General features: G+C 65.6%; 47 protein-coding genes, 1 rRNA gene and 1 pseudogene (1 of these 49 running past the window's edge). 23 read left to right on the plus strand and 26 right to left on the minus strand.

The window, feature by feature from the left end; genetic code table 11:
* On the minus strand, nt 1-454 hold the 5' portion of the coding sequence (locus QNN99_RS16575) for a class I SAM-dependent methyltransferase (protein WP_442860545.1). It extends 308 nt beyond the left edge of the window; 454 of the gene's 762 nt are visible here — the first part of the coding sequence; its start codon is at nt 452-454; the stop codon falls past the left edge of the window.
* 104 nt (nt 455-558) lie between these two features.
* Nucleotides 559-1,794: a type III polyketide synthase gene (locus QNN99_RS16580; RefSeq protein WP_229968155.1), complete on the minus strand. Its 1,236-nt coding sequence runs from the start codon at nt 1,792-1,794 to the stop codon at nt 559-561.
* 163 nt (nt 1,795-1,957) lie between these two features.
* On the opposite strand from QNN99_RS16580, the gene QNN99_RS16585 reads away from it, so the two are divergent.
* Both QNN99_RS16585 and mmsB read left to right on the plus strand, forming a co-directional pair.
* On the plus strand, nt 1,958-3,397 hold the full coding sequence (locus QNN99_RS16585) for an MFS transporter (protein WP_269439255.1): 1,440 nt from the start codon (nt 1,958-1,960) through the stop codon (nt 3,395-3,397).
* Between the two features lie 148 nt (nt 3,398-3,545).
* Nucleotides 3,546-4,481, plus strand: a complete 936-nt coding sequence (mmsB, locus tag QNN99_RS16590) for a 3-hydroxyisobutyrate dehydrogenase (RefSeq protein ID WP_229968157.1) — start codon at nt 3,546-3,548, stop codon at nt 4,479-4,481.
* A 39-nt stretch (nt 4,482-4,520) separates the two neighbouring features.
* Here mmsB and QNN99_RS16595 read toward each other — a convergent pair whose 3' ends face one another.
* Together QNN99_RS16595 and QNN99_RS16600 are read right to left on the minus strand one after the other, a co-directional pair.
* On the minus strand, nt 4,521-5,321 hold the full coding sequence (locus tag QNN99_RS16595) for a cytochrome c oxidase assembly protein (protein ID WP_229968158.1): 801 nt from the start codon (nt 5,319-5,321) through the stop codon (nt 4,521-4,523).
* Between the two features lie 2 nt (nt 5,322-5,323).
* Nucleotides 5,324-5,800: a DUF2243 domain-containing protein gene (locus tag QNN99_RS16600; RefSeq protein WP_229968160.1), complete on the minus strand. Its 477-nt coding sequence runs from the start codon at nt 5,798-5,800 to the stop codon at nt 5,324-5,326.
* 88 nt (nt 5,801-5,888) lie between these two features.
* Here QNN99_RS16600 and QNN99_RS16605 point away from each other — a divergent pair, with 88 nt between their 5' ends.
* Complete coding sequence (locus QNN99_RS16605) at nt 5,889-6,185, plus strand: DUF503 domain-containing protein (RefSeq protein WP_229968162.1); 297 nt, start codon at nt 5,889-5,891, stop codon at nt 6,183-6,185.
* 20 nt (nt 6,186-6,205) lie between these two features.
* Here QNN99_RS16605 and QNN99_RS16610 read toward each other — a convergent pair whose 3' ends face one another.
* Nucleotides 6,206-6,895 (minus strand): DUF998 domain-containing protein, encoded by a 690-nt coding sequence (locus QNN99_RS16610; RefSeq protein ID WP_229968164.1) that lies wholly within the window; start codon nt 6,893-6,895, stop codon nt 6,206-6,208.
* Between the two features lie 249 nt (nt 6,896-7,144).
* Here QNN99_RS16610 and QNN99_RS16615 point away from each other — a divergent pair, with 249 nt between their 5' ends.
* Entirely contained in the window at nt 7,145-8,914 is a 1,770-nt protein-coding gene (locus QNN99_RS16615) for a 3-ketosteroid-delta-1-dehydrogenase (RefSeq protein ID WP_229968172.1), read from the plus strand.
* Between the two features lie 82 nt (nt 8,915-8,996).
* Here QNN99_RS16615 and QNN99_RS16620 read toward each other — a convergent pair whose 3' ends face one another.
* Nucleotides 8,997-9,446, minus strand: coding sequence for a hypothetical protein (locus QNN99_RS16620; protein WP_229968173.1), 450 nt, complete (start codon nt 9,444-9,446; stop codon nt 8,997-8,999).
* Between the two features lie 189 nt (nt 9,447-9,635).
* Between QNN99_RS16620 and QNN99_RS16625 the strand changes: the two genes are divergently transcribed.
* The 3 genes from QNN99_RS16625 to QNN99_RS16635 all read left to right on the plus strand — a co-directional run bounded on the left by QNN99_RS16625 (nt 9,636) and on the right by QNN99_RS16635 (nt 12,889).
* Nucleotides 9,636-10,133: a DUF2975 domain-containing protein gene (locus tag QNN99_RS16625; protein WP_229968175.1), complete on the plus strand. Its 498-nt coding sequence runs from the start codon at nt 9,636-9,638 to the stop codon at nt 10,131-10,133.
* A complete protein-coding gene (locus QNN99_RS16630) occupies nt 10,133-10,426 on the plus strand; it encodes a helix-turn-helix domain-containing protein (RefSeq protein ID WP_229968177.1) in 294 nt (97 codons plus the stop codon). Before QNN99_RS16625 ends, QNN99_RS16630 begins: the two co-directional genes overlap by 1 nt.
* Before the next feature lie 66 nt (nt 10,427-10,492).
* Nucleotides 10,493-12,889, plus strand: a complete 2,397-nt coding sequence (locus tag QNN99_RS16635) for a Tex family protein (RefSeq protein ID WP_229968249.1) — start codon at nt 10,493-10,495, stop codon at nt 12,887-12,889.
* Nucleotides 12,890-12,944: 55 nt separating this feature from the next.
* On the opposite strand, the gene QNN99_RS16640 is transcribed toward QNN99_RS16635, so the two are convergent.
* The 3 genes and pseudogenes from QNN99_RS16640 to QNN99_RS16650 all read right to left on the minus strand — a co-directional run bounded on the left by QNN99_RS16640 (nt 12,945) and on the right by QNN99_RS16650 (nt 14,443).
* Nucleotides 12,945-13,235, minus strand: a complete 291-nt coding sequence (locus tag QNN99_RS16640) for a hypothetical protein (protein WP_229968179.1) — start codon at nt 13,233-13,235, stop codon at nt 12,945-12,947.
* Between the two features lie 36 nt (nt 13,236-13,271).
* The gene (locus QNN99_RS16645) at nt 13,272-13,958 is read right to left on the minus strand and encodes an HAD family hydrolase (RefSeq protein WP_229968181.1); all 687 of its coding nucleotides are present in this window, start codon (nt 13,956-13,958) and stop codon (nt 13,272-13,274) included.
* A 12-nt stretch (nt 13,959-13,970) separates the two neighbouring features.
* Nucleotides 13,971-14,443 (minus strand): annotated as a pseudogene (locus QNN99_RS16650) (very short patch repair endonuclease).
* Nucleotides 14,444-14,551: 108 nt separating this feature from the next.
* Here QNN99_RS16650 and QNN99_RS16655 point away from each other — a divergent pair.
* Entirely contained in the window at nt 14,552-15,538 is a 987-nt protein-coding gene (locus tag QNN99_RS16655) for an asparaginase (protein ID WP_229968183.1), read from the plus strand.
* A 107-nt stretch (nt 15,539-15,645) separates the two neighbouring features.
* Nucleotides 15,646-15,882 (plus strand): YegP family protein, encoded by a 237-nt coding sequence (locus tag QNN99_RS16660; protein WP_229968185.1) that lies wholly within the window; start codon nt 15,646-15,648, stop codon nt 15,880-15,882.
* Between the two features lie 63 nt (nt 15,883-15,945).
* Here the strand turns inward: QNN99_RS16660 and QNN99_RS16665 are convergent, their stop codons facing one another.
* On the minus strand, nt 15,946-16,092 hold the full coding sequence (locus QNN99_RS16665; protein ID WP_229968187.1) for a hypothetical protein: 147 nt from the start codon (nt 16,090-16,092) through the stop codon (nt 15,946-15,948).
* A gap of 264 nt (nt 16,093-16,356) precedes the next feature.
* Here QNN99_RS16665 and QNN99_RS16670 point away from each other — a divergent pair, with 264 nt between their 5' ends.
* Entirely contained in the window at nt 16,357-18,027 is a 1,671-nt protein-coding gene (locus QNN99_RS16670) for an FAD-binding dehydrogenase (RefSeq protein WP_229968190.1), read from the plus strand.
* A 183-nt stretch (nt 18,028-18,210) separates the two neighbouring features.
* On the opposite strand, the gene QNN99_RS16675 is transcribed toward QNN99_RS16670, so the two are convergent.
* From QNN99_RS16675 to uriT (QNN99_RS16700), 6 genes are all read right to left on the minus strand, one after another.
* Nucleotides 18,211-18,753 carry a hypothetical protein gene (locus QNN99_RS16675; protein ID WP_229968192.1) on the minus strand — a complete coding sequence of 181 codons (543 nt, stop codon included), beginning with the start codon at nt 18,751-18,753 and terminating at the stop codon, nt 18,211-18,213.
* 223 nt (nt 18,754-18,976) lie between these two features.
* A complete protein-coding gene (locus QNN99_RS16680; RefSeq protein ID WP_229968194.1) occupies nt 18,977-19,891 on the minus strand; it encodes a ribokinase in 915 nt (304 codons plus the stop codon).
* Between the two features lie 45 nt (nt 19,892-19,936).
* Nucleotides 19,937-21,361: a uridine transporter UriT gene (gene uriT / locus QNN99_RS16685; protein WP_284016155.1), complete on the minus strand. Its 1,425-nt coding sequence runs from the start codon at nt 21,359-21,361 to the stop codon at nt 19,937-19,939.
* Entirely contained in the window at nt 21,358-22,305 is a 948-nt protein-coding gene (uriH, locus tag QNN99_RS16690; protein WP_229968196.1) for a uridine-preferring nucleoside hydrolase UriH, read from the minus strand. Before uriH ends, uriT (QNN99_RS16685) begins: the two co-directional genes overlap by 4 nt.
* Nucleotides 22,306-22,677: 372 nt before the next feature.
* Complete coding sequence (locus QNN99_RS16695) at nt 22,678-23,295, minus strand: GNAT family N-acetyltransferase (protein ID WP_229968198.1); 618 nt, start codon at nt 23,293-23,295, stop codon at nt 22,678-22,680.
* A 142-nt stretch (nt 23,296-23,437) separates the two neighbouring features.
* Nucleotides 23,438-24,934 carry a uridine transporter UriT gene (uriT, locus tag QNN99_RS16700; RefSeq protein WP_284016156.1) on the minus strand — a complete coding sequence of 499 codons (1,497 nt, stop codon included), beginning with the start codon at nt 24,932-24,934 and terminating at the stop codon, nt 23,438-23,440.
* A 475-nt stretch (nt 24,935-25,409) separates the two neighbouring features.
* Between uriT (QNN99_RS16700) and QNN99_RS16705 the strand changes: the two genes are divergently transcribed.
* Nucleotides 25,410-26,033 (plus strand): FMN reductase, encoded by a 624-nt coding sequence (locus QNN99_RS16705; protein ID WP_229968200.1) that lies wholly within the window; start codon nt 25,410-25,412, stop codon nt 26,031-26,033.
* A gap of 104 nt (nt 26,034-26,137) precedes the next feature.
* Here QNN99_RS16705 and QNN99_RS16710 read toward each other — a convergent pair whose 3' ends face one another.
* The 7 genes from QNN99_RS16710 to QNN99_RS16740 form a co-directional block, all read right to left on the minus strand.
* Nucleotides 26,138-26,878 carry a DUF4166 domain-containing protein gene (locus QNN99_RS16710; RefSeq protein ID WP_229968202.1) on the minus strand — a complete coding sequence of 247 codons (741 nt, stop codon included), beginning with the start codon at nt 26,876-26,878 and terminating at the stop codon, nt 26,138-26,140.
* 74 nt (nt 26,879-26,952) lie between these two features.
* Nucleotides 26,953-27,402: a MarR family winged helix-turn-helix transcriptional regulator gene (locus QNN99_RS16715; protein ID WP_229968205.1), complete on the minus strand. Its 450-nt coding sequence runs from the start codon at nt 27,400-27,402 to the stop codon at nt 26,953-26,955.
* 181 nt (nt 27,403-27,583) lie between these two features.
* Nucleotides 27,584-27,841: a hypothetical protein gene (locus tag QNN99_RS16720; RefSeq protein WP_229968207.1), complete on the minus strand. Its 258-nt coding sequence runs from the start codon at nt 27,839-27,841 to the stop codon at nt 27,584-27,586.
* A gap of 235 nt (nt 27,842-28,076) precedes the next feature.
* The gene (locus tag QNN99_RS16725) at nt 28,077-31,496 is read right to left on the minus strand and encodes a DEAD/DEAH box helicase (protein WP_229968209.1); all 3,420 of its coding nucleotides are present in this window, start codon (nt 31,494-31,496) and stop codon (nt 28,077-28,079) included.
* A 328-nt stretch (nt 31,497-31,824) separates the two neighbouring features.
* The gene (locus QNN99_RS16730) at nt 31,825-33,519 is read right to left on the minus strand and encodes an HNH endonuclease signature motif containing protein (RefSeq protein ID WP_229968211.1); all 1,695 of its coding nucleotides are present in this window, start codon (nt 33,517-33,519) and stop codon (nt 31,825-31,827) included.
* Between the two features lie 256 nt (nt 33,520-33,775).
* Nucleotides 33,776-34,798, minus strand: coding sequence for a polyphosphate kinase 2 (gene ppk2, locus QNN99_RS16735; protein WP_229968213.1), 1,023 nt, complete (start codon nt 34,796-34,798; stop codon nt 33,776-33,778).
* Between the two features lie 141 nt (nt 34,799-34,939).
* On the minus strand, nt 34,940-37,207 hold the full coding sequence (locus QNN99_RS16740; protein WP_229968215.1) for a S8 family serine peptidase: 2,268 nt from the start codon (nt 37,205-37,207) through the stop codon (nt 34,940-34,942).
* Nucleotides 37,208-37,479: 272 nt separating this feature from the next.
* Here QNN99_RS16740 and QNN99_RS16745 point away from each other — a divergent pair, with 272 nt between their 5' ends.
* The 3 genes from QNN99_RS16745 to QNN99_RS16755 all read left to right on the plus strand — a co-directional run bounded on the left by QNN99_RS16745 (nt 37,480) and on the right by QNN99_RS16755 (nt 40,446).
* Nucleotides 37,480-38,430, plus strand: a complete 951-nt coding sequence (locus tag QNN99_RS16745) for a GmrSD restriction endonuclease domain-containing protein (RefSeq protein ID WP_229968217.1) — start codon at nt 37,480-37,482, stop codon at nt 38,428-38,430.
* Between the two features lie 192 nt (nt 38,431-38,622).
* A complete protein-coding gene (locus QNN99_RS16750) occupies nt 38,623-39,627 on the plus strand; it encodes a TIGR03557 family F420-dependent LLM class oxidoreductase (RefSeq protein ID WP_229968219.1) in 1,005 nt (334 codons plus the stop codon).
* 3 nt (nt 39,628-39,630) lie between these two features.
* Entirely contained in the window at nt 39,631-40,446 is an 816-nt protein-coding gene (locus QNN99_RS16755; RefSeq protein WP_229968221.1) for a coenzyme F420-0:L-glutamate ligase, read from the plus strand.
* Here QNN99_RS16755 and QNN99_RS16760 read toward each other — a convergent pair.
* From QNN99_RS16760 to QNN99_RS16770, 3 genes are read right to left on the minus strand one after another with little or no spacing between them, the layout of a single operon-like run.
* A complete protein-coding gene (locus QNN99_RS16760) occupies nt 40,443-41,312 on the minus strand; it encodes an ABC transporter ATP-binding protein (protein WP_229968223.1) in 870 nt (289 codons plus the stop codon). The two genes, QNN99_RS16755 and QNN99_RS16760, sit on opposite strands and share 4 nt — an antisense overlap.
* The gene (locus QNN99_RS16765; protein ID WP_442860546.1) at nt 41,309-42,427 is read right to left on the minus strand and encodes a putative F420-0 ABC transporter permease subunit; all 1,119 of its coding nucleotides are present in this window, start codon (nt 42,425-42,427) and stop codon (nt 41,309-41,311) included. Before QNN99_RS16765 ends, QNN99_RS16760 begins: the two co-directional genes overlap by 4 nt.
* Entirely contained in the window at nt 42,424-43,443 is a 1,020-nt protein-coding gene (locus QNN99_RS16770; RefSeq protein ID WP_229968225.1) for a putative F420-0 ABC transporter substrate-binding protein, read from the minus strand. Before QNN99_RS16770 ends, QNN99_RS16765 begins: the two co-directional genes overlap by 4 nt.
* A gap of 354 nt (nt 43,444-43,797) precedes the next feature.
* Between QNN99_RS16770 and QNN99_RS16775 the strand changes: the two genes are divergently transcribed.
* The 9 genes from QNN99_RS16775 (at nt 43,798) to QNN99_RS16810 (ending at nt 53,273) form a co-directional block, all read left to right on the plus strand.
* A complete protein-coding gene (locus QNN99_RS16775; RefSeq protein WP_229968227.1) occupies nt 43,798-44,646 on the plus strand; it encodes a nitrilase-related carbon-nitrogen hydrolase in 849 nt (282 codons plus the stop codon).
* Between the two features lie 67 nt (nt 44,647-44,713).
* Complete coding sequence (gene hydA, locus QNN99_RS16780) at nt 44,714-46,135, plus strand: dihydropyrimidinase (RefSeq protein ID WP_229968229.1); 1,422 nt, start codon at nt 44,714-44,716, stop codon at nt 46,133-46,135.
* A 13-nt stretch (nt 46,136-46,148) separates the two neighbouring features.
* Nucleotides 46,149-47,165 (plus strand): TIGR03842 family LLM class F420-dependent oxidoreductase, encoded by a 1,017-nt coding sequence (locus QNN99_RS16785; protein ID WP_229968230.1) that lies wholly within the window; start codon nt 46,149-46,151, stop codon nt 47,163-47,165.
* Complete coding sequence (locus tag QNN99_RS16790; RefSeq protein ID WP_229968232.1) at nt 47,162-48,052, plus strand: ABC transporter permease; 891 nt, start codon at nt 47,162-47,164, stop codon at nt 48,050-48,052. Before QNN99_RS16785 ends, QNN99_RS16790 begins: the two co-directional genes overlap by 4 nt.
* Nucleotides 48,049-48,879, plus strand: a complete 831-nt coding sequence (locus tag QNN99_RS16795; RefSeq protein ID WP_229968234.1) for an ABC transporter ATP-binding protein — start codon at nt 48,049-48,051, stop codon at nt 48,877-48,879. Before QNN99_RS16790 ends, QNN99_RS16795 begins: the two co-directional genes overlap by 4 nt.
* Nucleotides 48,876-49,724: an ABC transporter permease gene (locus QNN99_RS16800; RefSeq protein WP_229968236.1), complete on the plus strand. Its 849-nt coding sequence runs from the start codon at nt 48,876-48,878 to the stop codon at nt 49,722-49,724. Before QNN99_RS16795 ends, QNN99_RS16800 begins: the two co-directional genes overlap by 4 nt.
* Before the next feature lie 74 nt (nt 49,725-49,798).
* On the plus strand, nt 49,799-50,941 hold the full coding sequence (locus tag QNN99_RS16805) for an ABC transporter substrate-binding protein (RefSeq protein ID WP_229968238.1): 1,143 nt from the start codon (nt 49,799-49,801) through the stop codon (nt 50,939-50,941).
* Nucleotides 50,927-51,036 (plus strand): 5S ribosomal RNA (rrf, locus tag QNN99_RS17535). Before QNN99_RS16805 ends, rrf begins: the two co-directional genes overlap by 15 nt.
* 569 nt (nt 51,037-51,605) lie before the next feature.
* Complete coding sequence (locus tag QNN99_RS16810; protein WP_229968240.1) at nt 51,606-53,273, plus strand: DUF5979 domain-containing protein; 1,668 nt, start codon at nt 51,606-51,608, stop codon at nt 53,271-53,273.
* Nucleotides 53,274-53,749: the final 476 nt, after the last annotated feature.

Consider the following 53,749-nt stretch of genomic DNA (forward strand, 5'->3'; position numbering starts at 1 on the left):
AGATCACGACGTCGTAGCTGCGGCCCTCCGCTACGAGTTCGGAGCTGAACGCGCGGCGGAAGCTGAGACCGGGCATCGCCGGCTGCGACGAGGCGAAGGCATGGGCACGGGAATCGGGATCGATCCCGGTAATTTCCAGCCGCAGGCCGTCGCGGCGGGCCCAGCGGGCAAGCATCCGCGGAACGTCGCCGCCGCCGGAGCCGATGTCCAACAGCGAGTTGGTGCGGCCGGCCGCGAACTGCGGGCGGAGATACCGGACATAGTTGCGCCGCCACCCGGACACCACGGAATTGATGAGCCAGAACTGGGCATAGGTCCGCTGCAGCTTCACCGGGTTGCAGTCGGGCCGGTCCATTTCCTCCACGGCGTCCGGGGTGCGTTCCGTCAGGGTTCGCAGACCCGGCGGAGTGAGCCGCCGCGCCAGGGGCCCCTGCACCAGAGAGTCCCGGCCCAAGAATCCCGGCGCTGGCGAGCCCTGAGCCGATGAGCCTGGCACCCGCCCCGGGAAGGCGCGGTTCACCCCTCGGCCGGGCCCGCTCATCCCTCCGCCGGGGCCGCTCACACGACCGCCGGGGCCGGCACCGCTGCCGGCTCCGGTGCCGCCGCGGCTGCCTGCACCAGCGTATTTTCCTGTTCTGCGGCGGTTGTCGGCGCGGGGTTTACCGGTCCGCCGATGCGCGTGAAGAGTCCGGTTTCAACAGTCAGCCCGGGGCCAAACGCCATGGAGCAGATGCGTTCGTTGCCGCCGTTGAAAGGCTGGTCCATGATGTGCTTGAGCACGAACATCACCGTCGCACTGGACATGTTGCCCCAGTTGCGCAGGGTCTCGCGGGCGGGAACCAGCTGCGCCTCCGTCAGGTCGAGCTTGGCCTCCACCTTGTCCAAGATGCTGCGGCCACCGGGATGAATGGCCCAGTGCTCAATGTCGCGGTACGCCAGTCCGGAAACTGCAGGATCGCGGGACAGCAGGGGCTCCAGGGCACCGACAATGTGGTCGTCGATAATGTGCGGCACATAGGTGCCCAGCACCATCTCGAAACCCTCGTCCCCGATATTCCAGGCCATCGACTCCTCGCCCACCGGAGTCAGGACGGTTTCGAAGTGGTCGAGCTGGATCCCCGGCGCGTTTCCGGGCAGGTCGCGGGCGGTGATGACCGCTGCCGCGGAGCCGTCGGCGAACAGGGAGGAACCCATGATGGTGTCCGGATCATTGGACGTGCGGACGTGCAGGGAGCACAGCTCGGCGGTGACCACCAGAACGACTGCCTCGGGGTCCGCCTCGCAGAAGGACTTCGCTGCCCGCATGGCGGGAAACGCCGCATAGCAGCCCATGAAACCAAGGTGGAAACGCTGCACGGACGGATTCAGGCCCAGCGCGCGGACAACTTTGTAATCCGGCCCGGGGTTGAAGAATCCGGTGCAGGAGACGGTGATGACGTGCGTGATGTCTTCGGGACCGATGCCTTCACAGGCTTCAACGGCCTTGCGGGCCGATTCGATGAAAAGTTTAGTGGCCTCGGCGGCAAAAATATCATTGCGGGTTTTAGTGCTGGGACTGAGCATGTTGCCGGACGCGGAATCAAAGAAAAGCGGATTATCGGACCGGTAGGACAGCGACAGCTCGGCGAGGGCCGTTCGCCGGGTGTCGATGGCAGCGGAATTGAAGCAGGTGGTCACCAGCCTTTGCCCCAGCCGGGTGAGGCCGGGTTGGGCGGCGAACACATCACGGGCTTCGGTCTGTACCAACACAGTGGGCGGGACTGCTAGTTCCAGTGATCTGAGGGTAACCGTCATGCTCCATTCTTAGGGGATTGTTTGGCAGGACACAATGGCGGGGTCTGCTGGAAACTGGGCATTGAGCGGACTCCGGTATGCCGCCATACTCTTATCACCATCAGCTGCCCTGAAAGCCAGGATGCGATGTGCAATGTCAACGGAGACATCGGAGGAGCATCCCATGAGTAGTGAAATTCCCCGGCCAGGCGGAACCCAGGCACACGGCGGCAGGCAGCCGGCGCCCGAGGGGCTGAAGAAGGTCGTCGCGGCTTCCATGGCCGGCACCGTAGTGGAATGGTATGAGTTCTTCCTCTACGCGGCCGCCTCGACACTGGTGTTCGCCAAGCTGTTCTTTCCCAATGCCAACACCGAGCTGGATGGCATCATCGCCGCCTTTGTGACCTACGCCGTAGGCTTCGTGGCCCGGCCCATCGGCGGCATCGTGTTCGGTCATTTCGGCGACAAGCTGGGACGCAAAAAGCTGCTGCAGCTCAGCATCATCCTGGTGGGCGTATCGACCTTCCTGATGGGCTGCCTGCCCGGATTCAACGAGCTCGGCTACTGGGCTCCCGCACTGCTGGTGCTGCTGCGGTTCATCCAGGGCTTTGCCGTCGGCGGGGAATGGGGCGGCGCCGTCCTGCTGGTGGCAGAGCACAGCCCCAACAAATCACGCGGCTTCTGGTCCAGCTGGCCCCAGTCCGCAGTGCCCATGGGCAACCTGCTCGCCACCGGCGTGCTGTTCGTCCTGTCCTCCACCCTGTCCGAAGCCGCGTTCCTGGGCTGGGGCTGGCGGGTGGCGTTCTGGCTCTCGGCGGTGATCGTGCTGGTCGGGTACTACATCAGGACCAAGGTCAGCGATGCGCCGATCTTCCTCGAAGCGCAGAAGGAAGTGGAGGAGGAGGCCAAGGGCTACGGGGTGGTCGAAGTTTTCAAGCGGTACCCGCGCGGTGTCTTCACCGCCATGGGCCTGCGGTTTGCCGAGAACATTTTGTACTACTTGGTCGTGACGTTCTCCATCACCTACCTCAGGCTCGTCGTCGGGGTGGACACCTCACGGATCCTGCTGCTGCTGCTCGTGGCGCACCTCATCCACTTCTGTGCCGTACCGCTTGTGGGATTGATGTCGGACCGGCTGGGACGGCGCCCGGTCTACTTTGCCGGCGCGGTGCTGGGTGCCACGTGGGGCTTTTTCGCCTTTCCCATGATGGACACCGCCAATGACCTGGTCATTCTGGCGGCGGTGACGATCGGCCTGCTGTTCCACGCCCTGATGTACGCGGGACAGCCGGCCATCATGGCGGAGATGTTCCCCACCCGCATGCGGTATTCCGGCGTCTCGCTCGGTTATCAGGTGACCTCGATTGTCGCCGGATCCCTGGCGCCGATCATCGCCACCGCGTTGCTGGAGCGGTACGGCTCCTCCACGCCGGTGGCCATCTACCTGCTCTGCGCCTGCGCAGTGACTGCCGTCGCCGTACTCGTGCTCCGCGAAACGAACGGCATTTCGCTGCAGGACGTGGACGCTGCCGACGCGCAGGGGACGGCTGACCTGCTCGCTGCATCCAAGAGCGCCGAAGCCAAGAGCCCCAAAACCAGGAGCACCAAAACCAAGACAGAGTAACGACAGCGACCGGCCGGTCGCTGTCTTCGCCGCGACCGGCACGGCGTTTTTCCTGAACGCACTCTTCCCTTGAACGTGCTGCGGCGGAGTGACATTCTAATTGCGACCTGCAGCACGCAGGCGCCGACTAAGCAAGGGAGCTTCGATCATGGCTGCAGTGGGATGGATTGGTCTGGGAAACATGGGCGGCTACATGTCGGCCAACCTGGTCAAGGCTGGACATGCCGTCCGCGGCTACGACGTCAGCCCGGCAGCGGTGGCTGCTGCCCGGGATCACGGTGTGGAGCCCGTGGACAGCATCGCCGATGCCGTGGCCGGTGCCGACGTCGTCTTCACCATGCTGCCCAAGGGCGATCATGCCCGGGCCGTGTATCTGGGGGAGCAGGGGGTCTTGGCGCTCGCTGACACCCGCACGCTGCTGGTGGACTCGTCGACCATCGACATTGAGTCAGCACAGGCGCTGCACGACGCCGCCGCTGCCGCCGGCTTCCGCTTTGTGGATGCGCCGGTCTCGGGCGGCATCAGCGGAGCCGAAGCCGCAACCCTGACCTTCATGGTGGGCGGCGCGGCTGACGCGGTGCAGGACGCAGCCGGGTACATCGAGCCCATGGCGGGCAACATCATCCCCACCGGCGGAGCCACCACCGGCCAAGCCGCGAAAATCTGCAACAACCTGATGCTGTTCATCAACCTTGCCGGCGCCGCCGAGGGCGCGGTCCTCGCCGACCGCCTCGGCCTGGACAAGCAGGTGTTCTGGGACATTGCCTCGGTCTCCTCCGGCGACAGCTGGGCCCTGCGCACCTGGTACCCCATTCCCGGCGTAGTGGCATCCGCCGCCTCCAACAACGACTTCGCCCCCACCTTCACCGCCGAGCTGGCCAACAAGGACATCAACTTGGCAATCGCTGCCGCCCGAGACACCGGAACCCCGCTGGAAATCGGCGAACACGTGCAACAGCTCTTCCAGCGGCTGGTGGATGCCGGCCAGTCCTCCCGGGACTGCTCCATGATCGTCCAGCTGGTGGACGGTACCCTGGCCGCCGGCACGGCACCCGCACCTGACGCGACGGCTACCCGCATCTGACGCCAGGCAAGCCGGTGCCGTCTGGCGCCCGGCCAGTATTTAGCGGGCTCGCTGATCGGACCCGGGATCGGCCCAGGGAGCGACAGGTTTGCCCGGCCGGGCCGAGACGTACCACTGCCGGCACAGCAGGATCACCAGGGCCAGTTCCACTAGGCCGCCGCCGTAATAGAGGACCAAGGCGCCGGCTTCGCCAGCCGCCTGCGGCACGCCGGGCGGCGGATCGGCGTACAGGGACTTGGCCAGGACGTTGTGGGCGGCAGCCGACGCAACGAGTACCGCCGCCCGGAGCCTGATGCCGCCGCGGTGCGGCATCGGGTCACGGCCCACCAGCGCGGCCGTATAGAGGTAGCCGGCCGCGGCCAGATGGAACGTGACGAGCCAGTGAACGGGCTGCGAATCCTGCATGGCAGCAAAGATGCCGGTGCGGAACATCAGCACCATCCCGCCCACATTGAGGACGGCCGCCGTGACCGGAAAGGTGAGGAACCGCAGCGGACGGCTGCGCAGCAGGCCGGCAAGCCGCCGGGCCGGCACCACATCCAGGGTTCTCAGCGCCAGCGTCACCGGACGGGAGAGCACCAGCAGCAGCGGGCCCAGCATGCCGGCCAGGAGGTGCGCTCCGCCCAGGACCGCAAAATCCTGGTGGCTCCGGGTCGCCAGGGGATCAAGCACGGTGGCCAGAACCGCGCCGACGCCGGCCGTGAACAGGAGTGCCCGGTGCAGCGGCCATCCCCGTGACCTGGCGGAAAGCGCTCCGGCCCAGTAGGCAGCGGCGGCCGCGACGGCTGGAATCAGGAACAGCAGTTCGGTGCTGAAGCCGCCGTGCCCGTGGCCCTGCATGGTCAGCCCCCGGCCGGTGCTGCCACAGCGTGCCGGGTCCGGTAGAGCAGGACCGCCCCGATCAGGATCATCAGTGCGGCACTGGCATTCCAGAGCACGTCATAGGGCAGCAGGGGAACGTCGTAGCGGATCTGGTGCAGGCCCATGAGCTTGTGCTGGACGGTTCCGTCGTACAACTGGAATGCGCCGGCACCCAGCAGGACGGCCCCCGTCCAGCGGGCGGGCAGCAGAATGGCCCGGCGGCGGAGATCGGCAAAGAGGAAGAGCCCGGCCACCACTGCAAACCACCCGAAGGCGTGGAACAGGCCGTCGGAGAAGAGCCCGACGGCGGTGGTGGACTTGTCGTAGAAGTGGTGCCACTGCAGGAGCTGATGAAAGATGACCTCATCCACGAAGGCGGCAATTCCGATGCCCACCAAGACTCCGGAGAGGACGTTGCGGCGGCGCGGACGGACAGGGGCTCTGCTGGACGTGCTCATACAGCGAATTTAGCAGTTTCGCCGCGGCCGGTGCCCGGTGCCCAGTGCCCGGCTGGCGCGGCAGGCGGTGGTGCACCACGATGGGCCCATGTGGATGGGAGTTCTTGAATTCGACCTGCTGCTGGGAGACGTGCACTCGCTCAAGGGCAAACGCTCAGTCATTCGTCCGATCATGGCCGAGGTGCGGCGCAAGTACGACGTGTCAGTGGCGGAAACCGGACAGCTGGACCTGCACCGGCGGGCCGAGATCGGCATCGGCCTGGTCTCGTCCTCCGCTGCGCACATCACTGAGGTGCTTGACGCCGTCGAACGGCTGGTGGCCTCCCGGCCGGACACGGAGCTGCTCAGTGCCCGCCGCCGGGTGTTCAATACCGACGACGAGTAGGTGTCAGCCACTGCCGCAGGTCAGGACCGGGCGGATACTGCGCCGGTTTCCACCCTGGCTGCACCCTGCCGGATGCCAAGAAGCAGGCAGCCGACGGCCACGCCCCAGAGCGTCAGCGAATCAAAGGCAAGCCGTTCCGCTGTGCCGAGGCCCAATCCCGGCGTCTGCCCGCCGCCGAGGCCGTTGATGAAGACCATGAACCCCGCAATCGACACCAGTGTGCCGAGGGCGGTGGCGACGGCGATTTTCCGGTACCGGGCCTCGCCGCGGACGGCGAAAACAAGAACGATCATTCCGGCCCACTGGAACAAGGCCTGCAGCAGGGCGGCGACGTCATGTTCCTCGGGCTGCAGATTCCAGGGGAGCAGGCCGACACATGCCACCAGCACTCCGCCGGCCGCCAGGAGGCCCATTGCCCAATGTCCCGGCCGGCGCTTGGGCAAAGCGGACCAGAGGAGGAGGGACCCGGCGGTAATGAGCAGCCCGTTGGCAACCGTGGACGCGTTCGCCAGCAGATGCCACGGCGAGCAGATCATCCGCTCGACGTCGGTACCGGGATCGAAGATTCCGCAGGAGGTAACCCCGAGGTCGCTGATGAGGTTCGAGGACCAGGAGTACGCCTGCGGCCATTGGAGGGCCGCGATGATCTGTGCCGGAAACGTCAGGGCGCACAGAATCCAGCACAGGGCACCCCACCTGATTTTTGTCATGCGCCGAGCCTACAAGTGCGGCGCGCATCGCCCGGAAGTGTGTCGGTAGGAAGCGTGTCAGCCGGAGCCGGTGGCGGCTCCACGAGGGAGGGCGCCGCATCCGGTCAACACTCGGGTGCCGGCGAACACAGATTCTAGAACTGTGTTTCATGTCATATTCGCGCTAGGGTGCACAAACGGCAAGAAATGACTGCGGCCGCCGGTCCAAGGCAGGCCGCGCACCATATTGAGCACAATGAGGAGATTTCAATGGCGAAACCCGTACCGGCCCGGCGGCACACTGCCCAGGACACCACCGTCGACCTGCTGGTCATCGGCTCGGGAACCGGCATGGCCGCGGCCATCGCCGCCGCGGAGCTGGGGTCCTCCGTCCTGATCGTGGAAAAGACCGGATTCGTGGGCGGCTCGACCGCACGGTCCGGCGGCGCTTTCTGGATTCCGAACAATCCCGTCCTGCAGGAATCAGGCGCCGTTGACACCCCCGAGCGGGCGACTGCGTATGTCGACGCCGTTGTGGGCGGAACCTCATCGCGGGAGCGGTGGCAGACCTTCCTGGACAACGGAACCGCCACCCTGGAAATGCTGCGGCGGGCCACCCCCATGACCTTTCTCTGGGACAAGGAATACTCCGACTACCATCCGGAGGAATCCGGCGGATCGGCGATGGGCCGCAGCTGTGAGTGCCGCCCCTTTGATGCCAACACCCTCGGCGAGGAGCGGGCGCGGCTGCGCGGCGGAACCATGGAATCCTCCCTGCCCATGCCCATCACGGGCAAGGACTACCGGTGGCTGAACCTGATGTCCAAGGTGCCGCTCAAGGGGCTGCCCACCGCCGTCACCCGCCTGGTGCAGGGCTACGCGGGCCGCGCCCGCGGCCGGGACTACGTGGCCGGAGGCCAGGCGCTCGCTGCCGGTTTGTTCGCCGGGGTGCTGCGCGCGGGCGTTCCGGTGTGGACCGAAACCTCGCTGGTGCGGCTGACGACCGAGGACGGCCGGGTGATCGGCGCCGTCCTGCAGCAGGACGGCCGGGAGGTCACAGTCCACGCCCGGCAGGGTGTGGTGCTGGCAGCCGGCGGGTTCGACCACGACATGGCGATGCGTCATCAGCACCAGTCTCCGGCCTTGGAGGCCTGGAGCTTTGGTGCCGAAGGAAACACCGGCGACGCGATCAAGGCAGCCGTGGACATTGGTGCCGGCACTGACCTGATGGACCAGTCCTGGTGGTTCCCCGCCGTCGCGCCGGTGCCGGGCGGGAAACCCTCGGTCATGCTGGCGGAGCGTTCGCTGCCGGGATCCTTTATTGTCGACGGCGGCGGGGAGCGGTTTGTCAACGAGGCCCAGGACTACATGTCCTTCGGCCAGCGGGTCCTCAAGCGCGAGCGCGAGGGCAATCCGGTCGGCGCCATGTGGATGGTGTTCGACCAGGAATACCGCAACAGCTACATCCTGGCCGGGGGCCTGTTTCCGCGGATGCCGCTGCCGGAGAAGTGGTACGAGGCAGGAATCGCCGCAAAGGCGGACAGCCTGGGCGAACTGGCGCGGAGCATCGGCGTGCCGGCAGAAACCTTCACCGCCACTGCGGCGCGCTTCAACGAACTGGCAGGCGCCGGTGTCGATGAGGACTTCCACCGCGGCTCGAGTGCCTACGACCGGTACTACGGGGACCCCACGGTGAAGCCCAACCCGAATCTGCGGCCGCTCGGCGGCAAGACGTTCTACGCCATCAAGGTTGTCCTCAGCGACCTGGGCACGTGCGGCGGCGTCACCGCCGATGCGCGGGGGCGTGTGCTGGCTGAGGACGGATCGGCCATCGACGGCCTCTACGCCATCGGCAACACGGCAGCCAACGTGTTCGGCAAGAGTTATCCCGGTGCCGGCGCCACTATTGGCCAGGGCTTGGTCTACGGCTACGTCGTTGCGCACGACGCCGCGGAGCAGGCGAAGTCCCGCCCGGCGGCAACCGGGGCGGATGCCTCAGCCGCTCCGGAGTCCGGCCAGGAGCCTGCCGGAGTCTCCTAGCCCTCAAACCGCCTGCCTCGGCCATGGCCCGGGCAGGCGGTAGCCGGGTACGTCCAGTCGCGTTCCGGAGCCGTGCTTGGAACTACGGTGTGCGGTCCGGGGCCGGCTGGTGTTCGCGCGCTCGGCGGAGTCCCTGCAGAATCAGCAGGGCCGCAGCCGACGCGACCCCGGTCTGCAGCATCGTCGGGGCGGCGTATCCGATGTTCCGCAGTTGAACCGTCAACGGGGGCATGTCGGGCGGGATCTGCTGCCCGGTTTCAGGGTCGACGGAGTAGGAATAGCCAAAAGTTGTTGCGCTCTCAAAGGCGCCACCGATCCACAGGAACCCGATGCCGATCAGAATGCCCGTGAGGATCCACGCCGCCTGAAAGGGTCTGGAACGGCGCGGCGGCCGGATTTCGATGCCCGCCGCGCCGTCGTCGGCCTCCGGGGCGAACCGCTCCTTCTCCCCGCCGGGCGGGCCGCCAACCTCGCGGATCCGCACACTGTCATTCCAGCCCTGCCTTGGGTCCGGTGTTGCGCTGTTGTCCATGTCGGCACCCTAGCCCGGGGCGGGGCCTCCACGCCGCTGCGACGCACCGGAGTGCCAGGTACTCAGCCGGAATCCCTTGCGCTTAGCAGGTACCCCTTGCCCTCCCTCTCGATTATCGATAACTTTTTTCTGTTGCTCAATCGGATCTGTTGCTCAATCGGAGGAGACCGTCATGAGTGAGCTGCTGTCATGGGAAAGCTAACCATCCTCACACTGCGCCTGGTGCTGGCGGCCGTGCTGGCCGGCACCCTGTTTGTGCAGGCCTTCATGGTGCCGCTGCTCGCCATTGACCTGGCAGAAGCGGGCCCCGGCGCCGATGCCGTGCGGATTCCGGTAATTGTTCTGGTCGTCCTGGGCATCATTGCCGTGCAGGTGGTTCTGGTTAGCGTCTGGCGCCTGCTGACCATGGCGCGCCGGGGCACGGTGTTCTCATCAGCGGCCTTCCGTTACGTCGACGTCGTGATCGGCGCGGTTACTGCCGGCGCGCTGCTTCTGTTCGCGCTGGGTATCGTCCTGGCGCCGGGCGAAGGGGTGGCTCCGGGCATTGTCCTGCTGATCGGAGGCGCGGGTCTGGCCGTTGCCGGGGTGGCCCTGATCGTCCTGGTGCTGCGGGCCCTGCTCGCCCAGGCGGTGGCCATCAATGCCGAGGCAACCCAGCTGCGCACCGAACTGGACGAGGTGATCTGATGCCGATCATCGTGGACATCGACGTCATGGTCGCCAAACGCAAGATGCCGGTCGGCGTGCTGGCGGACCGGATCGGCATCACCCCTGCCAACCTGGCGGTCCTGAAGAACGGTCGCGCCAAAGCCGTGCGCTTCACCACGCTCGCGGCGCTGTGCGAAGTGCTCCAGTGCCAGCCCGGTGACCTGCTGCGCTGGGAGCCCGACGAGGGGGAGGACCCCGCGGGCGACGGCGGCGGCGGTGACCTGCGCGGCACGCACCAGCGGGCCATAGTTGACCGAACCCGCAGCAGGTAAGGAACAATTGGCCGGGTGAGTCTTTCCCCGGTACAGCCCAAAGAGTCCAAGTCCTCCAGCCAGGCCATCGAGCGGGTCTGTGCGCAGATCGCCGCGGAGCTCGGCGTGGCCGCCTGGCAGGTGCGTGCCGCCGTCGACCTGCTGGACAGCGGATCCACGGTGCCCTTCATCGCCCGCTACCGCAAGGAAGCCACCGGCACCCTGGACGATACGCAGCTGCGTGAACTCGATGAGCGGCTGCGGTACCTGCGGGAGCTCGAGGAGCGCCGGGTGGCGGTCCGGGAAGCCATCGACAGCCAGGGCAAACTGACGCCGCAGCTCGATGCTGCTATCAGCGCGGCGGACACCAAGTCCCGGCTCGAGGACATTTACCTGCCGTACAAGACCAAACGGCGCACCAAGGCCCAGATTGCGCGCGAGGCAGGTTTGGAACCGCTCGCCGACGCCCTGCTGGCCAATCCTCTGCTCAGCCCGGACCGCGCCGCCGCCGGCTACGTGAACGACGCCGTTCCGGACGCCGCTGAGGCGCTCGCCGGAGCGCGGGCAATCCTGGTGGAACGGGCTGGCCAGGACGCTGACCTGCTCACCGAGCAGCGCGAACGGCTGTGGAAGCAGGGCCGGATGCGCTCTGAGGTCAAGGCCGGCAAGGAGGCCGAAGGCCAGAAGTTCGCCGACTATTTCGACTTTGCCCAGTCGCCCTCGGGCATGCCGTCGCACCGGGTGCTGGCGCTGCTGCGCGGTGAGAAGGAAGGCATCCTGGATCTGGGCCTCGCAGAAGCCGATCCCGCCGACACCGCGGCGCTGGCCGCGGCCCGGCTCAAGTATGAGCGGGCGGTGGCAGCCAGCCTGGGCATCGCAGACCGCGGCCGGCCCGCGGACGCCTGGCTGCTGCAGACCGCGCAGCTGGCATGGCGGCGGATCCTGGCCAAGCTCTCCATCGACCTCCGGGTGCGGCTGTTCACCGAGGCCGAAGCCGAGGCGGTCCGCGTCTTCGCGGCAAACCTGCGCGATGTGTTGCTGGCTGCTCCGGCCGGCAACCGTGCAACGCTGGGCCTGGACCCCGGCCTGCGCACCGGCGTCAAGGTGGCAGTGGTGGACGGCACCGGACAGGCAGTGGCCACCGACACCGTCTATCCGCACGCCCCGGCCCGCAAATGGGATGAAGCGCTGGCCCGGTTGGCGGCCCTGGTGCAGCAGCACCGGGTGGAGCTGATCGCCATCGGCAACGGCACCGCGTCCCGCGAAACCGACAAACTGGCCACCGAGCTGATGCGCCTGCTGCCGGCGGCCGGGCTGCAGAAGCTGGTGGTCTCCGAAGCTGGGGCGTCGGTCTACTCAGCGTCGGCCCTGGCTTCGGCCGAACTGCCGGGAATGGACGTCTCGCTGCGCGGCGCCGTCTCCATCGCCCGCCGGCTGCAGGACCCGCTGGCTGAACTGGTAAAGATCGATCCGAAGTCGATCGGCGTCGGCCAGTACCAGCACGACGTCGGCACGGCGAAACTGGAGCGGTCCCTGAACGCGGTGATTGAGGACTGCGTCAATGCCGTGGGCGTGGACGTCAACACAGCCTCACCGGCGCTGCTGACCCGGGTGGCCGGCGTCGGACCGCTGCTGAGCGAGAACATCGTGGCGTACCGCAACGAAAATGGTCCCTTTGCCCGCCGGGCCGACCTGAAAAAGGTGCCCCGGCTGGGTGCCAAGGCCTTTGAACAGTGCGCCGGTTTCCTGCGGGTGACCGCCGGATCCGAACCGTTGGATGCCTCGAGCGTGCATCCGGAGTCCTACGGCATCGCCCGCCGCATCCTCGCTGCGACCGGAGCCCGGATGAGTCCCGCCGGTGCGGCGCTGGAGAACCTGGATCCGTCGGCGTTCGTGGATGACTCCGCGGGGCTGCCGACCATCCTGGACATCGTGGCGGAGCTGCGCAAACCGGGCCGGGATCCCCGTCCCGCCTTCCGCACGGCGACCTTTTCTGAAGGGGTGGAAAAAATCACCGATCTCCGTGCGGGAATGGTGCTGGACGGGGTGGTCACCAATGTGGCCGCGTTCGGCGCCTTCGTGGACGTCGGGGTGCACCAGGACGGACTGGTGCACATCTCCGCCATGTCCAGCACTTTCATCTCCGACCCGCGCGACGTGGTGAAGTCCGGGCAGGTGGTCAAGGTCAAGGTGCTGGAGGCGGATCCGGAGCGCAAGCGCATCTCCCTGACACTGCGCCTGGACGACGACGCCGCTGCCGCCGCTCCGCGGCCTGCTCGGAACCAGGGACGAAGCGGCGGGAAGCCCGCTGCTGCAGGAGCCCGCGGAAACGACGCCGGAGCGAACACCGGCAAGGGCACGGCTCCCCAGCGCAGCAACAAGGCGGGCACCTCGGTCCCGGGCACCAGCCGCCGTCGTCCGCCGGCAGCTCCGGCCGCGCAGGGGCCGATGGCCGAAGCGCTGCGCCGGGCGGGCCTGGCCTAACCCGTTCAGCGGGCCTCAGCCCTCATCAGCCGCCCTCAGCCGCCCTCAGCCGCCCTCAGCCGTCGGATGACTCCGGCTGATCCAGGGCGTCCTCGGGCGCCGAAGCGCCGTCGTCGTCGGAACCGGAGTCGTTCATACCGGAGTCGTTCGAACCGGAATTGTCGGAACCGGAATGCCCGGCCGGAACAGTCCCGCCGGGGGAGGTGCCCTGGGCTTCACGGATGTTGCCGGCACTGTGTGCGGACTGGCCGGGCCGGCGCGGATCGCCGGTGGGCTCGGGCTGGGGCGCGCTGGGGCCCAGGGGATCGTCCTCGTTGTTGGCGGGGCCGGTGGGTTCAGTGGTCACGGGATGCCTTTCTGCGATGGATCAATCCTCAAAAGCCTAACGGCTGGCCAACTTTCCCAGCAGGGAATTATCCAAGGTGTCGAGCAGCTCGCGGGGGTCGGTCCGGATCTCCTCGGCACCTGCCTCGCGCAGTTCAGCCTCACTGGTGCCGCCGCAGAGCAGGCCAATCGTGGGGATGCCCAAGTCGGCGGCCGCTTTCACGTCCCACACCGAGTCGCCCACAAACACGGTGTCTTCTGCCTTGAGCCCTGCGGAATCGAGCGCTGCCGAAAGGATGTCGGGGCTTGGCTTTGATGCCTCCGCGTCCGCTGAGCTGGTGGCGGCGCTGATGGCCGAGTCGGCATCGATGACTCCGCGCAGCACCTCCAGCTCCGCACCGGAGGCGGAGGAAGCGAGCACCACTGTCAGGTCCTTGCCTGCACAGGCCAGCAGCAGGTCGCGGGCGCCGTCAAAGGAACGCAGGGAAGGCCACCACGTGGAAAAGATGGCCCCATGGGCGGCATCGAGCATTTCATCCTGGTCCTGATCCCGGCCGTCACCGAGCAGATGTTCCACCAGCTTGTCTCCGCCCATACCGATGGCCCGGTGCACCGCGGACATGGGGACATCATGGTCCATTCGGCGAAAGGCCTGCCACCAGGCAACGGCATGCAGATAGTTTGAATCCACCAGGGTTCCGTCGACGTCGAAAAGTACTCCGCGCTTCGCGCTGCTGCTGCCCATGTGTTTCTCCTCCTAGCGGGGGTGCTGGGGTGTGAGGGTGGAATGCCCTGGTTTGAGTCTATTTCGCGGCCCAAGAAATTCGAAGAGCTGCTCCTCCAAGCTCGAGCGATCCTTGAGCTCGCATTCCCACACGGTGAGGGATTCCCATCCGGCAGCAGCGAGGGACTGGATGGCCGAGGCGTCGCGCTGGGCGGTCCGGCTGCGCTTTTGCTCCCAGAATTCGCTGTTGTTCTGCGGTGCGTGCTGGCCGGCGGGGCAGCTGTGAAGATGCCAGAAACAGCCGTTGACAAAAATGACCTTGCGCCGCGACGCGAACACCAGGTCCGGCTTTCCGGGCAGCAGCCTTCCGCCCGCCGCACCGTGCAGGCGGAAACGGTACCCGCGGCATGGAGCAGACGCCGGACCAACAGCTCCGGCTTGGTGTTTTTGCTCCGGATCCGGGACATGTTCAGGCTGCGCTGCTCAGCGCTGACGGTATCGGCCATGAACCCAGTCTAGGCAGGCAGGGGTGCCCGGAAACCCTGCCCCCTAGCCAGCGCCAGCGGCAGCGGCCTACGTTGGCTGGAAAGGCGAGACGGGTGAAGGGTTGGCCAGTGGCATCGATTCGAATTCTCGGCACCGGAGGAACCATCGCGTCCCGCAGCACCGGGGGAGGCGGCCTGGTGGCGTCGGAGCGCATTGAGGAGCTCATCAGTACGCTGTCGCGCAGGCATACGGTGACGGTCCGGGACCTGATGGTCAGCGGAAGCTACCGGCTGCAGCTCTCGGATCTGAGGGTCATTGCGCAGGCTGCGCGGAACGCACTGCTGGATTCCACGGTGGACGGCGTCGTCATTACCCACGGCATCGACACCATGGAGGAAACCGCCTTCCTGCTGGATCTGGTGCATGCGTCGCCCAAACCGGTGGTGTTTACGGGGTCCTCCCGGCCGTTGGACAGCGCCTCCCCGGACGGCCCGCACAACCTCGAGGAGGCCGTGAACGCGGCGGCCTCACCCGACTTGCGGGATACCGGCGTCCTGGTGTCCTTCGGCGGGGTGGTCCGCTCAGCCAGGGGCCTGCGCTATGCCAGTACCCTGGCTGCGAACCCCTTTGCCGGCGGCACCGAGGTGGCCCATTTCATCGGCGACAGCCTGCATGTGACCGCACGCCCGCTCCGTCCGGCTCCGCTGCCGCTGCCAAACGAGGCCTTCGACGCGGCGCGTGTGGAAATCATCGACTGCTCCGTGGGCACCGGAACGGATCTGTTTTCCCATGCCGTCCACGCCGGAGCCGATGCCGTGGTCCTGGCCGGAACGGGGCTGGGCAACGCCGGACCCGGGTTCACCGAAGCGGTACAGGACGCCGTGCGGGCGGGATGCTTCGTTGTCCTGAGTTCCCGGGTGCCGGAGGGACCCGTGATTCCCACCTTCGGTGATGGGGGCGGCATCGACCTGGTCCGGGCCGGGGCACTTCCCGCCGGCGACCTGAAGCCGCCGCAGGCCCGCATCCTCGCGGCGCTGCTCACCTCGCAGCCGGCCACGCCCGAACAGATCCAGCACGTCCTGACTGCCTCACCGGCGGGTTCGAACTCCTCCTGACCGTGCCGCGGAATCGAACCGACCGATTTGTGCACCGGGTGGTCCCGCACCGCTAAGCTGACTTATTATTAACGACACAGGTGGTACCCCTTACAAGGAGGTAAGAGATGTCGGGCTACTTCAAGCTGGTCGACGCTCATGACGGCGCGTTCCGGATCAAGCTCATTTCCGGTGACGGTGCGTTGATGGCGGTATCGGCGATGTTCCCCACCAAGCAGGAGGCAGTTGCAGGCATTGAGCTGATGCGGGAGATTGCCGGCACCGGTCCGGTGGTCGACCAAAGCTCCGACGCCGATGTGCTGGGCGACGCCAGCCGCAATGACGGAAGGGCGCGGACATCCTAAGCGGGTCCATCAGAAAGGCCTTGGGTTCCACTTGGAACGCAAGGCCTTTTTGTTTGTTGACTGCTACTTCTGATCAGTGTCGTCGCCCTCCGCGGCTTCCTGGGCGTGCTGGCGCTGCGACTCGGGCTGTTCCGAGGCATCGCCTTCCGACGGCGCCTCGTTGTGGGTGCGGTCCTTGTCGTCGGCGGCGGGGGTTTCCTTCTCAGTCATGGCTCTTCTCCAGTCAGGTCGGGGTGGACGCCGGGTCTGCGGGCGGGCAGCCCTCTGTTCAGGAGCGGCCCCATAGGCCCAGTTTAGGAAGCGCCGCCCCACGCTGATAGGGGCAACGGCGAAGTGACCCGCGGAAAGGCGAAGAGCCGCCGGAGAACCGTCGGGGAGCACGGCAGCCAGGACGGGCACAGGGCGGCTGCCCGGCGGCCATGCGCCCGGTTTTCGCCCTAGCCAGAGGCCCGAGGGCCGGGTAGCGTGAGCCGGATGCAGCCAAGCGAAGATGCGGACGTCATTGTTGTGGGTGCCGGACTGGCGGGATTGGCGGCCACCGCAGAGCTGATCGACGCCGGCCGCTCGGTCATCCTGGTGGAGCAAGAGGGGGAGGCCAGTCTCGGGGGTCAGGCCTGGTGGTCCTTCGGCGGACTGTTCCTGGTGGACACTCCCGAACAGCGGCGGCTGCGGATCACGGATTCCGTGGCTTTGGCCTGGCAGGACTGGCTGGGCACGGCCGGCTTCGACCGGCCGGAGGACTATTGGCCGCGCCGCTGGGCGGAGGCCTACGTGAACTTCGCCGCCGGAGAGAAGCGCGCCTGGCTGCAGGGGATGGGACACCGCATTTTTCCCGTCGTGGGCTGGGCCGAGCGCGGCGGCTACGGCGCCACGGGCCCGGGCAACTCCGTGCCGCGCTTTCACATCACCTGGGGCACCGGACCGGGGATCACCGCGCCCTTCGAAGCGAAGGTGCGCGACGGCGTCGCCCGCGGACGCGTCCGGCTGGCCTTCCGGCACCGGATGGAAGAACTGACGGTGACCAACGGCGTCGTGACCGGAATCCGCGGCAGCGTGCTGGAGCCGACGACGGCGGCCCGCGGCACCGCGACCAGCCGCACGGCCGTGGGGGAATTCGAGTTCGCGGCCGGTGGCGTCGTGGTCACCACCGGTGGAATCGGCGGCGATCATGCCCTGGTGCGGGCCGCGTGGCCGAAGCGGCTGGGCAGTCCGCCGCGAACCATGCTCAGCGGTGTGCCCGAACATGTGGACGGGCACGGCATCGCCGCCGGCGCAGCGGCCGGCGGGCGCATCATCAACCCGGACCGCATGTGGCATTACGTGGAGGGCATCAAGAACTGGGATCCGGTTTGGGCGAACCACGGAATCCGGATCCTGCCCGGCCCGTCCTCGCTCTGGCTGGACGCGGCGGGAAACCGGCTGCCTGTTCCCCTGTTTCCCGGCTTTGACACGCTGGGCACGCTTGAACACCTGCGTACCACCGGTCATGACTACAGCTGGTTCCTCCTGAACAAGGCGATCATCCGGAAGGAGTTCGCGCTCTCCGGATCGGAACAGAACCCGGACCTCACGGGTAAATCCGTGCGGGATGTTCTGGGACGGGCCACGGCCGGGGTGCCCGGGCCGGTGCAAAACTTCCTGGACCACGGGGAAGACTTCATCACCGCCGGCTCAGTCGAGGAGCTGGTTGCGGGGATGAATGCCCTGTCGAAGGTCTCCACTGAGGGGCGTGCTCCGGTGTTGTCTGCCGCAGCGGTGCGCGAAGAGCTCGAAGCCCGGGACCGGGAAGTTGCGAACCCGTTCAGCAAGGACAGCCAGGTGACGGCCATCCGCGGGGCGCGCAACTATCTGGGTGACCGGCTTATTCGGACAGCGCCGCCGCGTCCGATCCTGGATCCCAAGGCCGGACCGCTGATCGCGGTGCGGCTCTCCGTGCTGACCCGCAAGACGCTGGGCGGGTTGGAAACCGATCTGGACTCACGGGTGCTGGGTGCCGGCGGCGAGCCGGTGCCCGGCCTGTTTGCTGCGGGCGAGGCCGCAGGGTTCGGCGGCGGAGGGATGCACGGCTACCGGTCCCTGGAAGGAACGTTCCTTGGCGGCTGCCTGTTCAGCGGTCGGGCCGCCGGGAGGGCCGCCGGCCGATGAGCGGCGGCTGGTGAGCGGCGGCCGGTGAGCGGCGGCCGGTGAGCCAACTGGTGACCGGCTGGTGGGTGGCTGGGGTTAACAAGGTCGGTGAGTGGCTGCCGACGGCCCGCCCGGTTGTGATCTCGCCGTCGATCAACCGGGCGGGCTGCCTGCGGCTGGCCTTCTGCTGCGGGCCTTACGCTGCTAGCCCTGCGCGAATTTCTTGCTCAACCGATACTGCTTCATCTGGTTGAAGTACGCCGGTGCCGGGTTCAGGTACAGCAGCACGGTGGCCGCAATCGTCAGCAGGGTGGAGACGATGGCCACCAGATTGGCGGCGGAAAGGTCCGTAAAGTTCAGCAGGGAGATCACGGCAAAAACGGTGAGGACAATCCGGGCCCAGTTGTAGCCCTTGCGGATGAAGATGGCTACCAACAAAGTCACCACCGCGCTGATGACGGCAATCACGACCACCAAGATTGTTCCGGCAGCAATGGCGGCATCAAGATCGACGGCGGCACCCTGCGCCTCCAGCTGCCGTTGCGCCGTCGCCCGGGCTTCGGGTGAATTGAGTGCCGCAATGCCAAACGGAACACTGATGATTGAAAGAACCAGCGAGGCAATAAGCAGCCAGAATGAAATGTCCACCTGTTTCGGACGCGCCGGGATGGAGGCGGGCGGGGGAGCACTCTGGCCCCCGGGGTAGGCGTTGTAGTTGAAATTATTGTTCTGCGGTTGTTCGGACATGCTTTCCCCTAAAAGCTGGCTGATACTGCGGCATATTTTTGCCGCATTGTTAGCTACCCTAGCCGGGACGTATCCGGACCGCCTCGATCCCAAGGCGGGGATTCAGCAATAAGCGCCAGGAATCTGGTCCCTAAGGCTGAACTAAACAAACGAGAGGGCCGGAAAAGGCATAAAGCCAATTCCAGCCCTCTCGTTGTCGATCTGCGGGTCCCTTGCTCTGTTCCTAGCGGGTGAGCTCCAGCAGCGCTGTGTAGGAGGATTGCGCACCCGGCAGGGTCGCGGCCAGTGCACCGGCCCGGGCCGCGAACTCTGCGGCGGCGGGCAGCGGATCACCGGCAGCCAGCCGGGCAGCGGTGGCTGCTGTAAAGGCATCCCCGCAGCCGGTGGTGTCCACCGCCGTGACCCGCGTCGGGGCTGCTGCGACAATCCGGTCCGGCCCGGAAACCGTGCCGTCAAGCACGACGGCGCCGTCTCCGCCCAGAGTGATCACGGCCCGGGAGATCCCCAGCCGCGCAAATGCGCCGATGACTGCTTCCCAATCCGCGGCCGGATCGGCCAGACCGGAAACCTGCGCCGCTTCATGGGCATTGACCAGCAGCACATCGGTCAGCGCCAGCAGCTCGGCGGGAACCTCACGGTAGGGCGAGAGGTTCAGCAGCACTGTGGCGCCGGCGTCGTGCCCTGCCTGGGCGGCCGCGACCACGGCTGCCAGCGGAACCTCCAGGCTCAGGCAGAGCACAGCGGCGTCGTCGAACAGGTCTCCCGGAAGCTCGGCGCCGGTGACCGTGCCGTTGGCGCCGGGGGAAACGATGATCGTGTTCTCCCCGGCGGCGTCGACCACAATCATCGCCGTGCCCGTCGCGGTGTCCGGACGGCGCATCACCCGCGAGGCGTCCACTCCGGCGTCCGCCGCAGCCTTCAGCAGGAGATCGCCGTGCCCGTCGGCACCCACGGCGCCGAACAAGCGCACGTCAGCTCCGAGGATTGCAGCTGCAGCGGCCTGGTTGGCGCTTTTCCCGCCCGGAACGATGACCAGTTCCGAGCCGTTGAGGGTTTCTCCGGGGGAGGGGAAGCGATCGGTGCGGACGGTCAGGTCAGCGTTGAGCGACCCTACAACTACAACTTTTCCGGCGGTCATGCGGGGGATTCTCCTTGGGAGGCAGGGATCAGGTGGCGGACGGGATCAGCGGTTGCCGGCGTCGACGGTAACTTCAGCGTCCACCGGCTTGGGGATCAGGAAGGATGCGGCCAGAGCCAAAACCAGGATGACCAGACCGGCAATAATACCGCCGTAGTAGCCTTCGGTGCCGGAGCCGTCCGCAGTGGTGGTGGCTGTCTTGACAGCGTAGATCACTGCGAAGCTCAGGCCCGCACCCAGGTTGAACGCTCCAGCGTTCAGGCCCGGCAGGAAGCCGGGGTTCTCCTTCGGGGAGAGCACGATGCCCAGGCCGTTGAGCATGATGTTGCCGATGCCGGCGTAGGTGATGCCGATCAGCACCGAGACACCCAGCAGGCCCAGCTTGGAATCGCTGCCCACCACCAGAAGCATCAGCGACAGGGCGATGACGGAGCCGATCATGCCGATCCGCAGCACCTTGCCGTATCCCCAACTGGCGGCCAGGCGGCCGGCAAACGGCCCAATGACCAGGCCCGCGATGGCGTAAGGCGTCAGGGTCCACCAGGCGGATTCCTCGGCGCCCAGGCCAAAGCCCACAACGCCGTCCTGCGCGAGGGCCGGGATGATGCCGTTCATGACCGCAAAGACGCCGGTCATGGTTAGCAGGGTGGTCAGCAGCAGGGCCCAGGTGGAGCGCTGCTTGAGCAGATGGGTGGCCACCAGGGGATGGTCGCTGCGGTTTTCCACCTTCCAGAAGACGGCGAAGGTGATGACGGAGATGACGATCAGTCCGGCCACGAGCGCCCAGTTGGCGTCCGCCAGCTTGCCGGCCTCGTTGAAGGCGGTCAGCAGGGAGCCCACCGAGATGACGAGGGGAACAACGCCCACCCAGTCCATCTTTTCCTTTTTCGCGGCCGTGGACTCGGGCGCCAGGAAGATCAGCAGAGCTGAGGCAATGGCGCCGACAATCGCCATGGCCCAGAAGACCGAGGCAAAGCCGTAGTTTTGCGCCAGGTAACCGCCGGCAACGGCATCGACGCCGGCGATGCCGCCGTTGACCGCAGTGATGACACCCATGAGCGTGCCGTACAGCTTCGGCTCGCGGACCTCCACACGCAGCATGATCAGGGCCAGCGGAACCACGGGCCCGGAGACGCCCTGGATCAGGCGCGCGATGAACAGCACTTCGATGCTCGGTGCCAGCGCTGCCACCACGGAGCCGATGGTCAGGACCACGAGCATGCCGCCGAGGACCTTCTTGCGGCCGATGATGTCGCCGAGCCGCGGCAGGAACAGGGAGAACAGGGCTGCGGACGTGAAGAACGCCGTCTGGGTCAGGCCCACGGCAGCGGAGGTCGTGTTCAGTTCCTCTTCGATGGTGACGAGGGCGGGGGAGAGCATGGAGGCGTTCAGCTGGAACGCCACGCAGGCGGCCAGCAGCGCCGTCATCAGTACGGCCACGTTTACGCGGCGCTGGGATGTTTCACTCACAGGTCCACCTCACCAATTCGCTTCAGGGCATCCACGACCAGGTCCCAGAACTTCTGGTGATCCAGGTCGACGGCTACGGAGGTGTTGCAGTCAGCGGGCGCCGGCGCGCGGAAATCCGCCACCGTCATGCCCAGGGTCAGGGTGCCGGTCAGCTCCACGTCCAGCGGAACGCGCTGTGTGGTCATGACCGATCGGTCGATGACGTACGCGACGGCGCACGGGTCGTGGACGGGAGGGAAATCAAAGCCCTGCGCGTCCTTGTAGGCGTGTCCAAAGAATTCGAGGAGTTCCCCGACAAACTTGGCGGGCTTGGTGCCCACCGCGGCGATGCGCTCGGCGACCTCGTCGGTGGCCAGTGCCTGATGCGTCAGGTCCAGGCCGACCATGGTCAGCGGCCACTTCTCGTTGAAGACGATGTGAGCGGCTTCGGGATCGATTTTGATGTTGAACTCGGCCACAGCAGACCAGTTGCCCACGTGGTAGCCGCCGCCCATGAGGACAACTTCCTTCACGCGCTCGGCGATCCGCGGTTCCTTGCGCACGGCCAGGGCGATGTTGGTCAGCCCGCCGGTGGGGACCAGGGTGATGGTTCCGGGGTCGTGGGCCATCACGGTGTCGATGATCAGGTCCACCGCGTGCCGCGGATCCAATTCAATGGCCGGTTCGGGCAACTCGGGGCCGTCCATGCCGGATTCGCCGTGGATGTCAGGGGCGTTTTCAATGGTCCGTACGAGCGGGCGCGCACTGCCTGCAGCGAAGGGAACGTTTGTGATATTTGCAACACGGGCAATTGCCAGCGCGTTGCGGGTCACCTTTTCCAACGTCTGGTTTCCGACGACGGTCGTCACCGCCAGCAGGTCGATCTCCGGGCTGCCGTGGGCCAGCAGCAGGGCGACCGCATCATCATGACCGGGATCGCAGTCCAGGATGATTTTGGTGGGCATTGCATCTCCGCTTCGTTGAGGTTCTAGCTAAGGGACCGCGGGTCCCGGTGGTGCAGTGCCCCGTCCTGGCGGTTCCGTTCCATGGGTCGCAACGATGCGGTACGGTCCGGGCCACGGCGGAGTGCGGCACGCAGCGGAACGGGATCAGGCGGGGGCCGGAAAACGGTACGAAGGGCGGCACTGGCCCCGGAAGGGGCGGGCACTTGCATTAAAGATAGCGACGATTTTTACCTCGCGATTTCCGTGGCTGCCACCCGATCGCGCTGCCGCTGCGGCTGATTTGCGTCCTGCCGGGACGGCGCTTAACCTATGCGCTGCAGCGCTGGTGGCCCGGCGAATCTGCGGCGCCCGGACCTGTCCTTTAAGGATGTCCTATGCGCGGTCCAGCCGGGAAGTCAGGGCGAGCCGAACCGTGGGCCATTCGCTGTTGATAATCGAGAAGACGACGGTGTCGCGCAGCGTCCCGTCGCGCCAAACATCATGGTTGCGCAGCACGCCGTCCTGCTTTGCGCCCAGCCGGGCGATGGCCGCGCGGGACTGGTGGTTGTGCCAATGGGTGCGGAATTCCACCGCGATGCAGTCCAGGTCCTCGAACGCCCGGGTGAGCAGCAGGAGCTTGGCCTCGGTGTTGATCTGTGTGCGCTGGGCGCTGGCCGCCAGCCAGGTGGAGCCGATCTCCAGCCGGCGGTGCTCGGCCCGGATGTTGAGGTATGTGGTCATGCCGCAGACCGCGCCGGTGTCCGTGCGCCGGATGGCCCAGGACACCGCCGACCCTGCCTCATGCTGCGCCAGCCGGGCTTCGACGTCGCGGGCCATCTCCGACGGCGCCGGGATGCGGGTGTACCAGGTGTTCCACAGCTCGCCGTCCCGGACGGCCTCGGCCAGTTCGGGGATGTGAAGGGCGGACAGCGGCTCCAGAATCACGTTCGCGCCCGTGAGCATGACGGATGAGAGGAACGACGGCGGTGCGGAGGCGGGCTGTTCACTCATGGGAACAGCCTAAGCCGGGCACCGCCGTCGGACCGCTGACGAGGCACTCTGTGACGAGGCAGCTGTGAAGGCTGCCCTGCAGTGTCTCGGATGCCAGCGGACTGGGATGCCAGCCGGACGGAATGTCAGCGGACGGAGGGCGTCAGCGGACGGCGGGTGCGGCGTCGGCTGTTGCCGGTGCGGCGGTGCTGTTTTCTCCGGTGTTGATCGCGGCGTCGTTGAGTTCGGCGTCGGAGCTGGCCTCGGCGTCGGCCGGCTTGGGGATCAGGAAGGAAACGGCCAGGGCCAGCGCCAGAATGACTGCGCCGGCAATGATGCCGCCGTAGTAGCCTTCAGTGCCGGAGCCGTCCGCAGTGGTGGTCGCCGTCTGCGCGGCGTAGATCACTGCGAAGCTCAGGCCGGCACCCAGGTTGAACGCTCCAGCGTTCAGGCCCGGCAGGAAGCCGGGGTTCTCCTTCGGGGAGAGCATCACGCCCAGGCCGCTGAGCATGACGTTGCCGATGCCGGCGTAGGTGATGCCGATCAGCACCGAGATGGCCAGGAGGCCCAGGCGGGAATCGCTGTCGACCACCAGGAGCATCAGGGCCAGGGCGATGACGGAGCCGATCGTGCCGATGCGCAGCACCTTGGCGTAGCCCCAGCTGCCCGCGAGGCGGCCGGCAAACGGTCCAATGACCAGACCTGCGAGGGCGTACGGGGTGATGGTCCACCAGGCGGATTCCTCGGCGCCCATGCCGAAGCCAATGACGCCGTCCTGAGCGAGGGCGGGGATGATGCCGTTCATGACGGCGAAGACACCGGTCATGGTCAGCAGGGTGGTCAGCAGCAGGGCCCAGGTGGAGCGCTGCTTGAGCAGATGCGTCGCGATCAGGGGATGGTCGCTGCGGTTTTCCACCTTCCAGAAGACGGCGAACGCGACGGCGGAGATGACGATCAGTCCGGCCACCAGCATCCAGTTGGCTTCCGACAGCTTGCCGGCCTCGTTGAACGCGGTCAACAGGGTGCCCACCGAGATGACCAGCGGAATGACGCCCACCCAGTCCATTTTTTCCTTCTTCACGGCCATCGATTCGGGTGCCGTGGAGATAACCATCGCGGAAGCGATGACGCCGACAACGGCCATGGCCCAGAAGACCGAGGCAAAGCCGTGGTTCTGCGCCAGGTAACCGCCGGCAATGGCGTCGACGCCGGCGATGCCGCCGTTGACCGCGGCGATGACACCCATGAGCGTTCCGAAGCGTTTCGGCTCGCGGACCTCCACGCGCAGCATGATCATGGACAGCGCAACGGTCGGTCCGGAGACACCCTGGATCAGGCGGGCGAGGAACAGTACCTCGACGCTCGGCGCCAGCGCTGCCAGAACGGAGCCGAGGGTCAGGACCACCATCATTCCGGCGAGGACCTTCTTGCGGCCGATGATGTCGCCGAGCCGCGGCAGGAACAGGGAGAACAGGGCCGCGGACGTGAAGAACGCCGTCTGGGTCAGGGCTACGGCCGCAGAGGTGGTGTTCAGTTCCTCTTCGATGGTGACCAGGGCGGGGGAAAGCATTGAGGCGTTCAGCTGGAAGGCCATGCAGGCGGCCAGCAACGCCGTCATCAGCGCGGCCACGTTTACGCGGCGTTGGGTTGTTTCACTCACAGGTCTACCTCACCAATTCGTTTGCGGGCGCAACCAGATTCCAGACGTTCGAGGAATTCAGGTCGACGGCCACGGAAGTCTTGCAGTTCCGGGCACCGGCGCACGGAAATCCGCCACCGCCGTGCCCAGGATCAGAGAGTCGGATAGCTCCCCGCTGAGCGGGAAGCGGTGGACGGCCATCACTGAGATGTTGCGGGGTATCACGGCGGCGGAACCAGAATGAATCGGGGCCGGCAAACGAAAACCACGGCAGCACTGACCCCCGAAAGGGGTCTACAGAGATGGGCACTGCGTTAACGATATCGGCGTTTGAAGCCGCGATTTTTCCGGAAGGTTTTCCGCTCAACGGCTCGGGGGAGCTGATTTGCCTGCAGGGTGCCGCAGCTCTATGATTTGCATCCCACGGGAATAACCGGCAGTCCCAGGGCGGTTGATGTAAATGCAAACGCATGCAACAACCGAGGAGGTCGCCGAAATGGCGGATCGCAGGATCGTAGTCGTTACCGCTGGGCTGGGAGTCCCGTCGTCGAGCCGGATGCTGGCCGATCAGTTGGCAGGGGCCGCGCGTCAGGCTTTCGAAACGTCCGGTGCCCGGGCTTCGGTGAGCACGTTCGAACTGCGCGAGTACGCAGTGGACATCGCCAACACCATGGTGGCCGGCTACGCACCGCCAAAGTTGGACGCCCTCATCGCGGCGGTCAGCGAGGCTGATGCCCTCATCGCCGTGACTCCGGTGTTCACCGCTTCCATGAGCGGCCTGTTCAAGTCATTCTTCGACGTCATCGACAACACTGCGCTCGACGGCAAGCCCGTGATCCTCGGTGCGACCGGCGGCAGTGCCCGGCACTCCATGGTCCTGGACTACGCGATGCGGCCGATGTTCAGCTATCTGCGCGCCAGGGCCACGCCGACTGCGGTGTATGCGGCTCCGGAGGACTGGGGATCCGGGGATGCTGAGACGGCGACGCTGGATTCTCGCGTCCGCCGGGCAGCCTCCGAGCTCGTTGCGCTGTTCGGGGAACAGCAGCCAGCAGCGCGTCCCGACCCGCTGGTTTCGCTGCCGTTTGAGCAGTTGCTGGCCCAGACCCAGCGGGGGTAGGTTCGGGCAGTCGGACAGTCGGACAGTCGGACAGTCGGACAGTCGGGCAGTCGGGCAGTTCGGGCAGCCCGGATGCAGCGGCGCTGCAAGGCGTTATCGGACGCTTAGTCCCTGATGTCCTCCCGCTGCGGCTTGAGATGCAGAGGAACGTCCGCCGCGGTCACGGCGGGGAAGTCGCAGGTGAATTCTCCGCGATAGCCGAACAGGAATCCAAACAGCGGGTTCCTCACCTGCAGCTGGATGGTGAAGACCCGGCGGGAATCGTCGAACGACTCGTACAGATCCGCGCTGCCGGTCAGGAACGCGGGCACGGTGAAGCTGGCCGGGCCCTCGTGAAAGCGCAGAGCTGTCGACCGCAGGTGCAGCGACCCGTCGTCGCGCACGTTTAGCTTCAGATCGGTGGCCAGGTGCTGGTGGGTGCCCAGATAGTCGACGACGGCACCGCGGGCCGGGCTGTAGACCATTGTGGCGTCGAACCGCCGGCGCCTGCCGGGGCGGACTTCAAGGGTGCGGACAAAGGTGACCGTGGGCCGGCCGAAACCGTCGATGTAGGGATAGTTCTCCACGGTGAACGGGACATTTATCCCGCGGTCGGGAAAGAGGATGTTGCGGAACGCACCGAATCTCAGGAACGGCACGGTCCACCACGCGCCGCGGCGGACCTCGGTAAAGACACCGCGGCCTAAGCAGGCGTAGCCGCCGGACGGATCCACGCCGAAACGGCGCTGGAGCATCGGATGCAACCGGTCGAAGTCGGTGCCCAGCGCCTGCCGGAAGATGGACGCCTTCACGCCGGCAGCGCCGAGTGTCTCCACATAAATCTGCCTCGCAGCTCGGCTCGCCATGCCGGAATCCTAACCCGACGGCGGCCTGTGGGGAGCCTGCGGCGCCGACGCGGGACGCGGGAGCTGAAAAGCACTCAGGACGGGACCGGCGGCTGTTCTTTCGTGTCGTCCCATCCGAGGTTGGTGGCCATGCGCTGCAGCACTGCAACGAGTGCCATGTATTCGTCCTCCGAGACGTTCTCCGTGAGTTGTTCCCGGATGCGCTCGACGGCGCCGCGCAGGTTTTCCAAGCTGCGGCGCCCCAGATCGGTCAGCTGGTACTCGTCCTCTTCCAACGCCACCCAGCCGCTTTCGCGCAGTTCTTCAATCAGCTCCACCGAGGTGCCGGTCTCCACGACGGGAAAGTAGGGCCTCAGGCCGTCGGTCAGCTGCTTCTCGGAAGCGGGACCGTCGGTCAGCAGATTCATCATCTGCCACTGCCTCCGGGTGACGCCGTGTTCTTCGAAACTGGCTCCAAATTGGTCATCAACCAGTTGGTCCACGAGTTTGAGCCAGAATCCGATGGGACGTTCGTCAGTAGCCATCACCCCACTGTACAAATCAATTCCGGTTCACGGAATGGGCAATCCGGGTTCACTGAACGATTCGAATTCCTGCGGGAACCCCTGGTATTCCGGGAGCACTGTCTCGGATCCGGAACTGCTGTGTCGGATCGGGAACTGCTGTGTCGGATCCTGAACCGCGGCGCCGGACCGGGAACTACTGTCAGATCCGGGCGCGCATGCCGCAGCGCGGGCAGGGGGCGGAACGGGCGAGGTCCACGCACACAGCGCAGAGGGGCAGCTGGCCGTTGTCATCCCGCAGGGGACGGTTCGGCATCGACTTTCCACAGTATGGTCTGGGCCGTTGCGCATGGTGCATCGCCCGGCGCTTGCAGGGCGTGCAGAAAACATGCACGAGATCATCTTCATCCTTGACGGTCACATCCTGTGGATGGATGAGGGTTGATTCCTGGGTGCTCATAGTCCTTTCCCGATGACGGCGGGTCCTGACTCCCAGATTAATCGTGTCGGGAACCGGTCCGGGGTCGTGGGAACACCGTTCTCGCCCGTCATGGCGCGGATTCTGGAGGCTGCGAGCGGGAGCAGGCGTGCGGAAATTCATACCGGGCGGTCTCGCATCAGCGTTAGCCGGTGAGCCGGCGTCAGCGGGTGAGTCAGCGCCAGCGGGTGAGCCGGCGCCAGCGGGTGAGCCGGCGTCAGTCGAGCAGGGACCGGATGTCCTCCGCAGTGAGCGCGGAGCTGAACACGGCGTCGTCGTCCATCACCGAACTGAACAGTTTTGCCTTCTGCTCCTTCAGCGCCATCACCTTTTCCTCGATGGTTCCGCGGGCCACCATCCGGTAGACCATGACGTTGCGGGTTTGTCCGATCCGGTGCGTGCGGTCCACGGCCTGGGATTCGGCGGCCGGATTCCACCACGGATCGAGCAGGAACACGTAGTCAGCCTCGGTCAGGTTCAGGCCGAAACCACCGGCCTTGAGGCTGATGAGGAACACTGGCGCCTCGCCGTCCTTGAAGGAGTTGATGACGGCACCGCGGTCCCGGGTGGAGCCGTCCAGATAGGCATAGGGGATGCCGGCCGCATCCAGCCGCTCGGCAGCCTTCTTGAGGAAGGAGGTGAACTGGCTGAAGATCAGGGCGCGGTGGCCTTCCGCGGTGACGTCTTCGAGCTGTTCGAAGAGGGCATCGAGTTTGGCCGAGGGCACTCCGGCGTAGTCGTCGTCCACCAGCGAGGCGTCAAGGCTCAACATCCGCAGCAGGGTCAGGGAACGGAACACGATCATCCGGTTCCGGTCCAGGTCCTTGATCAGGCCCAGCAGCTTCTGCCGCTCGCGCTGCAGATGCATCTCGTAGATCTTGCGATGCTTCGGGCTCAACTCGACTTCCAGGACCTGCTCCTGCTTTTCGGGCAGGTCCTTGGCCACGGCTTCCTTGGTGCGCCGCATCAGGAGGGGCCTGATGCGGCGGCGCATCCGGGCGAGCAGCTTGGAGTCTTCGCCGCGTTCAATGGGGCGCTGGTATTCCTCAATGAACTTCCGGGCCGACGGAAACAGGCCCGGCGCCACAATGGCGAACAGGCTCCACAGCTCCAGCAGGTTGTTTTCCATCGGTGTGCCGGTAATCGCCAGCTTGAACGGTGCCTTCAGGTCGCGGGCGCACTGATGGGCGCGGGTGGTTCGGTTTTTGACGAACTGCGCCTCGTCGAGGATCAGCCCGTCCCACTCCAAATCGCGGTAGGAGGCAAAATCCAGCCGGAACACCGCATAGGAGGTGATCACAAGGTCGACGTCAGCGGTCAGCTCCGCCAGCGGCACCTTGGATTTAGCGGTGGTGTCGGGAATGGCAACAGTGCGCAGGCCCGGGGTGAAGCGGGCCGCTTCGGAGAGCCAATTGGGCACCACCGAGGTGGGTGCCACCACGAGGAAGGGGCGGCGGGGTGCGGGGGTGGCTGTGGCCGTGGCACCGGTGGAAGTGGTGGCACCCGTGGCACTCGTGGCACTCGGGGAGGCGTCGGCGCCCGACGCCGGGACGCCGTCGTCGTGCTTCGCTGTCTGTTCCCGGGCGTGGGCCAGCAGTGCCAGCGTTTGCAGGGTCTTGCCCAGGCCCATGTCATCAGCCAGGATTCCCCCGAGCCCGTGTTTCCAGAGGAAGGCCAGCCAGTTGTAGCCCTCCGTCTGGTAGGGGCGAAGCTCAGCGTGCAGTCCGGCCGGCAGCGTAACCTGTGCCACGGAATCCAGTTCCAGCAACCCGGTGACCGAGGCGCGCCACGCGGCTGCCTGCTCGGTCTCCTCCGCCAGTTCCTCCAGCTCCGACCACAGCCCGGCCTGATATCTGCTGATGGACAGTTCGCCGGTTTCCCACTCCTGCAGCCCCTCAGTTTCCTCAAGCAGTGCGTGGAGCTGGGCGAATTCGGGCCGGTCCAGCGACAAGTAGGTGCGGTCGGGGAGCAGGAGTTTGGTCTTGCCCTGGGAGAGGGCCTTGAAAACCTCTGCGAACGGCACGAGCCGGCCGTCCACGGTGATCATGATGCCGAGGTCGAACCAGTCGCGGCGCTCGGTCTCCACCGTGGTGATCCGCAGCTCCGGAACGCTGGTCAGCTCGCGGTAGTCGGGGCGCTCGCCGATGACGTCCACCCGGACGCCGTCGACCTTTTCGATTTTGGGCAGCAGGTATTCAGTGAACTCTGCGGTGTCGATGCCCGAGTATGAGCGGCTGCGGGGCACCGATCCGAGGACCTTGCCGACGGCGGTGAGCAGATCCGCTTCGGAGACCATGTCGCGGTAGCCTGCCGCCGGATCCGCTCGGGTGCCCAGCGGGATGCGCGTGATGTCGTCTCCCTGCCGGTACTCCCATTCCCAATCCAGGAACAGCGAGTCATCAGGCTGGAAGGACGCGGTGAGCACCAGCAGGGGCGGGGAAATCTCGGGGAATTCAACCGAGTTGTCGCTGCTGGTCACTGGCAGGACCTGGCGGAGCTTGGGATAGAACTTCTCCAAAAACACCGGGGCGTCATCTTCGGGGATCAGAACGGGTGCACCCTTGAGCAGGAGGCCCTTGTCCTGGTCGGTGAGCGGACGGGCTGTGGGCGCCAGCGTGATGACGTTTTCCGGGCTGCGCACATAAATGCCGTGTCCGGCAATGAGACCGGCGGCATCCGTGGGAAAGGGCTGGCCGTCAATTTTCAGTACCGGCAGCAGCTGCAGCGGAGCCGAGGTGCCCGGTTCCGTGGCCCGGACATCGAGTGACAACGCCGCCCGTTGCCCCAGCTGGACCGTTGTGTCTTTCTTGGTGCCAACAAATTCCACGCCAATCCGCCGGGCCTCTTCGAGCAGCTGCCACAGGAGCGGATTGGAGAAGTCGTCCAGGTACAGCCAGGAATCGTTCTGGCCGAAGTAGCTCACCCCGTTCGAGCGGTGCAGGGCGGGGAACTGCGAAAACCAGCGGTGCTGCTCCGGATTCAGCTTCAAACCATAGGTCTGGTAGGAAATGTTGCTCCAGGCCAGATTGTTTTTCACCCAGTTGCCCTTGGTATTGCGGACCACGGGGCGCACTCCCAGCCGGAACGAGGTGGCCCGGTGTGCGCTGCGGGGTGCCGGTGCTCCCCAGCGGGCGCTCATTCCGGCGTCGGACGTCCGCACCTCAAACTGCAGGGCCAGCGGAGTGGCTGCCGCCGGGGTGCTGCCGGTCAGGGCCTCAAGGTCGGCGTCGATCAATGTCTGCAGCGACTCCTGCCACGCCGGGACCGTTGGTTTGCCCGGTGTGCCGCCCGAGCCCGGCGTGCCGGGGCGGATGAATTCCTGCCGCGCCAGCAAATGGTCGGTATTGCTTTGGAGCGCGACGGCGGCCACGTGCTTGCAGTCGAAGCCCACCGGGCAGCTGCAGTGGTTGTCCAGCAGCCGGTAGTCGCCCTGCCGCTTTTCGCCCAACTGCAGCATTATCCGATACGGAACGGAGGAGTGTCCGCGGACTTTTGCCCGGAGCACTTCGGCCTGCGGATCCCATTCCAGTGTGTCCACCGCGCCGCCCTTGGCGTACGTCTGTCCGCGTTGGAAGGCCGCGCCGCCCACGACGCGGATGATGTCGGTGACATCGATGAGAGGCGGGGAGGAAGGCATGAATTTATCGTCTCACGCACTCCCGACACTTCCGCGACGGGTGTCCTGAAGACAGATGAGCATCCGTATCCAGGCGTGTTCCTGCAAAGCGGCGCGAATCTCGCTAGCATCGTGGACAGCGCAGATCACAATGGCGTGGTCTGCGTCTTCCCTCGGTTCCGAGCGGTTCCGAGAAGTGGGCTTCGTTCGAGAGCGTTGGAATCGTGAGGCATGGCTTCGCTGCCGAACCGCGACCCGTTCCTGAAGGGCTGGCGCCTATGGAAGCGGGGAAGGTCTGGCACGTATGGAAGCCGTGAAGGGCTGACGCCTATGGAAGCGGGTGGGGCGTCTAGAAGGGCGGCGGGTTGTCTCCGTAGCCGTCTGGATCATCTGGAGCACTTGGAGCACTTGGAGCACTCGGATCGCCGGGGGCGCTTGGAGCACCGGCATCATTGGCCCGTGATGGATCAATGCCCGCCGCGTCGCCTCCGCCATTCGCCTGGCCACCATTCGCCTTGATACCCGCTTGCAGTCCGCTGGCACCATCACAGGTTTCCTGAGAGCCCTTACCGGTTTCCCGGGACAGGCTCAGTTGCGGTTCGGTGCGGTAACACCTGCCGCCCGGTGAGGTCCACTCAATCACCCCGGGACGAGGCTGCCTGGCTTTCCAGAACCCTTCGGTTTTGAACATGTGATGCCGCCGGCACAAATGCTCCAGATTGTCATGATCAGTCGGCCCGCCCTGAGCCCACGGTTTGGTGTGGTCGATCTCGGAAATTACCGCGTTGGTCCGGCAGCCCGGGAACCGGCAGGTTCCGTCCCGCACCCGCAAAACCCGCTTCAATCCATCGGGAACCTTCCGCCGTTTCCCGACCCGCAGGATCTCTTCGGTGTCCGGATCGCGTTCCACCGGTGTCCATTTCATGGCCTCGCGGGCCATCCGCCGAGCCGTTACGGGACTGATCGGCCCATATCCGTTCAGTTCCGCCGGCTGATCATCGGCACCGAAGAGGGTTTCAGCATTGATCAGCACCAGAATCTCCGTCCGCGCCCGGGGACCATGGCCAATACGACAGGACCCGAACCCCTTGCCGGAACCGGAACCCTTACCTTCACTGCTGGCACCCCTGCCGGAGCCGGATCCCTTACGACGGCCCTTACCCTTCTTGCCCCCGGCACCCGTGCCACCACCGTTTCTGCACTCGTCCCCGCACTCATGCTCGTGGCCGCCCAACAGATCCGCGAGGATGTCCGTGCGCAACTGATCCACCGTGCGTGTGTCCCCGGCGGCCTGCTCTCCCCGGGCCGCAACACTGAGCTGAGTAAAGATTGCTTGGGCTTTCTCGGCCGGCAGTAACGCCGAGATCCAGGACATCCCGTCCGGCTCCGGCCGCACCCACACCGTCCGCTGCTCAAACGCCGTCGCCTGCCGCTGCACAATGGTTTCCGGATAATACTTCTCCCGCAACCGGTGCGCCTTCACCCGGAACTGGGTTCTGGTCTGGCCCGCCGCCATCCCCAGCAACTCCGCCTCGAACCCGGGCAACTCAGCCGGCACCACGCCCACACACTGCTCCACCAGGGTCTCCGCATGCCCGTAACTGATCTGTCCGGACTCCAACGCCTTCAGGGTGGCCGTGTTCCTGGTGCAGAGATCACCGGCCTGACTCATCAACGCCTTTCCCGTGCCGGCGGGAACTCCCAGAATGGTTGCGGCTTCCTCCGCGGCGAGGCTGAACGCCATCTCCGCGTCCCGCAACCCGGTAACGGATAGCGTCTCGTCCTCGTAGACCGTCTGCAGCCGGGACAGGACCCGAGCCTGCTGCGCCTGCACCCACCGCGACAAATGATTGAGCCGGGCCAACACCGTCCCGGTTTGCTCCTCAGTCAACGACTCCACATTCTGCAGGACCAGAGACCCGGTCAACCCATCACCCGGATCACTGCCGGCCACCCCGGGCTCGGCGACAAAGACGAACCGGCTGCGAGCTGCAGCGTCATCGCCAGTGCCGGGAGTCCCGGTCGAAGATCCGTTCTGATCCATGACTAAAGACTTTCACCCGGCACTGACATTCCTGGTTCGAGAAGCCCCAAAACAGCCCCAAAACAGCCCAAAACAGGCCCTTTTTCGGACTCTCAAATACTCGACTTTTGAGAAGAATTACTTGGCCTCAAAACCCGCCGGAAATGCCCGCCGCAAGCCCGCCCGCAAGCCGACCCGCAAGCCCGCCGTAAGCCCGGCCCCTCCGATGTCAGAGGGCGGAGGGTATTGCCGGGGTTCGCACTGCAGAGAAAAGCGGTCAGCCCTTGGGCTTCACCACGGGGAACCGGCCGCTGGGCTCTTCCCCCTCTTCGAAGTGGCTGGCTGCCGGACCCACGATCAGCGGATCCGGCGCATGCACCAGGGTCGTGTTCTTGTTGGGATAGTCGACTGAATGAAGGACCTGACGCATGGCCTCGAGCCGCGCCCGTTTCTTGTCGTTGGACTTCACCACCGTCCAAGGGGCATCACCGGTATCGGTGTAGAAGAACATGGCTTCCTTGGCTTCGGTGTAGTCATCCCACTTGTCGAGGCTGGCCAGGTCGGTGGGGGAGAGCTTCCACTGTTTCACCGGATCTGTTTCGCGGGCCGCGAATCGTGCCAACTGTTCGGCCCGCCCCACCGAAAACCAGAGTTTCGTCAGCAGCACGCCCGAGTTCACCAGCATCCGCTCCAACTCGGGTACCTCTCGCATGAACTCCAAGTACTGGGCTGGTGTGCAGTACCCCATGACGCGTTCGACTCCGGCCCGGTTGTACCAGGAACGGTCCATCATGACGATCTCGCCGCCGCTGGGCAGCCTCGCCACGTACCGCTGGAAATACCACTGGGTGCGTTCACCGTCGGTGGGCTTCTCCAACGCAACGATCCGTGCGCCGCGGGGGTTGAGATGTTCGTTGAAGCGCTTGATCGAACCGCCTTTACCGGCGGCATCGCGGCCTTCGAAGATGATGAGCATTTTCTGTCCGGTCTCCTTGACCCAGAGCTGCATCTTCAAAAGCTCGATCTGCAGGGCACGTTTTTGCTTCTCGTAGCTGCGCCGGGACAGCTTCGTATCGTAGGGGTAATTGTGCCGCCAAGCGTCGTCGTCGGCCTTTTCCTTGGGTTTTTTGGACTTGATTTTCAGTTCGCGCATTTCATCAAGTTCTTGGGCGTAGTCCTCCGCCACAGCGACCCTCTTGGTTTCGTCCGAGGGTTTGACGTCGCCGGCTGCCTTCACAGCGACGGGCTGTTCGGCGACCTTGTTGTCGGCGTTGATCGTCGTGGACTTATTCGTAACCATTGCATCTCCCTGCGCGGACGGTAAGTAACGAATCTACGTCCCGGCGACGGGGCAGGGAAGGGGTTTCACTGACCGGGCCAAGCACAGGGAGGACCGGCGACCAGCTTCGGTTCACCGGACTTCCCTTTGCCTGCGCTCGAGCTACCGGAGGAACGTACTGTCGAATCTCTTCATGAAGGCGGCCATGGCATCGCGGTTGACCGGGGTCAGGGGCCGGTAGGTCCCGTCACCCCAGCCGGTGGCGATACCCGAGGCCGCCAGCCACGAAATTTCCTTGTAAAACAGGTTGCTCTTTGGCACGTCGAGGAACGCCGACTTGCTGGGCGCGGAGTAGGACGGCGATTCCGCGAACCGGTACATGAAGGCTGCCATCGCATCGCGGTTTACCGGCTGCAGCGGGCGGTACGTCTTCGTGCCGTTGGCCGCAGTCCATCCGGTGGAAATTCCCCGGCTGTTGAGCCAGGTGATTTCCTTGTAGAACGGGTTGGTGGTGGCCACATCGGTGAACGGCGATTTTGCCGGCGGCGTGAAGTCCGGGCTTCCGTCCAGCCGGTACAGAAAAGCGGCCATCGCATCACGGTTGACGGCCTGCAGCGGCCGATAGGTCCTGGTGCCGTTGGCTTCGGTCCAACCAGTGGAAATGCCTTCCGTGGCCATCCAGAGCATCTCGTCGTAGAACTGGATGCCGGGAGGAACATCAGCAAACGGCGGTTTTGCCGGTGCCACCTTGGAGGTGGCGGCGGAGCGTTTGGTGACGGTCGCGTAACCGGTCTTTGAACCGGAGACGCTCACACTGATGGCCTGGCCGTTGTCCGCGTTGGTGAGCTTGTAGGTTTTGGCGGTCGCACCCTTGACCGCGGTGTTCCCGCGGTACCACTGGTAGGCCAAATCAACCGGTGCCGGTGCCCACGCGCCCGGTTCCGCGGTGAGGGTCGCACCGACGGCGGTGGCGCCGCTGATGGCGGGAACCGGGGCAATGAGCGGCATGGTTACCGCGGCAGCAGTATCCAGCAGCTTCGGCCCGCAGTAGGGCGTGCAGCCCTTCGGCAGGTCACGCGCGGTGGCCTTCAACCGGGCTTCCACCTGATCCGGCGTCATCTCCGGATAGGCGGCCAAGAGGAGGGCCGCTGCACCGGCCACGTGGGGTGCGGCCATGGAGGTGCCCTGAGCCTGGGAATAGCTTTCCTTTTGCGGAACTGACGATCCTTCGTTGAAGGTAGAGAGAATGCCGCCCGAAGCATTCCCTGACATGTTTCCGCCCGGGGCCATGATGTCGACGGCGGCACCGTAGTTTGAGTACGGAGCCCGGGAACCGTCCCGGCCCGTCGCGCCAACAGTGATCACGTTGCGGCAGTTCGCAGGTGTGGAATCGGCTGCCGGCCGGTTGCTGTTCCCGGCAGCCACAACCACTACGGCGTTCCGGCCAGTGGCATAGTTCACGGCGTCCTGCATGGACGCGGAGCAGGCACTGATGCCGCCGAGGCTGAGATTTATGACAGTTGCCGGGTTGCTGTTCGCCGGGACGTCCGGCAGGGTGCCGCCGGCAGCCCAGATGATTCCGTCCGAGATGTCAGAGAGGTATCCGCCGCACTCGCCCAGGACACGGACCGGCACAACTTTCGCTGCCGGGGCGATACCGCTGATGCCCATGCCGTTGTTGGCGCTGGCAGCAACAGTTCCCGTGACATGGGTTCCATGCCAGGTAGAGCGGCTGACACTGCAGTTGGCGGAATCATTCCAATCGCCTTCGTCCCGGGGGTCGTTGTCCCGCGCATCGCCGTCGCGCGCCATTGACGGACTGCTGATCAAATCGGTGCCGGGGAGGATCTGCGCGTTCAGGTCGCTGTGGTTGGTAATTCCGGTATCCACCACGGCCACAACTTGGCCGGCGCCCTGGGACACGTTCCACGCGTCGTTCACAGCGGCACCGCCTTCAGGCTCCCAAAGGTTCCATTGCTGGAAATAGAGAGGGTCTTTGGGGTCCGCCGCGGCGGGGAAGAGCAGAACATCGGGCTCGACGTACTCGACGTCGGGCTTGGCAGCGAGCGCGGCGACGACGGCGGCGGACTGATCCCGGGTCAGCTCTTGATCCACCTCGACCACTGACGCTCCGGTGCCGGTTTCGAAAAGCTCCGTAGCCTGCACACCCAGCGTGGTTGTCACTGAGCCGTAGGTGTCCAACCGTTCAACGGCAGTGATCCCGGCCTTGTCACGGAACTTCACGATGAAGCGGTTGGCGGGCGGCTCGGTGGCAGCGCTTCCCCCGATTTCCGACGACGACGGCGGCGGCGATGCCGGCGGCGATGACGACGACGAGGGCGACGAGGGCTGCGTGCCGCCGTCAGTGGCGAATGCCGGCGTTGAGATAACTGTGCCGCCGAGAAAAGCGGCAATAGCCAACACGGCCACCTGCCGCCTTAAAGCAAGATACTTCCCCATTTTTGTCCTGTCACAACGGCGGTCCGGGTCCGACTTCTGAGAAGCGGCCCCGGGCATCCGGTTACGCGGCCCGCCTTGTGACGAGCCGCGGGGAAACTCTAGGCGATACCCGGGGCATTCCCTATTTGTCCGTGCACCGACCCGGAATCGTTGCCCGGGCAACAACCCCGAAACCCCTAACCTCGAAGCTCCGAAAGCCCGTCGGAAAATCAACGGCGCAAAATCACCGATAATAAATACCGATGACTTCTCTGCGCTCGAAATTTCTGTCCCTGATAGCCCTGCCCGTAATCCTGTTCGGTTCCGCGGCCTGTACTCCGCTGACCGATGCCGGCTCAGATGCCGGAGCGAATGCCGGAACCGGCGCCTCCCATGCCGGTTCCGGTACTGCCGCGGTCCAGGAAGCAACAGCCGGCTCGGCGGTGGAGCAGCTGGAAACCCTCCCGATCAAGGGCAGGGCTCCCAAGACCGGCTATGACCGGGACGAGTTCGGACCGGCCTGGGCCGACGTCGACCGGAACGGCTGCGATACCCGCAACGACATCCTGGCGCGCGACCTCACCGCCGTCGTGTTCAAGGACGGAACCAAGGAGTGCGTGGTGGCGTCCGGCACCTTCGCCGATCCCTACACCGGTACGACCATCAGTTTCGTGCGCGGCAACGAGACCAGCACCGCCGTCCAGATCGACCACATCGTGGCGCTTTCCGATGCCTGGCAGAAGGGTGCGCAGCAGCTGTCCGCTGAGGAACGCGGCCAGTTCGCCAACGATCCGCTGAACCTGATGGCTGCCGACGGTCCTTCCAACGGTTCCAAATCGGATTCCGACGCCGCCTCCTGGCTGCCGCCGAACAAAGCCTTCCGCTGCGAGTATGTGGCCCGCCAGGTTGCGGTCAAGGCTGAATACCGCCTCTGGATGACACAGGCGGAGCACGACGCCGTCGCCGGAGTCCTCTCCGCCTGCCCGGACCAGCCGGTCCCCGACGCGGGCCGGGCCTCGAATGCCGCAGCAGCACCGCCCGCACCCGCACCGCCCGCAGCTGTACCGCCCGAGGTCGCCGACGCTGACGGCACGCCCGTGTACGCCAACTGTGCGGCGGTCAAGGCCGCAGGTGCGGCGCCCATCCGCGCCGGCGACGCAGGCTGGGAAGCAAAGTTCGACGGCGACGGCGACGGCGAGGGCTGCACCTCCTAGCCCACCCGGCCCGGCGCCGGGCAGCAACTGCGGTCGACACTTCTCGAAATCCTGCTTAGTCATGCTTGGGCGGAATTCCTCCCCGCCCCTAGGATGGGCCTACGGCGTTCCGGAAAGCCGGAACTCTGCTGCCTTATTCCATTGGAAACATTTGTTTTCAATTCCGAAATCTCTGGCTGTCAGGATCGATATATGAGCTCTTCATTAACAATTGGTTACGCCGCAATGCTGGAACAGTTCCACCCCACAGAGGCGGTGGCACTGTCCGAATATGCCGAGAGCAAGGGATTCTCCGGGGTTATGGCTGCAGACCATTTCCAGCCGTGGGTTCCGGCGCAGGGCCAATCCGCATTTGTCTGGAACGTACTGTCGGCTTTGGGTGAGCGCACCAAGGGCGATATCGGCCCCGGAGTTACCGCTCCCACGTTCCGGTGGCATCCGGCGATGGTGGCGCAGGCATCAGCCACGCTCGCCGCCATGTATCCCGGCCGGCACTGGCTCGGGCTGGGCTCCGGAGAAGCGCTCAACGAGCACATCACGGCGCAGTACTGGCCGGAGGCACCCGAGCGCATCAACCGGATGTTCGAAGCCATCGACATCATCAATAAGCTCTTCACGAATTCCCTGGCCGGCAAGGACGTCCGGCACAAGGGCGAGTTCTACAAGATGGAATCCACCCGGCTGTGGACCATGCCGGAAGTGGCCCCCGAAATCCTGGTCGCGACCGCGGGGCCCGTGACGGCCAAGCGCGCGGGCCGCCACGCCGACGGACTGATTACGGTGGGCGCTCCGTTGGAAAAGATCGGCATGCTCTTTGACAAGTTCGACACCGGAGCACGCGAGGCCGGCAAGGACCCGGACACGATGCCCAAGGTCCTGCAGCTGCACATGAGCTGGGCCGAGACGGACGAAGAAGCGCTGACCAACGCCATGGTGGAATGGCCCAACGGCGGCATGAAGTTCCCCAAGGGAGACATCCGCTCGCCGTTCGAACTCGAGCAGATGGCCAAACTGGTTCGGCCGGAGGACTTCGAGGGACGTCTGGTGATTTCCAGCGACCCCGATGTCCACCGCGCGTACATCCAGAAATTCGTCGACCTGGGCTTTGACCGCATTTACCTGCATAACGTCGGCCGGAACCAGCGCGAGTGGATCGACGTCTTCTCCCGCGATGTGCTGCCCGCGCTCAAGCGTTAACCGATGCGCAGCATCACGCTGTTTGCGCTGCCGGGCATTGGAGAGATCGCTCCGGGGACGGACCTGGCCGCCGTGGTTTTGTCCGCCGCCGGAGCGGTCCCGGACTTTGCCCTGCAGCCGGGCGACATCCTGGCGGTCACCTCCAAGATCGTGTCCAAGGCTGAGGGGCGCCAGGTTCCGGCGGGGGACCGCGAACAGGCGATCACCAACGAGACCGTTCGGCTTGTGGCCAGCAAGGTCCATCCCGGCGGAGTGACCAGGATTGTGGAAAACAAACTGGGCATCGTGGCCGCCGCCGCCGGGGTGGACAACAGCAACACTCCGGCCGGCACCGTCCTGCTCCTTCCCGTGGACCCGGACGCCTCGGCCCGGGCGCTGTGTGCAGGCCTGCGCCGGGCGCTGGGCTTCGACGTCGGCGTGGTCATCACCGACACGATGGGCCGGGCCTGGCGCGAAGGACAGACCGACGCCGCCATCGGAGCCGCGGGACTCGAGGTCATCACCGATCTGCGCGGCAGCATGGATAGCTTCGGCCAGCAGATGAAGGCGACAATGACCGCCGTCGCTGACGAGATTGCGGCGGCAGCCGACCTGATCAAGGGCAAAACCAGCCAGTGCCCGGTAGCGGTGCTGCGCGGCCTGCCGGAACTCGTCCGCCCCGCTTCGCCCGGTTCCCGGGACGACGGCGCCCGGACCCTGATCCGCCCGGCCGAGCAGGACATGTTCCGGCTGGGCAGCGACGAGGCCTGGCGCGAAGGCTACGCCGCGGCATGCCGGGACGCCGGGCTGCCGGTACCGGAGTATCAGCAGGAGGCTTAGGCGGACGTGGCGTAGGCGCGCGCACCGGCTGCGCTGACTGAACCGGCTGCGCCGTCCGCCGGCAGGGACAACGCAATCAGCGGCCGGCCCGTGGCCGGATGCTCCAGTACATGGGCCTGGACCCCGTAAACCGTCCCGATCAGGTCAGCCGTCAGGACGGTGCGGGGATCGCCCGCTGCCACCACGGTGCCGCCGGAGAGGACAATGACGTGGTCGCAGTGGGCTGCGGCGTGCGTCAGGTCGTGCAGCGCTGCGACAACGGCGATGCCCTGCCCGGCCAGCTGCCGCATCAGATGCAGCGTGGTCAGCTGGGCGTGCGGATCCAAGTGGTTGGTGGGCTCGTCCAGCAGCAGCAGCTGCGGTTTCTGCGCCAGCGCGCGGGCCAGCTGGACCCGCTGCCGCTGACCGCCGGAAAGTTCGCTGAACAGCCGGTCCGCGAGCTGGGGAACACCGGCGGACTGAAGCGCCGTCACCACCTCGGCGTCGTCCTCGCTGGTGCCGAACCCCAGCAGCGAGCGGTGCGGCATGGTTCCCAGCGACACGACGTCGCGCACTGTCAGCGGAGTGTCCGTACCGGATTCCTGCTCCGCCAGCGCGGCTATGCGGGCCCGTTCCCGGCGGGGCAGGCGCAGCAGGTCCCGGCCCTGCCAGAGCACCGTGCCCCTGCGGACGGGAACCACACCGGCCAGGGCCCGCAGCAGCGTGGATTTGCCGGCCCCGTTGGGACCGACCAGAGCGGACAGCGCGCCGGCCGGAACGGTGCAGTCCACCCCGTCCACCACGAGTTTTCCGCCGAGGGAAACGTCCACGCCCGCCGCCTGCAGGTCGTTCACACGGGCTCCGGAGCCCATTTCACCGTTGTTCATGCCCCGCCCTTCCGCCGCGCCAGCACGTAGGCGAAGACCGGAGCGCCAAGCACTGCGGTCACCACGCCCACGGGAAGCTCCCGGGGCTCGAACACGAACCGGGCCGCAGTATCGGCCCAAATCAGGAAGATGGCTCCGAGCAGGGCCGAGAGCGGCAGCAGCGAGCGGTGCCCGGGGCCGGTCATCATCCGGACCACATGCGGAAACACCAGTCCGATGAAGCCGATCGCCCCGCTCACGGAAACCATGGCGCCGGTCAGCAGGGCTGTTGCCGCCAGCATGCTCCACCGCACGGCCGGAACGTTGATGCCCAGGGCCGAGGCGGCGTCGTCGCCAAAGGCAAACCCGTCCAGGATCCGCGACGCGGCCAGCAGCGGAATGCCCACCGCAACCAACGCCCCGGCGGCGATCCCGGCACTGGACCACTGCGCACCGCTCAGCGACCCGAGCAGCCAGCCCAGGATGTTCCGGTAGGAGTCGCCGGTGGCGGTCCAGAAAATCACCAGGCTGGTCAGGGCGCTGCCGAGGGAAGAGACCGCCACGCCGGCCAGGACGGTGCGCGACGGCGTCAGCCCGCCGGCCAGCCGGGCCAGCAGCAGCGTTGCCGCCAGCGCCGCCAGTGCGCCGATGAACGCCGCCAGCGGAAGCAGCAGCTGCAGGCCCAGCAGGACCACGCAGACCGCTCCCAGCGAGGCACCCGAAGACAGGCCCAGCAGATACGGGTCGGCCAGCGCATTGCGGGTCAGCGCCTGCATGACTGCGCCGCTGATCGCCAAACCGGCCCCCACGGCGGCAGCGGTCAGCACCCGGGGCAGCCGCAGCTCCCAGATGATTCCGTCGTGCAGGGCGGAGAGCGGGCTGGTGCCGATCCCCAGATGGGAGAGGATCGTGCCGAAAGCATCGGCCACGCTGATGTCCGCAGGCCCCACCGTTGCCGCCGCCGCAATGGAAAAGACCAGCGCGGCGGCCAGCACCGCCGTCGCGGTCCCGGTGCGGAACCGGCGGCGGGAGGCCGGCGCTGCCGCAGCGTCCGACGGCGTTCCCGGGTTGGGCGGGCGTGCGGACGGGCGCGGTGACGGGCGGGTCTCGCGCGGTTGGGTGCGGACGGCGGTCACGGCAGGCTCGAGAGCTGGTCGGCGAGGTCCGCCACCGCTTCGGCGTTCCGGACTCCGGCCTCCCCGGCAGCGAAGGGGAGGACCAGATAGCGTTCGTTGATCACCGCGTCCATGCCCGCCGTGGCCGGCATCGACGCCAGCAGCTCCTTCTTGGACTCGGCGGTGTTCCGGTCTGCGTCCACCAGGACGATGACATCGGGATTGGCCGCCACCACGGTCTCCCAGCTCAGCGAAGCCCACGAATCTTCGACTCCCGCGGCAATGTTCTCCAGGCCGAGCTCTTCCATCATCATCTGCGGAGCTCCCAGGCCGGCGCCCGCGTACGGAGTGTCCCGTCCCGAGGAGAACCAAAAGGCGGTCCGGCCCTCGCCGGCCGGCGGAACGCCGTCGAGCACCTCGCGCTGGTCGGCGATCAGGGCGGCAGCGGCATCGGGGGCCCCGAAGAGGTCGCCCGCTTCGGTGATCTGCGCGAACACGTCCTCGAAGTCCAGCTTGCCCGGGAGCCCCTCTTCCCGGCAGGCCGCCGGAGAGACATAGCTGCCGATGCCCATTGAAGCCAGGAAACCGCGCTCGCCGGCGGTGTCCGAGCTCAGGTTCGATTCCCAGCCGGCGTAGATGAAGTCCGGCTCGAGTTCCAGGACCGCTTCCTGCGTGGGTGCGGCGTCGGAGAGCGAGGGCACCGACGCGGCGTCGGCTGCCAGCGATTCGGGAACCGGACCGTCGGAGAAAGCGGTGCCGACCACTTTGTCGCCCAGGCCCAGGGCCAGCAGCGTTTCCAGCGCAGTGGATTTTATCGTCACAATTCGCTCGGGCGGTGACTTCAAGGTGACTTCCGTGCCGCAGTTGGTCACGGTCACCGGGTACGACGCCGCTGCCTCGGTGGAGCCGGAAACGGCGGTTCCGCCGGTATTTTCGGCTGCCGGTGCAGCCGGTGCCGGCGTTCCGGAGCAGCCAACAATTCCGGCCAGGCCGGCGGCCAGGAGCAGGGAATAGGCAGGGTAAAGGGAGCGGTTCATAGTTCCTCGCAGGTCTTAGGGATATCGGAGGGATCTATGGCCCAAATCCAGACCAGCTCTACCGGCCATAACAAGGCGGGTGATCTATCGAGGAGGTTAGCACCCCTTCGTTTCGGATCGTGTTTCCAAGGGGGTCCGCCGCGGCATTATCCGCGCCAGCGGTGCTCCGCGCAATAGTTTAAAAACCCTTGCAGGTTCCGTCTTGAGCGTCAAGGATGAACAGACGCCTCGGCAATCCAACGCAGCTTTTTAACGCGGTGGAAATGTTGGGGAAATGTTCAGCACGAAGACTGATAAAGGCCCTTCAACCGGCCAATCGTTACCGCACCACGTTTGCCGTTACTAGGAGGCACAATGACAATCATCCGTACAGCTTTGACTCAGACGACCTGGACCGGGGATGAGGAATCCATGGTCGCCAAGCACGAGGAGTTTGTCCGCAAGGCAGCTGCCGAGGGCGCGCAGATCATTTGCTTCCAGGAATTGTTCCACGGCCCGTATTTCGGGATTGTGCAGGACAACAAGTACTACGAGTACGCACAGAAGGTTCCGGGACCCCTCACCGAACGGTTCTCGAAGCTCGCCGCCGAGCACAACATGGTGATCATCCTGCCGATTTACGAAGAGGACCAGCCAGGCGTCCTGTACAACACCGCAGCAGTCATCGACGCCGACGGAACGTACCTGGGCAAGTACCGCAAGAACCACATTCCGCACGTCGAGAAGTTCTGGGAAAAGTTCTACTTCCGGCCGGGGAACATGGGCTGGCCGGTGTTCGAGACCGCCGTCGGAACCGTGGGCGTGACCATTTGCTACGACCGCCACTTCCCCGAGGGCTGGCGTGTCCTGGGCCTGAACGGTGCCCAGCTCGTCTTCAACCCGAACGCTTCCAAGCCGGGCCTGTCCAACCGGCTCTGGGAACTGGAACAGCCCACCGCTGCAGCCGCCAACGGCTACTACGTGGTAGTCCCCAACCGGGTGGGCGCCGAAACGAACGAATTCGGCGATGAAGCCGTCGACTTCTACGGCACTTCCTACATGGTCGATCCGCAGGGCAACTACGTCGGCGAGATCGGCGCCCGCGACGGCGATGAGCTGATGATCCGCGACTTGGACATGGACCTGGTCCGCACCGCGCGCAACAACTGGCAGTTCTACCGCGACCGCCGCCCGGACGCCTACGCGCCGATCACCGCGCCGTAGCCCTTCCTGCAAACGCGCCAACGGGCCTTAAACAGGCCGCGCCTTTAACACAGACAAGGATGTCGTTTTGAGTACAACACTGATCACCGGAGGCACAGTTGTCACCTCCACCGGCCGCAGCGAGGCGGACGTTCTCATTGACGGGGAAAAGATCGCAGCGGTACTCGCCCCCGGGTCCACGCTGCTGGGCCACGACCTTGCCCGCTCTGTGGACACTGTCCTGGACGCCACGGGCAAGTATGTGATTCCCGGCGGCATTGACGCCCACACGCACATGCAGATGCCGTTCGGCGGCACCGAAGCCTCCGACACGTTCGAAACCGGAACCCGCGCGGCGGCCTGGGGCGGAACGACGACGATCGTTGACTTCGCGATCCAGCGGTACGGAGAGCGAGTGATGGACGGCTTGGCCGCGTGGCATGAAAAGGCCGCCGGGGAATGCGCCATCGACTACGGGTTCCACCAGATCGTCGGCGACGTGAACGACGATTCGCTGAAGGCAATGGCGGGGCTCATTGACGAGGGTGTCTCCAGTTACAAGCTGTTCATGGCGTATCCGGGCGTCTTCTACAGCGATGACGCGCAGATTTACAAAGCCATGCGGGTTGGCGCCGAGACCGGGCTGATGACCATGATGCATGCCGAGAACGGTCCGGCCATTGACGCCATGGTCACCGAGCTGCTGGCCCAGGGGAAAACCGATCCCTACTATCACGGGGTGGCACGGGCCTGGCAGATGGAGGAGGAAGCCACACACCGGGCCATCATGCTGGCCAACCTCACCGGGGCGCCCCTGTACGTGGTGCATGTGTCGGCGAAGCAGGCCGTCGAGCAGCTGGCCGCCGCCCGCGACAACGGCCAGAACGTCTTCGGCGAGACCTGCCCGCAGTACCTCTACATGAGCCTGGAGGACCAGCTGGGCGCCGAGGGGTTTGAGGGCGCCAAATACGTCTGTTCCACGCCGCTGCGCTCCAAGCACGAACACCACCAGGACCACATGTGGCAGTCGCTGCGCACCAACGACATCCAGATGGTCGCCACCGACCACTGCCCGTTCTGCATGAAGGGGCAGAAGGATCTGGGCGTGGGGGACTTCTCCAAGATTCCCAACGGCATCGGATCGGTGGAGCACCGCCTGGACCTGATGTACCAGGGCGTGGTGGACGGAAAAATCACGCTGGAGCGCTGGGTGGAGATCACCAGCACGACGCCGGCCCGCATGTTCGGCATGTACGGCGCCAAGGGCGTGATCGCGCCGGGAGCCGATGCCGACGTTGTCATCTACGACCCGGCGGGCCACACCTCGATCGGGCTGAACAAAACCCACCACATGAACATGGATTACTCGGCGTGGGAGGGCTACGAGATTGACGGGCATGTCGACACCGTGCTGTCCCGGGGCCGGATCCTCATCAACGACAACGAATACCTCGGGGCCAAGGGCCACGGCCGGTACGTCCGCCGCGCCCCGAGCCAGTACCTGATCTAGGAACGGAAAAGAAATGGAATTCGGAGCAGTTCTGCAGTGCAACCCGCCCGCCGCCCGAACCGTGGCGCTCGCCAAGAAGGCCGAGGAACACGGGTTCGACTACGTCTGGACGTTTGACTCCCACATCCTGTGGCAGGAACCGTACGTTATTTACAGCCAAATCCTGGCCGAAACCCAAAACATCAAGGTGGGGCCCATGGTCACCAACCCCGCCACCCGGGACTGGACCGTCACCGCGTCCACTTACGCCACGCTGAACGCGATGTACGGCAACCGCACGGTGTGCGGCATCGGCCGCGGCGACTCGGCGCTGCGGGTGAGCAACAACGCGCCCACCACGCTGAAAACGCTGCGCGAATCCATCCACGTCATCCGCGAGCTGGCGAACTCCCGCTCGGTGGAATACAACGGCGCCACGCTCCAGTTCCCGTGGAGCAAGGGCTCGGAGCTGGAAATGTGGGTGGCCGCCTACGGTCCGCTGGCGCTGAAGCTGACCGGGGAAGTCGGCGACGGCTTCATCCTGCAGCTGGCCGACGTGGACATCGCCGAGTGGATGATCGCCACCGTGCGGTCAGCAGCCGCAGCTGCAGGACGCGATCCCATGGCGATCAAATTCTGCGTGGCCGCACCCATGTATATAGGGGACGACTGGGAGCACATGCGCGAGCAGTGCCGCTGGTTCGGCGGCATGGTGGGCAACCACATCGCTGACATCGTCGCCAAGTACGGTGCCGACGCCGCAGTGCCGCAGGCGCTCACCGACTACATTGCCGGCCGGGAGGGCTACGACTACAACGAACACGGCCGGGCCGGCAACACCCATGCCGCCTTCGTGCCGGACGAGATTGTTGACCGGTTCTGCCTGATGGGCACGGCCGAACAGCACATCGAAAAGCTCGAAAAGCTTAAGGCCCTGGGCGTAACCCAGTTTGCCGGCTACCTCCAGCACGACAACAAGGAGGAAACTCTGCGGGTCTACGGCGAGAGCATCATCCCGGCAATGCGCGAGAACGTGAGCGCGACGGCATGACCCGCACCGGAACCGGGACACCGCCGGCGGCGCGGATTGGCTGGGCCGCCGGCGGTGTGCTGGTTCCGGTACTTCTCTGGGAGGCGTACAAATTCGCCGGTCCGGAAAACGGCGTGAGCGTGATGGGCCTGCCGCTCCTTCCCCGGACCACTGACCTGGCCATGCCTCATGTTTGGACCATGCTCGTGCGGCTGGCGGAACCGGCGACGTCGGCCGCGGGGGCGCCGCCCCTGTGGACAGCAGTGTTGCAGGCAGCGGCCTTCACCCTGGGCATCGCGGCGGTGGGCTGGTTCATCGGAGTCGCCGTGGGCATGGGACTGGCGGTGGTCATGCAGCGCTTCCGCTCCGCCGGCTCCGCACTGCTGCCCTGGATCATCCTGAGCCAGACCGTCCCGCTGATTGCGATTGCCCCGCTGGTCCGCCGCTGGGGCTCCCAGCTCGAGATCGGCTCCTTCACCTGGGAGAACTGGATGTCGGTGGCCGTCATCGCCTCCTATCTGGCCTTCTTCCCGGTCGCCATCGGCGCCCTGCGGGGGTTCTCCTCTCCGCAGGCCAGCCATCTGGACCTGATGCACAGCTATTCGGTGGGCTGGTGGCGCAGCTTCCTGTTCCTCCGGCTTCCGGCCAGCATTCCCTTCCTGCTGCCGGCGCTGCGCCTGGCGGCGGCAAATGCCGTGATCGGCGCCGTCGTCGCGGAAGTATCGATCGGCCTGAAGGGCGGGATCGGCCGGATGATCGTGGAGTATGCCGCCGCGGCCGGCGGAGACCCGGGCAAACCCTGGGCGCCAATCTTCGGAGCCGTCCTGCTGGGCCTGGCAGCGGTCGCTGCCATCACGGTCCTGGGACTGTTCCTGCACCGCTACCGCAGAGGAGAACAAGCATCATGAGCGAATCAACCGAATCGGCAGTGCCGGAACCGGCGGTGGAAGTCCGCGACGTCCACCGGATCTTCGCCACCGGAAAGGGCTCCGTCACGGCACTGGAAGCGGCCAGCCTGACCGTGGCACCGGGCGAATTCGTGTCACTGATCGGACCCTCGGGCTGCGGCAAGAGCACTTTGCTGCGCCTGATCGCCGACCTTGACGAACCGAGCAGCGGAACGATCAGCGTTTTCGGCCGGACCGCCCGGCAGGCCCGCCGGGAGCAGGCCTACGGGATTTGCTTCCAGCAGGCCGGGCTGCTGCCCTGGCGGACCGTGCGGGCCAACATCGAACTGCCGCTGCAGCTGCACGGGGTCGCGGCGAAAGCCCGCAAGGACCGCGCCGAGGAACTCCTGGGCATGGTGGGGCTGTCCGAGTTCGCCGATTCCTTTCCGGATCAGCTCTCCGGCGGCATGCAGCAGCGCGTGGCCATCGCCCGGTCCCTGGCCGAAAGCCCGCGCCTGCTGCTGATGGATGAGCCGTTCGGCGCCCTGGATGAGATGACCCGCGAACGGATGCAGAACGAACTGGTGCGGATCTGCGCGGAGACCGGCGCCGCCGTCGTTTTCGTCACCCACTCCATCCCGGAAGCAGTGTTCCTCTCCGACCGGGTGTTCGTGATGTCGGCACGGCCGGGCCGGATCAAGGACGTGCTGCCGATGCGCCTCGGGGCGGCGGGGGAGCGCGGCGAGAACCTGCGCGAGGACACCGCGTTCTACGCGGCCATCACCGCGGTGCGCGAAGCCCTGCACGGCACGTCGGTGTCGGAGCTGCGCGGAGTTGAGACCCGGTGAGCACCGTGGGAACGTCGGCGCAGCCGACTGGAGCGTCGCCGACTGGAGCGGCGCCGGCACTGGCCGCCGCCACTTCGCCTGCCCTGCTCGCACGGGCGGTCGACGGCGGCCGACAGGCACTGCTGCCGGTGCTGCTGGGCGTCGCGGCGGTCCTGCTGTGGCAGGGCGCGGTGACCCTGTTCCAAGTGCCGCCGTTCGTGCTGCCCGGGCCGTTCGCCATAGCCGCGGCGTTTTTCGGCAACCTCGGCACTATTGTGTCGGCGTCCCTTGTGACCGGAGGCAATGCGGCGGTGGGACTGGTCGCCGGCGGGCTGCTGGGGGTGGTGGCCGCCGTGGTCGCCGCCTTCCTGCCAATCTTTGACCGGCTAACCGGACCGCTGGTGTCAGCGCTGTCGGTGGTGCCGATCGTGGCCGTGGCTCCGGTGCTTTATACGATGTTCGGCGCCGGCGAGGAGGCGCCGCGGCAGATCGTGGCCGGAATCGCCGTTTTTGTGCCGGTCTACGTGAATTCGCTGCGCGGCTTCCGGCAGGTCCTGCCCGTGCACCGTGACCTTATGCGCTCCTATGCCGCGGGCCGCTGGCAGGTCACCCGCGCCGTCACCCTCCCCAGCGCCGTCCCGTACATGTTCACCGGGCTGCGGATCGCATCCTCCCTGGCCGTGATCTCGGCGCTCATCGCCGAATACTTCGGCGGCCCCGTGGGCGGACTGGGCAAATCCATCACCTCGGCGGCCTCCGGCAGCAACTACACGCTGGCCTGGGCCTACGTGCTGGGCGCCGTCGTCGTCGGCCTGGTCTTCTTCTGCGCCACCGCGGCACTGGAGAAATACAGCTCCCGGCACTGACATCGCCGGTTTTCACTGCCGTCCCGTCCGGACGGTCTGCATTGATCTGCTCACACCCAAATGGAGGCTATGAAATGGCAAGTGGAAAACGTATCCGCACCGCCGCAGCGGCGGGAACCGCAGCAGTCCTGGTTTTGGCCGGCTGTGCCTCGGGCAGCGGTGCTGAGGAGGGGGAGTCCGCCGAAGAGCTGACGCCTGTGAAGCTGCAGCTGCAGTGGTTCTCGCAGGCGCAGTTCGCCGGTTATTACGCGGCCCTGGACCAAGGCTTTTTCGAAGACGAAGGCCTGGAGGTGGAAATCGTCGAGGGCGGAGCCGACATCGTGCCGCAGGATGTGCTGGCCTCGGGGGACGTGGATTATGCGATTTCCTGGGTGCCGAAGGTGCTGGGCTCCATTGAACAGGGCGCCAACATCACCAACGTGGCGCAGATCTTTGAGCGCAGCGCCACGCTGCAGGTCGCCATGGCCGACTCCGGAATCGACGGCCCGGAAGACCTCGCGGGAAAGAAAGTGGGGTCCTGGGGCTACGGCAATGAATGGGAGCTCTTCGCGGGCCTGCAGGACGCCGGAGTGGAGCCGGGCGACATTGACCTGATCCAGCAGGCCTTCGATATGAACGGCTTCCTGTCCGGAGACATTGATGCAGCCCAGGCCATGACGTACAACGAGTACGCGCAGGTGCTGGAGACCATCAACCCGGAGACCGGAGACCTGTTCCAGCCCGAGGACCTGACGGTCATTGACTGGAACGAAGAAGGGTCCGCCATGCTGCAGGACGCCATCTGGGCCGATGCCAGCCGGCTTGCCGATGACGCCGAATATCAGGAAACCACCACGGCATTCATCAAGGCAGCGATCAAGGGCTGGATCTACGCCAAGGATAATCCGGAGGAAGCGGCCGCGATCGTGACCGAATCCGGATCCACCCTGGGCCAGAGCCACCAGCTGTGGATGACGAACGAAACCAACAAGCTGATCTTTCCGTCCACCAACGGCGTCGGCATGATCGATGAACAGGCGTGGAAGCAGACCGTGGAGATTGCCATGGGAACGCAGAACGAAACGGGAGCAACCATCCTGACCACCGAGCCGCCGGAAACGGCCTACACCAACGAGTACGTGGAGAAGGCGCTGGCGGAATTGGAAGCCGACGGCGTGGACACCAAGGGCGCGGATTACGAGCCGATCGATGTGACGCTGGCCGAGGGCGGCAACTAGCGGCCGGCGGTCCCATTCCGAACCCGGAAGCTAAGACCCACAGCGCCGATAGGACTGCATCCGGGAGGATGTGGGAGGGTAGGCCGCCGCCGGACAATATGCACGGTTGAAAGACACCGGTGGTTCAGAGAGTAAGGCCCCGCCGGGTTTGGCGGGGCCTTACTTGTGTAACCCGGCGTCCTTGTTTAGCCAGGCCGGCCCCCTTCCGGGCCCGTCCACCCCGTTCCCGGGCCCTGGTTCCCTGTGCCCCGAGATGGCAGAAACTGCACGTTTGGGGCCTGGGAAAAGCACTTCCTGCCATCTCGCGGGAGAGGGGAGGTTTGTATGAAGGTCCCCTCTATAAGGACTTCATGCCGGCTGGTTGCTGGTTGGATACCCGAGGCATGGTGCCCCCACGTCACCGGTGGAAGTGATTATCTGAGCCCTTGCGGCTAACCGGGTCCGTCCCCTATGCCTCCTCGACCCGTCACTGTAGTCTCCCGGGTCACGGTGCTGCTCATGAATCACAGTGGCTACCGGAGCTCACAGATTTATCGACCGGAGACGGGATCCCCTTATGAGTGTGCAAGGCAGAGCGGGCCACGCTGTTGGAGCGGGGCAAAAGCAACAAAGAACAAGGCGGCAGATCACCAGAGCCTCATTGGGCGTCATCGCGGGATTGTTCATGATGATTGTTCCGCTGGCGGTGCCTGCCCACGGTGTTTTCAACGGGGAGTCACCGGGCGACGAGGTTCCGGTGGGTGCTGTCGAGGTCACCATGACCGGCACTGGGCAGGGAAGTGCCGTAACTGGGGGCCTTCCGCCGGTGGGTGCCGCTTTCGATCCGACCACCGGGTACCCCGCGGATGTTCCCGAGGGGTATGAAACCGACAACCCGTCTTTCGCCGGCGTGATCACGACCGTGGACCTTGAGGGAAATACCCAGCAGATGTACTGCATCGATATCAGGACTTCCACCTATGCAGGGCTTGGATATGAGGGAGGAACTTGGAGTGAATCCAATGTGCCGAACATTGGATATGTGAACCGCGTCCTGAACAGCTACTATCCGGAGCAGCCGGGACTTCCCGCCGGAGCGCCGTCCGACGACGTTCGTGCTGCTGCTGTACAAGCGGCCGTGTGGTTCTTCAGTGACGGCTTCGTGCTGCAAGACACCGACCCGGTCCGCCCGTTCACGCTGGCCATTGTGCAGGCCGTCCTGCTCGCCGGGCCCCTCGCCGAACCGCCGGCCCCGGATGTCTACATTGAACCGCCGGTCGCTGCCGGGCCGGTCGACGGTGTCACGGGGCCCTTTACGGTGACTGCCGCGGAGGGTGCCGAGTTGACTGTGTCAGTTCCGGAAGGTTACACGCTCTATACGGATGCTGCCGGTACTGTGCCGGTAACCAACCCGGTGGGCTCCGGAATCCAGGTGTGGGTGCGCAGCACCGCCCAAACGACCGATCCCGTGGTGATCAATGCCAGGGCGGTCGTGCCAGTAGAGACGGGCAACGTTTACCTCTACGCGGGTAACAACCCTGACGTCGCCACCGCGCAGAAGCTGATCCTTGCTGCCGACGCCGAAGTGGATTCCACTGCTGAGGCCACAGCGGAATTTTTCATTGCCGGAGACCTGGCGGTGACCAAGACCTTTGCCGGTGCAGCTGTCGGACAGCAGCAAGCCATTAGCCTCACTGTTGATTGTGGGCCGGCAGGGCAGTATCTGATTGAGATACCGGCAGGAGCTGCCGCCGCCGTCTCCGAAACAATCACCGGTCTCCCGGTGGGGACCGTTTGCTCGGTGACTGAATCAACTACCGGTTCGACATCGGCAGTGACGGTAACCGCGACGCTTCCCGACCCTGTAGAAATAGGCGAGGGTGAGAACACCTTAACCGTCATGAACACGGTGGAATACAACCCGGGAAGCCTTCTGATCACAAAGACGATCAGCGGCTCGGGAGCGGGGCTCCAAGACGACATCCTGATCCACGTTCAATGTGGTGACGGCATCCTGGACGAAACGATCATCCTGCCCGCGGGCACTGCTTCCGGGGAGTACACGCAGCTGTACGAGAACCTCCCGGCGGGGACCCCATGCCGGATCTCCGAGCCGACATCGGGCGCCAATGAGGACGTAACCGTCGAATCCTTCTTCACTGGCGACGTCTCTATCATCGCCGGCGAGGTTCAGGTCACTGGGGTTACCAACGCTTTCGCTCCTGTTCCCTACACCGAGCGGTTGCCCAAGACCGGATCTGCCAGCACGGCAAGTCTCGCGCTGGCAGGAGGAGGAGCCCTGGTAGTGGGCACCCTGCTGGTGATGGGCTCGACGCGCCGGCGCCGAAAGTAGGCACCGCAGGACCGCAGATTGCACTTTCCTAACGACGGCGGGGCCGGCTCCTTGAGGGCCGGCCCCGCCGGCTTACCCAGCCTCTTGAAACCGGCCGCGGAGGCTCCCGGGGTCGATTTGCGGGCCCGGCGAAACCTGTGTAGAGTCTTCTAAGTCGCCGCGGCCGGGAGTTGGAAAACTTCACGAGCATGGCGGCCACACCACACCAAAAACATCCTGGTGATCCATCCTGCGCTGAGAAGCCCGGGAGCGGAAAGCCGGGGATTTGGCGTGGGTTTCTCCGGACAAACGAAGCAGTCTTCGGAATATACCGAATTGCTAAAACAGTCCGGATGAAATAGAATAAAGAAACACTGCAGCGAAGAGAAAAGAAAGACATTGAATTGTTTTTCCGAGTATTTCGGATGCATCTGTTGTTTGAGAACTCAATAGTGTGCCAAGTTTATTGATACCAATTATTTTAATTGGTTGAACTG

It is taken from the genome of Arthrobacter sp. zg.Y820 (assembly GCF_030125555.1).
Classification (GTDB): domain Bacteria; phylum Actinomycetota; class Actinomycetes; order Actinomycetales; family Micrococcaceae; genus Arthrobacter_B.

Excerpts from the sequence above, each read along its gene's own strand:
- QNN99_RS16630 (WP_229968177.1), top strand. The coding sequence starts at position 10,133 with ATGCCGATCATCGTGGACATCGACGTCATGGTCGCCAAACGCAAGATG.
- QNN99_RS16720 (WP_229968207.1), bottom strand. The coding sequence starts at position 27,841 with ATGAGCACCCAGGAATCAACCCTCATCCATCCACAGGATGTGACCGTC.
- QNN99_RS16755 (WP_229968221.1), top strand. The coding sequence starts at position 39,631 with ATGCGCAGCATCACGCTGTTTGCGCTGCCGGGCATTGGAGAGATCGCT.
- QNN99_RS16580 (WP_229968155.1), bottom strand. The coding sequence starts at position 1,794 with ATGACGGTTACCCTCAGATCACTGGAACTAGCAGTCCCGCCCACTGTG.
- QNN99_RS16730 (WP_229968211.1), bottom strand. The coding sequence starts at position 33,519 with ATGGATCAGAACGGATCTTCGACCGGGACTCCCGGCACTGGCGATGAC.
- QNN99_RS16605 (WP_229968162.1), top strand. The coding sequence starts at position 5,889 with ATGTGGATGGGAGTTCTTGAATTCGACCTGCTGCTGGGAGACGTGCAC.
- QNN99_RS16790 (WP_229968232.1), top strand. The coding sequence starts at position 47,162 with ATGACCCGCACCGGAACCGGGACACCGCCGGCGGCGCGGATTGGCTGG.
- QNN99_RS16725 (WP_229968209.1), bottom strand. The coding sequence starts at position 31,496 with ATGCCTTCCTCCCCGCCTCTCATCGATGTCACCGACATCATCCGCGTC.
- QNN99_RS16785 (WP_229968230.1), top strand. The coding sequence starts at position 46,149 with ATGGAATTCGGAGCAGTTCTGCAGTGCAACCCGCCCGCCGCCCGAACC.
- QNN99_RS16600 (WP_229968160.1), bottom strand. The coding sequence starts at position 5,800 with ATGAGCACGTCCAGCAGAGCCCCTGTCCGTCCGCGCCGCCGCAACGTC.
- mmsB (WP_229968157.1), top strand. The coding sequence starts at position 3,546 with ATGGCTGCAGTGGGATGGATTGGTCTGGGAAACATGGGCGGCTACATG.
- QNN99_RS16805 (WP_229968238.1), top strand. The coding sequence starts at position 49,799 with ATGGCAAGTGGAAAACGTATCCGCACCGCCGCAGCGGCGGGAACCGCA.
- QNN99_RS16715 (WP_229968205.1), bottom strand. The coding sequence starts at position 27,402 with ATGGCTACTGACGAACGTCCCATCGGATTCTGGCTCAAACTCGTGGAC.
- QNN99_RS16645 (WP_229968181.1), bottom strand. The coding sequence starts at position 13,958 with ATGGGCAGCAGCAGCGCGAAGCGCGGAGTACTTTTCGACGTCGACGGA.
- QNN99_RS16770 (WP_229968225.1), bottom strand. The coding sequence starts at position 43,443 with ATGAACCGCTCCCTTTACCCTGCCTATTCCCTGCTCCTGGCCGCCGGC.
- QNN99_RS16705 (WP_229968200.1), top strand. The coding sequence starts at position 25,410 with ATGGCGGATCGCAGGATCGTAGTCGTTACCGCTGGGCTGGGAGTCCCG.
- QNN99_RS16610 (WP_229968164.1), bottom strand. The coding sequence starts at position 6,895 with ATGACAAAAATCAGGTGGGGTGCCCTGTGCTGGATTCTGTGCGCCCTG.
- QNN99_RS16745 (WP_229968217.1), top strand. The coding sequence starts at position 37,480 with ATGACTTCTCTGCGCTCGAAATTTCTGTCCCTGATAGCCCTGCCCGTA.
- uriH (WP_229968196.1), bottom strand. The coding sequence starts at position 22,305 with ATGCCCACCAAAATCATCCTGGACTGCGATCCCGGTCATGATGATGCG.
- QNN99_RS16695 (WP_229968198.1), bottom strand. The coding sequence starts at position 23,295 with ATGAGTGAACAGCCCGCCTCCGCACCGCCGTCGTTCCTCTCATCCGTC.
- QNN99_RS16710 (WP_229968202.1), bottom strand. The coding sequence starts at position 26,878 with ATGGCGAGCCGAGCTGCGAGGCAGATTTATGTGGAGACACTCGGCGCT.
- QNN99_RS16760 (WP_229968223.1), bottom strand. The coding sequence starts at position 41,312 with ATGAACAACGGTGAAATGGGCTCCGGAGCCCGTGTGAACGACCTGCAG.
- QNN99_RS16625 (WP_229968175.1), top strand. The coding sequence starts at position 9,636 with ATGGGAAAGCTAACCATCCTCACACTGCGCCTGGTGCTGGCGGCCGTG.
- QNN99_RS16620 (WP_229968173.1), bottom strand. The coding sequence starts at position 9,446 with ATGGACAACAGCGCAACACCGGACCCAAGGCAGGGCTGGAATGACAGT.
- QNN99_RS16750 (WP_229968219.1), top strand. The coding sequence starts at position 38,623 with ATGAGCTCTTCATTAACAATTGGTTACGCCGCAATGCTGGAACAGTTC.
- QNN99_RS16795 (WP_229968234.1), top strand. The coding sequence starts at position 48,049 with ATGAGCGAATCAACCGAATCGGCAGTGCCGGAACCGGCGGTGGAAGTC.
- QNN99_RS16810 (WP_229968240.1), top strand. The coding sequence starts at position 51,606 with ATGATGATTGTTCCGCTGGCGGTGCCTGCCCACGGTGTTTTCAACGGG.
- QNN99_RS16665 (WP_229968187.1), bottom strand. The coding sequence starts at position 16,092 with ATGACTGAGAAGGAAACCCCCGCCGCCGACGACAAGGACCGCACCCAC.
- QNN99_RS16615 (WP_229968172.1), top strand. The coding sequence starts at position 7,145 with ATGGCGAAACCCGTACCGGCCCGGCGGCACACTGCCCAGGACACCACC.
- QNN99_RS16660 (WP_229968185.1), top strand. The coding sequence starts at position 15,646 with ATGTCGGGCTACTTCAAGCTGGTCGACGCTCATGACGGCGCGTTCCGG.
- QNN99_RS16585 (WP_269439255.1), top strand. The coding sequence starts at position 1,958 with ATGAGTAGTGAAATTCCCCGGCCAGGCGGAACCCAGGCACACGGCGGC.
- QNN99_RS16595 (WP_229968158.1), bottom strand. The coding sequence starts at position 5,321 with ATGCAGGGCCACGGGCACGGCGGCTTCAGCACCGAACTGCTGTTCCTG.
- QNN99_RS16675 (WP_229968192.1), bottom strand. The coding sequence starts at position 18,753 with ATGTCCGAACAACCGCAGAACAATAATTTCAACTACAACGCCTACCCC.
- ppk2 (WP_229968213.1), bottom strand. The coding sequence starts at position 34,798 with ATGGTTACGAATAAGTCCACGACGATCAACGCCGACAACAAGGTCGCC.
- QNN99_RS16670 (WP_229968190.1), top strand. The coding sequence starts at position 16,357 with ATGCAGCCAAGCGAAGATGCGGACGTCATTGTTGTGGGTGCCGGACTG.
- QNN99_RS16775 (WP_229968227.1), top strand. The coding sequence starts at position 43,798 with ATGACAATCATCCGTACAGCTTTGACTCAGACGACCTGGACCGGGGAT.
- QNN99_RS16680 (WP_229968194.1), bottom strand. The coding sequence starts at position 19,891 with ATGACCGCCGGAAAAGTTGTAGTTGTAGGGTCGCTCAACGCTGACCTG.